The organism is Nocardia ninae NBRC 108245 (genome assembly GCF_007990755.1).
GTDB classification, from domain to species: domain Bacteria; phylum Actinomycetota; class Actinomycetes; order Mycobacteriales; family Mycobacteriaceae; genus Nocardia; species Nocardia ninae.
The window spans coordinates 57,672-101,586 of sequence record NZ_BJXA01000028.1 but is presented as its reverse complement, the minus strand read 5'-3'; the positions used below and the strand labels follow the sequence as shown (position 1 = coordinate 101,586).

Annotated in this window: 23 protein-coding genes (1 of these 23 running past the window's edge); 12 read left to right on the top strand and 11 right to left on the bottom strand. The window is 67.8% G+C overall.

Annotated features, from left to right (window positions below):
- Positions 1 to 721: 721 nt before the first annotated feature.
- The gene (locus tag NN4_RS21355; RefSeq protein WP_147134179.1) at positions 722 to 1,219 is read right to left on the bottom strand and encodes a hypothetical protein; all 498 of its coding nucleotides are present in this window, start codon (positions 1,217 to 1,219) and stop codon (positions 722 to 724) included.
- Positions 1,220 to 1,350: 131 nt separating this feature from the next.
- Entirely contained in the window at positions 1,351 to 1,845 is a 495-nt protein-coding gene (locus NN4_RS21350) for a hypothetical protein (RefSeq protein ID WP_147134176.1), read from the bottom strand.
- A 60-nt stretch (positions 1,846 to 1,905) separates the two neighbouring features.
- On the opposite strand from NN4_RS21350, the gene NN4_RS21345 reads away from it, so the two are divergent.
- The gene (locus NN4_RS21345; protein ID WP_147134173.1) at positions 1,906 to 2,424 is read left to right on the top strand and encodes a hypothetical protein; all 519 of its coding nucleotides are present in this window, start codon (positions 1,906 to 1,908) and stop codon (positions 2,422 to 2,424) included.
- A gap of 555 nt (positions 2,425 to 2,979) precedes the next feature.
- Here NN4_RS21345 and NN4_RS21340 read toward each other — a convergent pair.
- The gene (locus tag NN4_RS21340) at positions 2,980 to 3,165 is read right to left on the bottom strand and encodes a hypothetical protein (protein WP_147134169.1); all 186 of its coding nucleotides are present in this window, start codon (positions 3,163 to 3,165) and stop codon (positions 2,980 to 2,982) included.
- 253 nt (positions 3,166 to 3,418) lie between these two features.
- On the opposite strand from NN4_RS21340, the gene NN4_RS21335 reads away from it, so the two are divergent.
- From NN4_RS21335 to NN4_RS21310, 6 genes are all read left to right on the top strand, one after another.
- Entirely contained in the window at positions 3,419 to 4,924 is a 1,506-nt protein-coding gene (locus NN4_RS21335; protein WP_147134166.1) for an alpha/beta hydrolase, read from the top strand.
- 65 nt (positions 4,925 to 4,989) lie between these two features.
- Positions 4,990 to 5,355 carry a DUF4265 domain-containing protein gene (locus tag NN4_RS21330; RefSeq protein ID WP_147134163.1) on the top strand — a complete coding sequence of 122 codons (366 nt, stop codon included), beginning with the start codon at positions 4,990 to 4,992 and terminating at the stop codon, positions 5,353 to 5,355.
- Positions 5,356 to 5,522: 167 nt separating this feature from the next.
- A complete protein-coding gene (locus NN4_RS21325; RefSeq protein ID WP_147134159.1) occupies positions 5,523 to 5,939 on the top strand; it encodes an Ig-like domain-containing protein in 417 nt (138 codons plus the stop codon).
- Between the two features lie 203 nt (positions 5,940 to 6,142).
- Positions 6,143 to 6,862, top strand: a complete 720-nt coding sequence (gene fabG1, locus NN4_RS21320; RefSeq protein ID WP_147134156.1) for a 3-oxoacyl-ACP reductase FabG1 — start codon at positions 6,143 to 6,145, stop codon at positions 6,860 to 6,862.
- A gap of 342 nt (positions 6,863 to 7,204) precedes the next feature.
- The gene (locus NN4_RS21315; protein WP_147134153.1) at positions 7,205 to 8,329 is read left to right on the top strand and encodes an IS110 family RNA-guided transposase; all 1,125 of its coding nucleotides are present in this window, start codon (positions 7,205 to 7,207) and stop codon (positions 8,327 to 8,329) included.
- Positions 8,330 to 9,073: 744 nt separating this feature from the next.
- Complete coding sequence (locus tag NN4_RS21310; RefSeq protein ID WP_222595125.1) at positions 9,074 to 9,892, top strand: hypothetical protein; 819 nt, start codon at positions 9,074 to 9,076, stop codon at positions 9,890 to 9,892.
- A gap of 27 nt (positions 9,893 to 9,919) precedes the next feature.
- Here NN4_RS21310 and NN4_RS21305 read toward each other — a convergent pair whose 3' ends face one another.
- Genes NN4_RS21305 through NN4_RS21275 form a run of 7 tightly spaced genes read right to left on the bottom strand, consistent with a single transcriptional unit; the run spans position 9,920 to position 18,506 of the window.
- Positions 9,920 to 11,800 carry a non-ribosomal peptide synthetase gene (locus tag NN4_RS21305; protein ID WP_147134147.1) on the bottom strand — a complete coding sequence of 627 codons (1,881 nt, stop codon included), beginning with the start codon at positions 11,798 to 11,800 and terminating at the stop codon, positions 9,920 to 9,922.
- Positions 11,797 to 12,705, bottom strand: coding sequence for a fatty acid desaturase family protein (locus tag NN4_RS21300; protein WP_222595124.1), 909 nt, complete (start codon positions 12,703 to 12,705; stop codon positions 11,797 to 11,799). Before NN4_RS21300 ends, NN4_RS21305 begins: the two co-directional genes overlap by 4 nt.
- A gap of 59 nt (positions 12,706 to 12,764) precedes the next feature.
- Entirely contained in the window at positions 12,765 to 13,526 is a 762-nt protein-coding gene (locus NN4_RS21295) for a thioesterase II family protein (RefSeq protein WP_147134141.1), read from the bottom strand.
- The gene (locus NN4_RS21290) at positions 13,523 to 14,854 is read right to left on the bottom strand and encodes a cytochrome P450 (RefSeq protein WP_147134138.1); all 1,332 of its coding nucleotides are present in this window, start codon (positions 14,852 to 14,854) and stop codon (positions 13,523 to 13,525) included. The genes NN4_RS21295 and NN4_RS21290 overlap by 4 nt, the downstream gene beginning before the upstream one ends.
- Positions 14,851 to 16,593, bottom strand: coding sequence for a non-ribosomal peptide synthetase (locus tag NN4_RS21285; RefSeq protein ID WP_147134135.1), 1,743 nt, complete (start codon positions 16,591 to 16,593; stop codon positions 14,851 to 14,853). The genes NN4_RS21290 and NN4_RS21285 overlap by 4 nt, the downstream gene beginning before the upstream one ends.
- 15 nt (positions 16,594 to 16,608) lie before the next feature.
- A complete protein-coding gene (locus tag NN4_RS21280; protein ID WP_147134130.1) occupies positions 16,609 to 17,382 on the bottom strand; it encodes a hypothetical protein in 774 nt (257 codons plus the stop codon).
- Positions 17,383 to 17,393: 11 nt separating this feature from the next.
- Positions 17,394 to 18,506 (bottom strand): methyltransferase, encoded by a 1,113-nt coding sequence (locus tag NN4_RS21275; protein WP_147134127.1) that lies wholly within the window; start codon positions 18,504 to 18,506, stop codon positions 17,394 to 17,396.
- Positions 18,507 to 18,733: 227 nt separating this feature from the next.
- On the opposite strand from NN4_RS21275, the gene NN4_RS21270 reads away from it, so the two are divergent.
- Genes NN4_RS21270 through NN4_RS21250 form a run of 5 tightly spaced genes read left to right on the top strand, consistent with a single transcriptional unit; the run spans position 18,734 to position 29,406 of the window.
- Positions 18,734 to 19,939 carry an NAD(P)/FAD-dependent oxidoreductase gene (locus tag NN4_RS21270; protein ID WP_344319679.1) on the top strand — a complete coding sequence of 402 codons (1,206 nt, stop codon included), beginning with the start codon at positions 18,734 to 18,736 and terminating at the stop codon, positions 19,937 to 19,939.
- On the top strand, positions 19,932 to 20,210 hold the full coding sequence (locus tag NN4_RS21265; RefSeq protein WP_147134122.1) for a phosphopantetheine-binding protein: 279 nt from the start codon (positions 19,932 to 19,934) through the stop codon (positions 20,208 to 20,210). The genes NN4_RS21270 and NN4_RS21265 overlap by 8 nt, the downstream gene beginning before the upstream one ends.
- Positions 20,211 to 20,251: 41 nt before the next feature.
- The gene (locus NN4_RS21260) at positions 20,252 to 26,296 is read left to right on the top strand and encodes a non-ribosomal peptide synthetase (RefSeq protein WP_147134119.1); all 6,045 of its coding nucleotides are present in this window, start codon (positions 20,252 to 20,254) and stop codon (positions 26,294 to 26,296) included.
- Positions 26,286 to 27,803 carry a serine hydrolase domain-containing protein gene (locus NN4_RS21255; protein ID WP_147134116.1) on the top strand — a complete coding sequence of 506 codons (1,518 nt, stop codon included), beginning with the start codon at positions 26,286 to 26,288 and terminating at the stop codon, positions 27,801 to 27,803. The genes NN4_RS21260 and NN4_RS21255 overlap by 11 nt, the downstream gene beginning before the upstream one ends.
- Positions 27,804 to 27,819: 16 nt before the next feature.
- On the top strand, positions 27,820 to 29,406 hold the full coding sequence (locus tag NN4_RS21250; protein ID WP_147134114.1) for an acyl-CoA synthetase: 1,587 nt from the start codon (positions 27,820 to 27,822) through the stop codon (positions 29,404 to 29,406).
- Here NN4_RS21250 and NN4_RS21245 read toward each other — a convergent pair.
- A protein-coding gene (locus NN4_RS21245) for a type I polyketide synthase (protein WP_186818546.1) crosses the window boundary here: on the bottom strand, positions 29,320 to 43,915 show its 3' portion. It continues 5,135 nt past the right edge of the window; only the last 14,596 of its 19,731 coding nucleotides appear in the window; the start codon falls outside the window, past its right edge — the gene reads right to left on this strand; its stop codon occupies positions 29,320 to 29,322. The genes NN4_RS21250 and NN4_RS21245 overlap by 87 nt on opposite strands.

The window sequence follows — 43,915 nt, the reverse complement described above, 5'->3', positions numbered from 1 at the left end:
GCCCGCGGGGACGGTCGGGGTGCCCGGGGCGCCGTTGGCGCCGTGGACGGTGACACAGGCGGCCGCGAAGGTGGGTGGTGCTATCGCGATCATGGTGCCGGTGGCCAGGACCAGGCCGCTCAAGAGGGCGGCGACGCGGGTGCGTGTGGTGAGAGTTGTATTCATGGTCGTACTCCGTCTTTGCAGAAGCGCTGATGCGCTCAGGTCCATGTGTCGGCACCGACCGAAAATGGCGCGCTTTTATGCCTCCGGTTCGACATGGAGGAATGCGAATACGCCTCGCGCCAGACGGCGTATTCACCGGCTCGTCGGTTGATCGACAAGTCTGCTACTTCGCCGTCTTCGTCAGCGGAAGATATTTGGATCCAGCAGTGGGTTTGTTTTCGGCGAGGTCCGGGCCGAACGCAAAACTCGTTGCTACCGAACGCATTTCGACAGCCACGTCGGCGGCCATCAACTGTGGTAGCGCCTCGACGCGGCATGGAATCATTGGTAGATTCGGGCAATCATCCATGCTTTGACTCATCTGCCAGCAATGGAAACATCGATGATGCCGCCTGGGCTGGAGCGGTGAACTCAGCATACGCCCATCGCACGCCGATTACTATGCAACGAATAACCGACCGGCGAATTCAGGATTCAGTTTCATATTTCTTACTATCACAGGCATGAAATGGCCGGGGGATTCTGCCGGGTTCGGTCAGTGGAGTCGCGCCCGGTCTCAGGGGACGGCCTCGAACTGCGCGGTCCAAGTGGTGTGGAAGGTCATGCCTTGGCAGCGGGCGTCGGTGTCTGCTTTCAGGATCACGGCGTCGATCATTCGGTATGGGTAGTTGGTTTCGTTCTTGGCGAGTGTCGGTAGGTGGGGGTCGGCGCCGACGGTGGACAGTTCGATCTGGTCGTGACAGTAGGGCTTGTCGGCGGGGTCGGCGACGGTGTCGATCACGACGTCGTCTGCGCGAATGGGCAGCAGTTTGGCTTGTACGTTGGCGTTCGGGTTGGACAGGGTGAGGGTGATATACGCTTTTTCGCCGGGCAGCAGGACGCCGATATGTGCGCCGACCACGGTGGCGTGCGACTCGGCTGGGCTCGACCCGCCGCCTGCGGCGCTGCTCTGCACGGACGCCGCGAGGGCGAAGCCTGCGATGCCTGCGATACCGAAGATTGCGCCGGCCGCTGTGGTGCCGACTGTGTGTCTGATTCTCCCAGGGATGCCCATGGCGGTTCTTTCATCGGGTGCGTCGTGCGGCGGGGGCCGAACGGGGGGTGAGCCCGTGCCCGTTCGGTGGGCCTGGCCGCTTGGGTACGGCAACCCCGAGGCCGAGGTTTCGGGGTTGCCGTGTTCAGCAATTAGCGGACGGCCTGGAATTGGGCGGTCCAGGTGGTGTGATAAGTCATGGCCTGGCAGCGGATGTCGGTGTCGTCCTTCAGGGTCACCGCGTCGGTCAGTTTGTAGGGGAAGTTGGCTTCGCTGACCGCCAGTGTCGGCAGCAGCGGATCGGCCCCTGCGGCGGACAGGGAGATCTGGTCGCGGCAATAGCTCATATCCGCGGAATTGGCGACCGAGTCGACGATGACCTCGCCTGCGGCGATGGACACCAATTTGACCTTCACATTGGTGTTCGGGTTCGACAGGGTCAGGGTGACGTAGGCCTTTTCACCGGGCAGTAGGACCCCGGTTTGCGCGCCGGTCACTGTGGCGGGTGCCATGGCTTCGGCCGAGCCTCCGACGCCGCCGGAGCTGCTGTCTTGGACGAACGCGGCGAAGGCGATGCCGGCCACCCCCAGCATCGCGCCGATAGCGGTGACGGCGGCGAGGGCTTTGATTCTGTTGGTGATACGCATGGAGATTCTCCTTCTAGCGGGTGGAAATCGTGCAGCCGAACGGCAGCAGGTCGATGGGTCGTGGTTCCGGTTGCGGAGCCTGGCGGCGGCAGTGAGCGGGGTGTGCTCGGCCGTCAGGGACCGGTCGGGGGTTGCGGCTCGCTGACGCTGGATGGCTCCACCTCAGGCGTGGTGGCGGTGGTGACCGGCGTGGTCGTCGTCGTTGTTACCGGCATGGTTGCCGTCGTCGTGGCAGGCGATGGTGTGGTCGTCGGTACAGGCGTGGTCGTGGTCGTGACAGGCGGTGTTGTGGTCGTTGCGATCGACGTGGTCGCAGTCGGTGCCGCGGTGGTGGATTGGATGAGGGCGGGTGCCCATGTGCCGGTGGTGCCCGCGATCGAGATCGCCGTATTCATGCCGGGCCCGGCGGTTGCCACGCCGACCGCGAACCCCGCGATGCCGAGTTCGGCGGCCACGATCAGAGCGATGACCGTGGCGTGCCGGACAGAGCACCGGCGAACGATGCCCTTCAGGGTTGGGTTTCCGGGTATTTCCGTCATTTCGGTAGCAGGCACCAGGGCCGCACAATTGTTCTCCTGACCCGATTTGGGCATCATTGGACTGTTCTTCCTATGAATTCTGGAACGAGTCGTTTTGACTGTCCGTCGAATAATTGAGGGCCCTGCACCCGCACTGCTTATGGGGCACCAAATCTGTTGTGCGGCAATGCCTTGCAGGCCCACGCTAACCGGTGTCAGAGATGGTGAATTACCTCTCGGCGTCTCGGTTGTAGCCGAGCGGGTGGATTTTTGTGCCGTCACCATGAAAGTCGATCGCATAACCCGCCTTGTTACGAGTTGTTGAATAACAGCGCCGAAGCGTTACCGGCGATCGAAATCGCGCGGAGAACGGCCGCGATGCTGCCCGGAGAAAATGGCTGGGGAGCTCATGTGCCCCGGTCGGTGTGCGAGTCTGTGTGTGGATGGACGATTCCGATAGCTTGTCGAAGTAGGATTCAGAGATGCTTGGCACCAGATCTCCTGAGCCGTAAGAAGATCCGGGTGAGTCGACCTGCCATCGCGCGTGAGGCGCGTCGATGTCCGACGGCCATACAACATGCCGGGGAGTCGGCGACAACCCGGCGATCACCCGCCGTCATTCCCAGATCAGCCAGGCGGCCCAGCTCGTCTCGGCGAAACGAGCCCAGGTGTGGGCGGTGGTGTCGTGGATGCCGAACAGGTCGGTGACCACGGTCGGGTTGAGGTCGGCGATGTTGGCCATCATCGCCGTGTTGCGGGCCGCGATTGTCGGGAGTCCTTGCGCTGTCATGCGGTCGGCCAAGGACCGAGGGTTTCGAGGTCGGCTTGGTGGTCGCCCCGGCAGCAGATGGGCAGGCCGGCCGGGGCTGACGGTGGCGACCATGGAGCCCGAGGCGCCTTGTCGGATTCGCTGGTCTTATGAGTTCGCCATCTTGCCGCCGACGCATTGCTCGGAAACTCCAGTACAGGAGCCTCGTGACAAAACTCATTTTTCCGGGGTTAGCGGCGAATCGTTAGGGTGCGCGCGATAATCGGACAAATAGGAGGGGACTTCGATGAGATTCATTGGCGCGCGCAATATGCGGCTGCTGGTGGTGCTCGGTTGCGGCGCACTGGTTGCCGCGTGCACCGCCACACCGGGGGGCACACGTGCGGAACCGGACCTCGACAAGTACTACAGCCAGCGGGTCGAGTGGGGGTCGTGTGCCGGGTTCGCGGGCATCGAAGATGCCGGTAACGAGGTGCAGTGCGGGCGGGTGCAGGTGCCGATCGACTACGACAAACCCGAGGGCAATACCGCGCAGATCGCCGTTTCACGGATGGCCGGGCGTGGGAAGCGGATCGGGGCGGTGGTCGTAATCCCAGGCGGTCCGGGACAGCCTGGGCTCGGCGTGCCCACGGTCTTCGGGAAATCGGGGCTCGGTGCGAACTTCGATGTCGTCAGTTTCGATCCGCGCGGGCTCGGCGCATCCACCCCGCTGGTTCGCTGCGTCTCGCAGGAACGGCTCGAGGCGATTCAGCTGCGGGCGATGACGGATATGTCGCCGACCGGAATCGAGCGGTCCGAGCAGGACAATCGCGACTATGTCGCCGAATGCGTCGCGAAGACGGGTACCGAACTGCTCGGACATCTCGGCACCCGCGAGGCAGTCCAGGATCTCGATATCATCAGGGCCGCGCTCGGTGCGAGCCAGCTCAATGCGCTGGGCGTCTCCTACGGTTCGCGAGTGGGCTCGAGCTATGCCGAACGCTTCCCCGACAAGGTGCGCGCCCTGGTGCTCGACGCCGCACTCGATCCGGCGGCCCGGATGTCCGACCCAGTTAAAACCAATGCCTCGCTGCAATCGGCGTTCCAGACATATGCCGACAGGTGTGTCCAGGAGAGCGCCTGTCCGCTGGGAACCGACAGCGCTGCGGCGACCGACCGGCTACGTAGGCTGATCAACCCGCTCCTGGATCGGCCCGCGGCGACCCGTGACTCGCGGGGACTGAACTATCTCAACGGACTATCCGCAGTGGTCTACTCGCTCTACATCCCCCAGCTGTGGCCGCAAGTCACCACGGGGCTGCGCGAGCTTGCCGGCGGCAACGGCGATACCCTGCTCGAACTCTCGGACCAGTTCCGCGGCGTGGTCGACCGCTCGGCAGGGCAGGCGACAATGTGCCTCGACGAACCGCGTACGACGGACCGAGCAAAGGCCGCCGAAGAGATCAAGCTCGGCATCGACGCGGCGCCGTTCGCCGATACCGGCCGCTTCCAAGGTCAAGCGCCACTGGATGTTTGCGCGTTCTGGCCGGAGCAACCGACCAGCCAGCCGCATCAGATAATCGGGATCGAAACTTTACCAAAGGTTCTCGTCGTCGCCACCACTGGAGATCCGGTAGCGCCCTACCAGGGCGGAGTGAATCTGGCTCGCGCCCTGAACGCTTCGCTCATCACAAACGATGGTCCCGGGCACAGTGGATTCCTGCGCGGAATCCACTGCGTGGACGAGCTTGTCCTCGCCTACTTCGAGCAGCTGACCGCGCCGGGCGATATCACCTGCCGCAAGAGCTCATAGTCTCAAAATGGGATGATGTCGCCCGGCACCGACGATGTCACGCTTGATGGGCGCGCGCGGTAAACATCCACGTTCTGGTCGGTGATCGTCACGTTCGCGGAGTCGCCAGCGGGGACATCATCACAGTGGAGCCGGACGACGAGGGGGTCCTCTGGGTCGGCAAGACTGTCGAGCCCTCGCAGAACTGCACCATCCGCTTGATCGTGCTGAAAGACGATGGCTCGGCTGCCACTCGGGAGAGTGTATTGAAGGCCTTCCACCGCCTCTGCACGACAGGTGACGGCATCGAGCGCTACCGGATGGTGGCCTTGGATGTACCGCCGGAGGCGGACCTGCCGAAGATTCGCAAGCTGTTGGAACACGGTGCGGGGCAGGGTTGGTGGCACTGGGAGCGAGGAGGCGGCACCGCCGCCTGGAAGGTCACTGCGTAAGCGTGACAGCAGAGCGCCCACCACTCGATAATCGGCTAGATGCGGACGTCTTCAAGGGTGGCGGCTGGTGACCGCGCGCGACTTGCCAGCCGAGGTCATCGCCCGACTCGGTGCCGCCCCAGCAATTCGGGGACTGACGATCGCCCGGCGGGGCACAGAATTGGTGGATGAACACGAAAACCGTTCTGGTGCATATGGCCTGCTGGGCGGCAGTGGTGGGCGGCATGGCCGCTGCATGTACCACGCTGCCCGACGAGGACGCGAAGCTCTCCGTGTTCGAGATATGGGCTTCAAGTCCCAACCCGCATTCGGAGGCACCCCACGTCGGCTGTGGCTGCGCTCTCGTAGCGTCCGTCAGGTACTCGGCGCAGGCGGACCCGTCGGACGAGGTGAACTTCTACGTCGGCGAACAGCTCGTCGGTACTTCCGGGCCGAATCTCGTTGTCGAGAAGGGGTATGCGAATGTCGGGGTGCCGTGGACTCCAGCGACTGCCGGCCCGCACACGATCGTCGTGAAATTCCGATCCCAGTCCAAGTCGGAAACGGTCACCGTTCTCGCTCCGCCGGACAGACGGACACAGTGACGCCAGTGAACGATTCGACCCTGCACGATGGAGATCCTCAGTACGGAGGACTGCTCGCTGATCGGCATGTCCGTGCGTTCACCCGGCCCCGGATGCCCATCGCCGGTAGATCTTCCGCCCGGGACCAGCGGCTGATGAGAATGCCTGCGCCGCAGTCGGCATCACGTCGAACACCCACCGTGTGGTCCAGATAGGTTGATGGCATGTCGACATTCATCTCTCGATCTGTTTTGGTTACCGGCGGTAATCGCGGTATCGGTCTGGCGGTCGCGCGACGGCTGGCTGCCGACGGACACAAGGTGGCTGTCACCCACCGGGGATCTGGCGTCCCAGAGGGGCTGCTCGGCGTGAAATGCGATGTCACCGACACCGATTCGGTCGAGTCGGCGTTCAGCGAAGTCGAAGCCACACACGGACCGGTCGAGGTGCTCGTCGCCAATGCCGGCATGGTCGACAACACCTTGCTGATGCGGATGAGCGAGGAGCAGTTCACCAGCGTGCTCGATGCCAACCTGACCGGTGCGTGGCGCTGCGCCAAGCGAGCCAACCGAGCGATGCTGCGGGCGCGGTTCGGGCGCATCATCTTGCTGGGTTCGATCGCCGGTCAGTCCGGCATTCCCGGCCAGGTGAACTACGCGGCGGCCAAGGCTGGATTGGTGGGCATGGCTCGCGCGATCACCCGCGAGATCGGGTCACGAAATATCACCGCCAATGTGGTCGCTCCGGGGTTCATCGATACCGACATGACTCAGCAAGAGGTACCCGACGACGCGCGCGAGGCCGCCCTGAAGGCGATACCGGCGGCGCGCATCGGCCGACCCGACGAAGTCGCCGCGGCCATCAGCTTCCTTGCTTCCGACGACGCCGCCTACATCAGCGGTGCCATCATCCCGGTCGACGGCGGCATGGGCATGGGCCACTGATACAACCTGTAATACGTCGCGTAATCGGCACTGTCGGGTGTTCCGGAGACGTTGGCGGCAAACCGATCAGCGGGTAATCGCCGTACGTTCAGATCGAGCGCTCCGCGTGGCTACTTAGACAATGGTGGGTAGGGCTGGGTCCTGGCCAGGATCTGGTCCAGGTGCCCGGCGGGATGCTCTCCAACGCGGCTGCCCGCCAGTAAGACCGGTGTGGCTCACTCATGGCTTGCCTCCCGCCGGGTGCCGTGCGGGAGTGGCTGAAAAGGGGCATGCCCTGGCTCGAAGTAGCGGTGCCCTCCCCGTGCACGGACACCGAAACCTGCGTCGAGAGAGGGATAAGCGATGACCGTCATCATCGGCATGGATCCACACAAACGCTCGGCCACCATCGACATCATCGACCCGACCGGCAAGACGCTGGCCGATGGCAGATACGCCACCGACAAACCTGGCTATGCCCAGATGCTCACTACTGCAAAACAATTCACCGACCGAGTATGGGCTGTCGAAGGATGCAACGGCATCGGCCGCCACTCGGCGCACCGGCTGGTCGATGACGGGGAGACCGTCATCGACGTGCCGGCGCAGGTTCGCGTGTTCGCTACCGGCAACGGTCGCAAGACCGATCCCGTCGATGCACACTCAGTGGCGCTGGCGGCGCTGCGAGCACCGAATCTGCGCAGGGTCCTCGCCGATCCGGAACTGATCGCGTTGGGTCTGCTCTCTGATCGCCGCGACGAGCTCGGTCGTTCTCGCACCCAGATCGTCAACCGAGCCCATCGGCTGCTGCTGGACTTGATACCCGGCGGGGCCAAGAAGTTCCGCACCGCGACGCAAGCTCGCGCACTGCTCGCTTCACTCACTGTCGACGGTCCCGTCGAACGAGTTCAGAAACGGCTGGTCAGTGAGCAGATCGATGAACTCGGGGTCGTCGATGGCAAGATCGAAGCCGCCGACAAGGAATTGCGGGAACTGATCACCGATCGCGGCTCGACCTTGATGGATCTCAACGGCATCGGACCCTCCAGCGCCGCACGGCTTCTCGCCGACACCGGCGACATCCATCGTTTCGCGACCCGGGACCGGTTCGCGTCTTGGAATGGCACCGCGCCGCTGGACGCTTCCTCCGGAGACCAACAGCGACATCGGCTTTCACGCTCAGGAAACCGCAAAATCAACCGGGTGCTGCACATCATGGCCGTCGTCCAACTCCGTCACCGCACTGCCGGCCGCGCTTACTACGACCACAAACGACTCGCCGGTAAGACTTCAATGGAAGCCGTCCGAGCCTTGAAACGACGGATATCCAACGTCATCTACACACGCATGCTCGCTGACCAGGACAAACGTGAATTGGCAGGCCCGGGAGGGCAATCGGGAACGACTACTGGCTCCAGCGCGACCGGCTTCAACCCGCACAGCGATCCTTCGGACAAGCCACCTCCCCGGACCCACGAAACAGCATAACTCCGCACCCTCGTCGACCCCTTGACTAAAGGGGCGCCTACTTCGCGCGGCCTGGCGCGTCACCGAGGCCGTGCTCGACAGCACCTCCGGTGAAGTGCACTTGAAATGTTCGACCACCGCCACCCTGGTCGTGTGGTCGGGATCGAGCTACTTCACATCCCCGGCGCCACAAGGGAAGCTACCGCTTATGCCCCTGGCAGCGGTTCTGAATATGGGTCAGCGGTAACCAGCGAGGCGACCAGGAAACCGGGAGCTCTGCGAGATCCCGAAATCCTTCGCGATCTGAGTCAACGGATCTCGCCCTTGCGGGCGACCGCGACAACATCGCGGCGGAAGTCCTCGGGACAGGGCTTGGGCATGTTGATGATGCTTCCACCGCGGGGACGCATCCGCACAGCTCAGGAGTCAACCAAACCGGGGGCAGTCCCCGGCAGTGCCGTACCAAGACCGTAGCGCGGTCCCCTTCGGTACGAAACGTCGCAGGTCGTCGATCACCTGGAAGGCGATTCGATCGGCATTCGGGTTGCCGTGGGCGTGCGGACCAGGTGGTCATCATGGGCAGAGCGAACGCGAACATCGAAAGTGGAGCTGGGAGCTCTGTGTTGCGGACTGAATGCAGCCGTGCGCTTCGGGTCCCAGTCAGCTCGAGTCGTGGCGCAAAACCGTATGAGACGTAATCCGAACCATCGCGAGGACAAGATGAATACTGACGATCTTCCCACGCTGCCTGTGACTGGGTCATCGATGCCTGATGACCAGTTTCGACTGCATCGAACCGACGGGGACCTCGATATCGCGTGTGTGCTGGATGTACTGCACGGCAAGCTCGCCGCTTATCAGGTGAGCGGCTTTCTCGCGGAGTCGGATTGCCGGACCGTTACCGATAACTTCTGGGCGTCGATGGCTCGTACTCCTCGATACGGGGCGGGCGCTGATGGTGTGGAGGCGTACATCGTCGGGGCTTCCCATATCGATAAGACCACTGCGCACTACCTCGATGATGTCGAGCGCACAGAGGCCGCGGTGCGGGGACTGTACAAGAACGCCGACGATCCGGTGGCACGCCTGCGCACGCTGCTCGCCGACGCGGGCGCCGTCCCAGGGGCGCGGCCCGCAGCGCACGGTGGCCGCGTCGCAGGCTCATCGAAAGCGGTGTGCTGGAACAACATCGATGAGTACCTGCTGCTACCGCACGACGATCTGGCACAGCTGAGCGATCCGCTGCAGGCCGGGTTCGAGATCCAGCGGATCCGCCGGGTGATGGCGGTCAACGTTTATCCGCACGTTCCCGGTCATGGCGGCGCGGTCAAGATCTGGAACGTGATTCCTGACGCGGAAACCCGTGCGAGGCTCGAGGTGACGCACAGCGGATATCCCTATCCACCACACTTGCTCGCCGACCACGCCAGCATCGAGATCCGGGTCGCGGCAGGCGATCTCTGTGTCATCAACGGGAACCTGGTGCACGGCGTCCTCGGTGGCGACGACACCGACCGCGGCAGGTTGCTGATCACGTGTTTCACCGGTCTCGCCGAAACCGGCGAGTTGCTTTTCTGGACGTGACCGCGGTCGGTTGTAGCCCAGGCGCGCTTACGGTTCGCCACCGAGTTCGGCGAGTAGCCGTTCCACCTGCTCGTCGGACATGTCGTCGATCTGCCGCCGCAGCCGGGCGACGGCGTTCAGCGGCTCCGGGTCGGCCTGCCCGCTGCGGATGAGCTCGGCCAAACCCGCGATGGTGGACGCGGAGATCGCGGCTTGTGCGGGGAGGTCTATGCCGAGCACGTCCCTGAACCGCGCGACGAGCTGAGTGGCCAGCAGCGAATGACCGCCTAGCGCAAGGAAATCCTCGTGTACGTTGGGCCGGCGATCGGGCAGGCCGAGGACTTGATACCAGATATCGGCGATCAAAGCCTCGAGGTCGTCGCGCGGTGGCAGTGCCGCGACTTCGTCGCCGACCAGCGGGGCGGGCAGCGCGGCCCGATCCACTTTGCCGTGCGCGGTCAGCGGGAATCTCGGTAGCGGTACCGCGATGGCCGGAACCATCGCCGAGGGCAGTATTCGGCGCAGGTCGGCGAGTACGGCCGCAGGGTCGATCCTGGCGTGCACCGGGACGACGTAGGCGACCAGTTGATCGAGTTCGTTCGGCGCCTTGCGCAGCACCACCGTGGCGTCGGCGACGTCGGAGTGGGCCCGTAATCGTGCGGTGACCTCACCTAGTTCGATCCTGACACCACGGAGCGACACCTGATCGTCTCGGCGGCCGAGAAAGTCGAGCGCGCCGTCGGCCCGCCGGCGAGCGATATCACCGGTGCGGAAGAGTCGGGTGCCCGAACCGAACGGGTCGGCGACGAAACGGTCCGCGGTCAGCGCAGGCCGGTCGAGATATCCGCGGGCCAGGGCGCTCCCACCGAGATACAGTTCGCCGGGCGTAGCCAATGGCACCGGGCGCAACTTTTCGTCCAGCAGATGAGCCTGCACATGGTCGACCTCGGAACCGATCGACGGAACGTCCGCGGCGCCCTGCGCGACAAGGCCTGCGGTGGCCACCACGGCGGCTTCGGTCGGCCCGTAGTGGTTCACGATCTCGAAGGGCGTGCCCGCGGGCGGCGCGGCCGTGAGTGCGTCGCCGCCGACCAGGATGGCCCGGGTGCGCAATGACCGATGCTCCGGCACCCGCAATAACTCCTGGGCCAGCGGCGTCGGCAGGAACGTCACGGTGATCCGGTGCTCTGCCAGCCAGCGCGCGAGTAGGTCGGGCCGGGTGCGGGCAGTGTCGGCGGGCAGCTGCAGGCTTGCGCCCGACGCGAGGACCGGCCAGATCTCCCAGACGGAGGCGTCGAATCCGAAGGCGGCGAGGTGCGCACATCGATCACCGCCGGTGATTCGATAAGCGCGCAGGTGCCAATCGACGAGAGCGGCCAGTGCGCGGTGCGCGACCATGACGCCTTTCGGCGTGCCGGTCGAGCCGGAGGTGTAGATGACGTAGGCCAGGTTGTCCGGCCGCACCGGCACCGTCGGATCGTCGCCGGGTTGTGCGGCAATCTGTTTCGCGTCCCGGTCCAGATCCACTACCGAGCCGGTGGCGGTCGGCAGCCCGGTCCGTGTCGACCCGTCGGTGATCAGCAGGGGAGGCCGGGCCTCGGACAGCAGACGGCGCAGCCGCTCAGGTGGATAGGACGTGTCCAAGGGCAGATATGCCGCGCCCGCTTTGAGGACCGCGAGCAGCGCGATCAGTAGCCGGGGTGTCCTGGGGAGGCACACGCCGACCACGACGTCGGGCCCGGCGACACGGCGGCGCAACACTTGTGCCAGCCGGTTGGCCTGTTCGTCGAGGTCTCGATACGACAGTGTCGTGTGTCCGTCGGTGACCGCCGCGGCATCGGGTCGGGCGGCCGCGAGCTCCGCGATCCGCCGGTGCACGACAGTGGTTGCGCCCGCCGACTCCGCCGCGGCCGCGGTCTGGTCGATCATTGGTTCGCCGAGATGTCGGTGCGAGAACGATGGAGCAACGGGCGATTCCGGTGCAGGAAGCCCAGCATTGCCGGAACCGGGCTGATGATCCTCGGTCGAGCCGCGAGCAGGTCCTGTCGCCGCTCTCGCACACCGGGCAGCTGCGACCAGTGCGTCGACGGGCTGAGGTGATGCTCCTGGTGATAGCCGTCGTTGAAGGCGAGCAGGTTGTAGAGGCGGCCGTAGTAACTGACCGCGTCGGCACCGCGGTGACTGGGGTCGGCACCGAAATGCCGGTAGTAGTTCTGCACATTCACCAGTGCCAGCGCGACGAAGAACGCGGGCAGATAGCACAGCAGCGTCCACTGCCAGGACAGTACGGCGAACCCGGCCAACGACAGGATGTGCGCCGCCCGGTCCGCCCGCACCTGCCGCAGCTCCTGGCCGCGCCGGGGTTCTCTGCGGGAAATGAGCGAAAGCAGTTGTGTCTCCCGGGCACCGATCCGCCACAGCCTGGTGATCGCCAGCGCGTCCTTGCCCCTGGTGCGCAGGCTGTCGAGCGCACCGAGGAGTACATATCGGAGCAACGGACTGTGCTCGCCGTCGTGCCCGTCACGGTAGGTCGACGACGTGTCCCGGGTGGTGCCGTCGTCGCCGATCGGATCATTGTTGTAGCGGTGGTGATTTCGTACATGGGTCAGGTGGTACGCCTGCACGGATTGGCCGATACAGATCGAATTGAGCAGGGAAGCAACCGCATTGAGCCGCCGTGCGGTGAACCACGGTGCATGCGTGAACAAGTGCGAGACCACGATGATGTTGTAGGTCATCAGCATGGTGATCAGCACGAAGCCACCGGCTCGTGCGAGGGGAGCCGCGTCGGACCAGGTGCGGGCCAGCCAAATCATCGCTATCAGCTGCGCCACGCTGAAGCATAGTGGCACAGCGTCTTTGGGGCTGTGTCGCCAGATGTGAGTCGACATTGTTACCTGACCTCCGTTGTCGCCGGGCGCAATCCGCTGGACAGCTCGTCGAGGAGCACATCAGGGGCGCTCAGGAACTCGTAATGTTCGCCTGGCAGCACCGTTCTGATGAAGCGGTCCGGCGCCGCGTAAGCGGACCAGCCCGCCATCTGCTCGGGCCGGATCTCCGGATCGTCGCTCCATCCGATCGCGCACAGCCGACCGGGCAGCGGCACCGGGGCATCGAGCCGGTAGCGCTGATTCGCCGTCACGTCGGCGCGCAGCACGCGCAGGCTCAGCGCGAGTAGCTGCGGCTGCGGCTCGGCGCCCATCGCGCGCGTCAGCTGGGCCAGCTCGACGCCGAGCTCGTCATCGCTCATGGACAGAAACCGGCCGAACGGGCCCTCGTGCGGTGCTACCTGCGAGGAGACGAACAAGCACGCCGGATCGGGCAGCGGAGTGTCCGCGAGTAGCAGCGCGGTCGCGAACGCCGCGAGCGCTCCGCCGCAATGGCCGAACAACCCGAACGGGCGGTCCAGGAACGGCTCCACGTAGGCCACCACCTCTTCGGCGAGTTCCGCGTAGGTGCCGAAGTGTGGGTCGCGCATCCTGTTCTCCCGGCCCGGCGGCTGGATCAGGCAGATCTCGATATCCCCGATGCGGGTTGGCCAGTTCCTGTACATCGAGGCCCCGAGACCCGAGTAGGGAAAGCAGAACAGGCGCGCGGCGCAGTCGTCCCTTGGTTGCCGGAGGAGCAGCTTGGCCGGGCGTCGCGTGGCACTCATCCGGCACCTCCTGTTCTGCGTGCGGTCCCGACCCCGATCGGATCGTCGGCGTGTCGCGGGTCGGGAAATCGCGCGTTAGGAAACAGCTGTGCCCGCAACGGGAGTCGCTTCACGCCCGCGGTGAAGGTCGACGCGAGATGCTCGACCGGACCGGCCACCGAGAACGACTCGACCACCCGCGTGATCTCCTCGAACAGCACCCGGAGCGCGATGCGCGCCAGCGGTGCGCCGATGCAGTAGTGCGGCCCATAGCCGAACGCGACGTGCGGGTTCGGCGCCCGGGTGAGGTCGAACCGGAACGGATCGGCAAAGACGTCGTCGTCCCGATTGGCCGAACCGAGCCAGGCCACCACCGCTTCGCCCGCGGGGATCGACTGCCCGCCGATCGTGGTATCGGTGACCGTGTAGCGCAGGAAGTGGTTCGTGGGCGAGGCCCAGCGCAACCCTTCCTCGACCGCGGTCGGGGTCAGCGACGGGTCCGCGGTCCAGCGGCGGTACTCGGCGGGATGGTCGATCAGCGCGAGCACGGTCGCGGCGACCGCGTGGGGGGTCGTGACATTCGCGCCGAGCAACAGGCTGTAGCAGTTGTAGACGAGCTCGTCGTGGCGGAGCTTGCGGCCGTCTGCGGTCATCTCGAGCAGGAAGCCGATCAGGTCGTCGGCGGGATTTCGCCTGCGCCGCATGACCAATCCGGCGAAGTAGGCGAACAGCTCGTGGTGTGCCGCCGCCAGCGTGCCGTGACCCGCGGTCTGCTGGAAGTCGGGGTCCTGCGGTGCGATCGCCATGGTGGTCAGCCGAGCGAGCGAAGGCCAATCGTCCTCCGGAATCCCCATGAGGGCACCGGTGAACATCATCGGGAACCCGGCCATGGCCTCGGCCATGTCCCACACACCGCCGTCCAGCAGGGGAGCGAGGACCTGGTGGGTGATCCGGCGGATCTGCGGCACCCTGGATCGTAGTTCGCGCGGTGACAACGCCTTGCTCAACGGCTCGCGCATCGCGGTGTGCACGGGTGGGTCGCTGGCCGCCATCATCTTCCCGCCCGCCGGGTCGGTGCCGCCGAGGATCGACAGCAGCGTGCCACGGCTCGAGGTGAAGCGGGTGTGATCGCGCAGGACGGCTCGGACGTCGTGATATCGGGTTATCGACCAGAACGCCCGGCCATCGGGCAACTGCCGGCGGTGCGCCGGGGCGCGTCTGCGCAGCTGCGCCCAGATCGCGTGCGGATCCCCCGAGGTGAAGCAGTCGAGATCGGACAGATCCACCTCGGCGAGATCGATGTCGGGGTCGGGGTCGGGGTCGGCTGTTCGTGGCACGGTGATTCTCATGGGTGCTCGCCTGTCCGGTCGTGGTCGGCGGCCAATTCGTCGATCAGCACCGACAATTGAGCGATCGTCGGGTCCTCGTAGAAGGCGACCGGGGGCACGGTCTGCCCGTAGCGGGCGCCGATTTCGAGGGTTATCCGGGTAGCCATCAGGGAATGCCCGCCCAGTTCGAAGAAGTCGTCGTCGACACCGATCGTGTCCAGTTGCATCAGATCGCCCCACAACTGCGCCAGCCAGGCCTCGGTATCGGTGCTCGGGGCCCGGTATTCGGTGCTGAGTTCGGGTCGTCCTGGCATGACGGTCGTGGCGAGCCGCTTCCGATCGATCTTGCCGTTACCGGTGAGCGGTAGCTGGTCCAGCCACTGGAACGCTGCGGGAATCATGTACTGCGGCAACGTCGCTGACAGATGTTCGCGCAGATCCGCCGAGGTCTGTGCGAAGTCGCTGAGATAGAACGCGGCCAGCACGCGTCCGTTGTCGCGGTCTTGCGCGACCACGACGGCGTCGAGCACCTCAGGGTGGTGGCGTAGCGCGGTTTCGACCTGCGCGGTTTCGACGCGGAAGCCACGGATCTTGACCTGCTCGTCGGTGCGGCCGTGGAACTCGAGCACGCCGTCGGGGCGGCGCAGTGCGAGGTCACCGGTCCGGTAGAGGCGATCGCCCGGCACCTCGGCGAACGGATTCGGCAGGAACCGGTCCGCGGTGAGTGCGGCATTGTTTCGGTAGCCGAGTGCCAATCCCGCACCGGCAGCGAATAGTTCGCCTACCTCGCCGTCGGCGACCGGTCGCAGTGCGCGGTCGAGCAGGTGCACTGTGGTGCCGCGAATCGGCCGACCGATCGGGACCCGTCCTGCGCCGATCGGCGCGGTGATCCGGTAGCAGGCGGTGAAGGTCGTGTTCTCGGTCGGGCCGTAGCCGTTGATCAGTGTGGTGCCGGGGAGTTCGCGCAGCGCTCGATCGACATGGGCGGGCGAGAGCACATCGCCGCCGGCGAGCAGGTAGCGCACCCCGCGTAGCCGGCTGAGGCCCGCCTCGACCATGGCGTGGAAAAGACCCGCGGTCAGCCAGAGCGTGGTCACCGCCTCGCGTTCGATCAGCTGTGCCAGTTCGGGCAGGGAGATGTCGCCGGGCGGGGTGACGACCAGCCGTGCACCGTTGAGTAGCGGTCCCCAGATCTCGAGGGTGGAGGCGTCGAAGGCGACCGGCGCCAAGTGGAGGAAGACGTCATCGGGCCGGATAGGCAAGAACTCTTGATCCGATATCAGCCGCAACACCGCCCGGTGCGGAACGCAGACCCCCTTGGGTCTGCCGGTCGATCCGGAGGTGTAGGCGAAATAGGCGACGCTGTCTCCGCAGGCAGGTACCGGCGGCAGCGTGGCCGGTACCTGCGGAGCCTCGGCCATGAGCTCGGATGTCACCACCACCTTGACCCCCGCGTCAGCCAGCACGGTCGACCGGACTTCCTCCGGTTGATATGGGTCGAGTGCGAGATAACCCGCGCCCGCCTTGAGCACGGCGAGCAGGGCGACGATCAGCTGGCCCGACCTGGGCAAATCGACGCCGACCGGGTCGTCCGGTTGGATGCCGAGGGTGAGTAGCCGACCGGCGAGCCGATTGGCGCGGTCGTTCAGCTCGGCGTAGGTGAGGTCGCCGTCCGCGGCGCTGATCGCGAGCCGGTCGGCGAATTCGGCGGCGCAGCGCTCGAACGCCGCCGAAATGGTGTCGGACGGATACCTCGGCACGTGTGCTCCTTGCGGTCAATCGCCTGCGGCCGGCGGGATGGCGAGCTCGGTCCACGTGGCTGTCGCCTTCGCGACCAGCGTCATGGTTTCGGTGTAGAGCGCGGTCGCGACGGTGCGGGACCGGCCGTGCGCGCGGAGCAGCGTCCCGACGACCACGTGCGGCCGCTCGGCCAGGACGACCCCGGTGATCTCGGTCGACATGCGGGTCAGCACCGCGGGGGCGACGGCCGGGTCCCGGACCCAGCCACCGGGACAATCCAGGACGCTCCAGATCAGTTCCTCGGGAACAATCCCTTCGCCGGGAACGCCGTCGCCGTCGGCCGATGCGGCGCGGGGTGTCCACGGGCACGCGACGGTGTCCGGTCGGTCCGGCACCGGACCGGGCGTGAGGGCCAGCCCCGCGCCGTCGGTTCGCTGGTGCCCGCACACGAAGCAGGTAGGAAATGGATGCCCGAGGTCGGTGAATTTGCGGGCCGCTGCCGCGGCGGTCGCGAGGTCGACACCGGCGATATCGGCGCCGAGGGACGGGGAAACAGCGGTGACCGTCGCGATCAACTCCCCGTGTGCGTACACCGAACAGCGACGTTCCTGCGAGACCAGCTCGATCGGGGTCTCCAGCGGAGGCGGAGCGATCAGGGTCACCGCCACCGGAGGCCGCAGACCGGACGTACGCGCGAACGTGGCGCACGCGTAGCCGCCGTGTGCCGACGCCCGCGGACCGTTGAAAGCGGCGGGGATCGAGGTATGCCGCACCGCCGCGGTGTCGGTCGGCCGCGCGCGTCCGGTCATCTGGCCTCGACTCATGCCGGTACGGCTTCGATCACCGACGCGGGTCCGGAGGTCGGCACGATGCGGCGAACCCGGAAACCGGTGTCGGTCAGCAGATCGGTGTACTGCTGGACGGTGCGCAGGCGGCCACCGGACTCGAGCAGCAGGTCGAGGTCGATCAACTTGCTGAGGTGCGGCCGGTTTCCGTCGGGGATGAGCATTTCCACCGAGATCAGCACGGCCGCCGAGCTCATCGCGCCACGCACGGTATCGAGGATTTTGCGAGCATCGTGCTCGGGCCAGTCGTGAATGACGTGCTTGAGCAGGTATGCGTCGCCGCCTTGCGGTACCCGATCGAAGAAGGAACCACTCTCGATGGTGCAACGGTCCAGCACACCGGCGGCCGTCAGTGTGCGCGTCGCGCCCGGCGTCACGTGCTCCCGATCGAACAGGACACCGCGGGAGCGCGGCGCGATCCGCAGGATCTCGGCGAGCATGCGACCGTGCCCGCCGCCGACATCCACCACTGTCGGGAAGCGGGAAAAGTCGTATGCCGCCAGGATCGACGGAACCGCGACCTCCGTGGCGGAGGTCATGGCCTGATTGAACACCTCGGAGTAGCCGGGGTTCTGCTCGATGAACTCGAACACGGGCATGCCGCGCAGCTTTTCCACCATGGGTTCGCCGGTGGTCACTGCGGGCAGGAGCCAACCCCAGTGTTCCCACTCGTACGGGTGACAGGCGAGCAGGATGAGCGCGCGGACCGAGTTCGGAGTATCTGACCGCAACGCCTCGGCCATCGGCGTGAGCTGGAACCGGCCGTCGGGCCGTTCGCGGAAAATGCCGCGGCCGGCCAGCGCGCGCAGCAGCCGGAAGGTCGCGTCCCGGTCCGCGCCGACCGTGGCCGCGATGTGGTCGGCCGTCGCGGGTCCCTCGGCGAGCGCGTCCGCGACCCCGAGCTTCGCGGCGACATAGATCGCCTGAACGGTGCCGACGCTGGCGAGATCGAGGAGATTGAGATGCGCGGGCGCGAGGCTGCGGTACAGCCCGAGCAGTCCGTTCCTCGCGGTGTCGATGAGCGCTCCGAGGTAGGGGAGTCGCGCGGGGGTGCGGAGGAACGGGACACTCTCCGGGAATTGGACCATGACGCCTATTCTCGAGCGGCGACACGTCACCTCCGTGGCACCGGACGTCCGGCAACCGGCGCTGATTGTCCTGTTCAGTCCTCCGACGACGAACCCGCCACGGGGTTCCTGCGGATAACGCCGGACCCGGCACACCCCTGTCTCGTCCGCGCCGACGGCTCCCGTACCGGACCGTCGGTGGTTCCGCGCAACGAGCGTTGCGCTGTACCGCGACCGGCGGTGGCGCCGTGGCCGGGCATCGACGGCTCGGCACAGTACTCGCTCACGATGGTCGGGTGAAGCGACAGGCCGTTCCCCCCTCTGCGCACGTCGTGATCGTCGGCGGCGGCGTGATCGGCACGAGCATCGCGTACCACCTGGCCGTGGCGGGTGTCCGGGATATCGTGCTCGTCGAGCGCGACGGCCTCGGCAGCGGCTCGACCTGCCGGGCTGCGGGTGGTGTGCGCGCCCAATTCTCCGATGCGCTGAACATTCAGATCAGCACCAGGTCCATGGCGGCGTATCAGCGGTTCTCCGCCGTCCCCGGCCAGGAAATCGACTTGCGTGCCGTGGGTTATCTCTTCTTGCTGTCCACGCCCGAGGACGTCGCGGCCTTCGAGAAGAACGTCACGGTGCAGAACGAGTTCGGCGTGCCGAGCCGGATGGTCGATCCGGCGGAGGCACGGCGTCTGTCGCCGCTCATCGACACCGACGGTGTTCTCGCGGCGGCCTACTCACCGGAGGACGGTCACTGCACGCCGGAATCGGTGGTGCTGGGTTACGCGACGGCCGCGCGCCGCCTTGGCGCGCGCCTGATCCCGCACTGCGATGTGGTCGGAATCCGCACCACGGGTGGCGAAGTCCGTGCGGTGGAGACGAATCGGGGGACGATCGCCACGTCGATCGTCATCTGTGCCGCCGGCGCGTGGTCGGCGGCGATCGGCGACATGGCAGGCGTGCCCCTTCCCGTAGTGCCCTATCGCCGCGAGCTCGTCTGCACCGACCCGATCGATGACGCCGTCCCGGTTCCGATGACGCTCGATTTCTCCTCGGCGTTCTACTTCCGCAGGGAGGGTCGTGGTCTGCTGCTGGGACTTTCGGATCCCACCGAACCGCCGGGCTTTTCGACGCACCGATCCGACGCCTGGCTGGCCAAGCTGGCCGACGCGCTCGCCGTCCGCGCGCCTGGGCTGGTCGATGTCGGCGTCACCAGTGGCTGGGCCGGGCTGTACGAGGTGACACCGGATCACAACGCACTCATCGGTGAAGCCGCCGAGGTCGGCCGTTTCCTGTATGCCACGGGGTTTTCCGGTCACGGATTCATGCAGGCGCCCGCGGTCGGGGAGATCGTCGCCGACCTCGTGCGCGAGCGCGCGCCCTTCGTCGATGTCGCCGCGCTGCACGTCGATCGGTTCTCCTGTGGCCGTCCACGAACGGAGCTGAACTATGTCTGAGGACGGCGCGGGAACCGCGGACCCGCACGATGTCGCCGGGCATATCGCGCAATCCTGGTGTCGTGCATTGCAAGTGCCGGAGGTGCATGACGACGACGACTTCTTCGAGCTCGGCGGGCATTCGCTGCTGGTCACCAGGATCGTGTCCTATCTGCGTCGCGAGCTCGGGGTCGAGGTCGACATGCTGCAGGTCTTCGACACCTCCTCGTTCGGTGAATTCCGTGACACCGTAGCGGAATTGGTGGCCAAGACAAACGGAGCGACCCGATGAGCGCGCGCCTCTGTGGCTGAACGGAACAGGAAAGGACGCCCATGTCGGATCAATCGGCGCCTCGGCAGCGGCTGCTGTCACTGCTGCTGCAGCGGGAGGGCATGACCGCTCCCGTATCGGCCACCATCGAGCGGGCGCCGCGGTCCGATCCGCTACCGATGTCCTTTGCCCAGCAACGGTTGTGGGTATTGGATCGGTTGCTGCCGCGTAAGTCGGTGTACACCGCGCCGATGGCATACCGGCTCGCCGGGGCGCTGGACGTCGACGCGTTGCGGGCCGCGTTCGGTGTGCTGGTCGCACGGCACGAAAGCCTGCGGACAACCTTCGCCGTGCACGACGGGGTTCCGGTACAGCGGATCGGCGCCGCCCGTGAAATTCCGCTCGAGCGGATCCAGTTGACGTCGGCGGACCGCGAGGCCGAAGCTGAGCGACTGGCCAAGGCCGAGGCGGCCGAACCGTTCGACCTCGAGCAGGGGCCACTGCTGCGGGTCACCGTGCTGGAGCTGGCACCCGCCGATCACGTTCTGCTGCTCACGATGCACCACATCATCACCGACAGCTGGTCGCTTTCGGTGCTGTACCAGGAACTGGCCACCGCCTACGACGAGATCCGGCACGGCAGGACGCCAGATCTGCCCGCGCTGCCGATCCAGTACGCGGACTTCGCGAGCTGGCAGCGCTCACCCGAGAACCGGCGGCGGCTGCAGGGCGATCTCGACTACTGGATCGAGCAGATGCGAGGTGCGCCGCAGATCGTGACGCTGCCGCTGGATCGGCCGCGCGCGGTGGTCCCGCCGTTCAACGGCGGTGAGTACATGGCCACCGTGCCCGGTGACGTCGCCGACGCACTGCGCGCCATCGCGGTGGACGAGAACGCGACGCTGTTCATGGTGCTGGTGGCCGCGTTGTCGGTGCTGGTTGCCCGCTACAGCGGCGAGTACGACGTGGTGCTCGGCTCCCCGGTCGCCGGGCGTGACCGAGTCGAATTGGAACCGGTCATCGGCTTTTTCGTCAACAGCATCGTGCTACGCACCGACCTGAGCGGCAATCCCACCTTCCTGGACGCGGTGCGCGCCGCGCGCCGCACGGCACTGGCGGCCTTCGACCATCAGGAACTGCCGTTCGACTGGCTCGTCGAGGAACTGCAGCCGGTGCGCCAGTTGAGTGTGCATCCGTTGCACCAGATCAGTTTTCAGGTGGTGAGCAAGCTCAACGCGGGCACCGCGGAGCTCTCTTTGGACGCCGTGCCCGGCGCGGGCGCCGAGATCGCACTCACCTTGCCCGAGTTGGATATTCGGCCGTTCCCCACCGGAACCGGCACCAACAAGTTCGATCTCGCGATGGCCGTCGCGGAGGCGCCGGACGGACTGGTCGTGCGCATCGAATATGCGGCGGACCTGTACGACCACGCCACCGTCGCACGCTTCGCCGGCAGCTTCAGCACCCTGCTGGCGGCCATCGCCGCCGGGCCAGGCGTACGGATCGCCGATCTGCCACTGCTCGGGGACCGGGACCGGTGGCAGGTGCTCGAGGAGTGGAACGATACGGCGGTCGCGGTCGACCAGACCTGTCTGCACGAGATGTTCGCCGCGCAGGCCCGGCGCGCGCCCGATCGGGTCGCGGTCCGTGCGGACGGCCGTGCGGTGACTTACGGACAACTGGATCGCTACGGCAACGCGCTCGCGCACCGCCTGCGCGCGCTCGGCGCCGGACCGGAGGTGATCGTCGCGATCTGCGCCGAACGTTCGGTCGAGGCCGTTGTCGCGATGGTCGGTGTGCTGAAATCCGGTGCGGCGCTGACGATTCTCGATCCGGCGCAGCCACCGTCCCGGCTCCGAACCCTGCTCGCCGACACCGGTGCGCTGGCCGTGATCACCCGGAGCGAAGCGGCTGCCGACCTGACAGACACCGTCGACGTACCCCTGGTCGAACTGGATCCTGAACTGTCCGGCCTCGCGGGATACCCCACCGACGCGCCGGTCACCGGTGTCACGCCGGACAACTTGGCGCACGCGGTGTTCACCTCGGGCTCGACCGGCGCCCCCAAGTGCATCGTGACCCCGCACCGCGGTGCGGCCAATCTGCTGTCCTGCGATCAGGCCGAGTACCGGCTCGGCCCGGCCGATCGGTTGCTGCAGAAGGCCCCCTTCACCTTCGACGCGTCGATGTGGGAAGTATTCTGGCCGTTGACCTCTGGCGCCACCGTCGTCGTCGCCCCGCCCGGTGGACAGCGCGATCCGAAGTGCCTGGCCCGGCTGATGCGCGAAGAGCAGGTCACCCTCGTCCATTTCGTGCCGGTGATGCTTCGCGCGTTCCTGGCTGAGCCGGAGGCCGCCCGGTGTACCTCGCTGCGCATGGTGCACTGTGGCGGCGAGGCCATCACCCCGGACCTGGTCGAACGATTCCATCAGGTGTTCCCGGCGGCCGAGCTGCACAACCAGTACGGGCCGGCGGAGTGCTCGGGGCAGACCAACTTTCACCGGCTGCGGCCCGGCGCGGAACGTATTCCGCTCGGCAAGCCGACCTGGAACACCCGGCTCTACGTACTCGACAGTGGTCTGACTCCGGTGCCGCCCGGTGTCGCGGGCGAGCTGTATGTCGCCGGTGTTCAACTCGCGCGCGGGTACCACGGCAGGCCCGACCTCACGGCGGGGCGGTTCGTTGCCGATCCGCTCGGCGCGCCGGGTACGCGGATGTATCGCACGGGCGATCTGGTGCGCTGGATGTCCGACGGGGCACTGGAGTTCATCGGCCGGACCGACTTCCAGATCAAGGTGCGCGGCTTCCGGATCGAACCCGGTGAGGTCGAGGCGCAGCTGAAGACCCACCCGGCGGTGTCCGCCGCCGTGGTGGTCGCGCGCGCCGACGCCGGTGGCGAGAAGCGACTCGTCGGCTATGTGGTCGCCGAGCCCGGCGCGGGCGAGCCCGAGCCGATCGCGTTGCGCGCGCACATGATCGAGCGGGTGCCCGAGTACATGGTGCCGAGCGCGATCGTGGTCCTCGACCGATTCCCGTTGAACGTCAACGGCAAGATCGACCAGCGTGCGCTGCCGGAGCCACCGGCGTATCAGGGCAGCGGACAGGGTGTGCCGCCACGGACCGCGGCCGAGCGCCTGCTCGCGGACGTATGGCGGGTGGCGCTCGGTATCGACGAGATCGGTGTGCACGACAACTTCTTCACCCTCGGCGGCGACTCGCTCCGCGCGATCGACGTGGCCGCCCGTGCCGACGCGGCGGGCCTACGGATCTCACCGAACCTGCTGTTTCGTTATCAGACGCTGGCGGAACTCGCCGCAGTCGCGGTACCGCACGGGGACGAACGCACGCCGGTGGCGGCCGAACAGGACGAGATCACCGGCGCGGTGCCGCTGACCCCGGTACAGCGGGAATTTCTCGAACACGGTGACCCCGGCCGCGACTGGGTCTCGCAGTACGTGGTGCTGTCGGTACCACGGGAACTACAACCGGCAGTGCTGGATTCGGCGCTGGACCGGCTGATCGCCAGGCACGACATGTTGCGTGCGGCATTCACCCGGACGGACGGCGGCGAATGGAAGCAGACCATCGTCGCGCACCAGCCCGCGCCGCGTCTCGAGCGGCTAGCCGAGGTGACCGGCGACCCGATCGAAGCCGCGGTTGCCCTGGCGCACAACGCCTTCGACGTGGCGGCGGGCCGTATGCTCGGTGCGGTGCGCACCGATCAGGTGCTGGTGCTCGCGATCCATCATCTGTGCGTCGACGCGGTGTCCTGGCGCGGTTTGCTGACCGACCTGGAAACCTTGTGCACGAGTACGCCGCAGGCGCTGCCCGCCAAGACGACCTCCTACCGCACCTGGGCCGACCGGTTGCGCGAGCACAGTTCGTCGCAGACGCTCGCGGACGAGATCGTGATCTGGCGTGACGCGCTCCCGACGCAGGTCGACCGGCTGCCGCGCGCGCACGATGCCGGGAGCGGGACGGCAACCCGCGCCGATATGGCGGTGTACGACACCGCGTTGTCGGCGCAGGCAACCCGGACGCTGCTCTCGTCGTTTCCGGCCGCGTATCGCTCGGGCACCGAAGACGCGGTGCTGACCGCCCTGCTGGTGGCGTTGTGCCGCTGGACGGGCTCGGCCAGGCAGCTGATCGATGTGGAGGGGCACGGGCGCGAAAACCTGTTCCCCGACCTCGATCTCACTCGCACGGTCGGCTGGTTCACCTCGGTGTACCCGGTGTGCGTCGACCTGCCCGACGTCGACGATGTGCCCGGTTGTCTCGCGGCGGTGAAGGAGACGACCCGGGCGGTGCCCCGCCGAGGCATCGGTTACGGCCTGCTGCGCCACCTGCGCGCCGACGGAAATCCGTTCGCCGACCTACCCGATGCCGAGGTACAGCTCAACTACCTCGGGCGCATCGATGACGGGCCATCGGGCGAGCGGACACTGCGGCCGCTGGGCGATCCGCTGCGCGCCGCCGCCGCAGGCAGCCGGCCGCGCAAGTACCTACTCGAAGTGGTGGCACAGGTGCGGGCAGGGACTTTGCGTTTCGCACTCTGCTACGACCGGCAGGCCATCGCCGGCGCGGACATCGAAAAGCTCGGTGCCGCAATGTGTACCGCGCTGGAGCAGATCGCCGAGTGGGCAGCGGGGCCCACGGCAGGCTGCCCGGTGGCCGCGGACTTCCCGCTCTCCGGACTGAGCACCGCCGAGCTGGTCCGGCACTTCGGGTCCTGTCGCGGTATCGCCGATATCTATCCGCTGACACCGGTCCAGGAAGGCATGCTCTTCCATACCGTGCAGGCGCCACGAGCGAGCCTCTACACGACCCGAATGACTTGGGAGGGTGGCGATCTCGACGCCGACGCGTACAGCATGGCCTGGCTGGAGGCGGCGCGCAGGCACCCGGTGTTGCGTACTCGGATCGCCTGGGAGACCGTGGACCGGCCGCTCCAGGTGGTGGAGGAACAGCCGCGTCTCGAGATTTCTCGGCTGGACTGGTCCGATCGCTCGGCGACCGAGCTCGACGCCGAGCTCGACACGCTGCTCGCGGCGGCACGGAATCGCGGCTTCGACCTCGAAACCGGTCCGCTACTGCGGATCACACTGATCAGGACCGGCGCCGAGGACTGGCGGATCCTGCTGGAATCCCATCACCTGTTGCTCGACGGCTGGAGCAGCGGCCTGCTGATCGGCGATGTGCTCGCCCTCTATCGCAGCATCCGCGAGCAGCAGCCCGCCGAGCTGCCCGCGCGGCGTCCCTTCCGTGACTTCGTCGCCGCGCTCGCCGATCGGCCTGCCGGACAAGACGAATCGTTCTGGACCGGATATCTCGCGGGCTGCACCGAACCGACCCCGCTGCCGGGGGCGGAGAAGACCGGCGCCGATCCGCGACATGTGCTGGTCCGGGTCGACCTGCCCGACGACTTCGGCCCCGCGCTCACCCGGTTCGTCCGCCAGGCCCGCGTCACCCGGAGCACGGTCTGCCAGGGGGCGTGGGGCGCGGTGCTGAGCAGCTACACCGGCCGAACCGACGTCGTATTCGGTGCGACGAGCGCGGGCAGATCCGGGCTGACCGGCATCGAGCAGATGATCGGCAATCTGATCAACACGCTGCCGGTGCGGGTCCGCACCGGCGCGGACCGGCGAATCGGGGACTGGCTTCGCGAGTTGCAGCAGAACCGCTCGGGCATGCCGTCCGAACACACCGCCCTTGTGGACGTCATGCGGTGGAGTGCCGTCCGTCGGGGCAGGCCCTTGTTCTCCAGTGTGCTCGTCTTCGAGAACTATCCGGTGGACGAGCAGGTCCGTACCGCGTTGCACGGCCGCTCGCCCGACAGCCTGCGCGCGGACGACTCGAACAATTACCGGCTCACCGTCATCGTTGAAGACGGCGAAAAGCCGTGGGTGCAGCTGATGTACGACACCGCATGGTTCACCGAGGACGCCGTCATCCGCCTCGGTCACAGCCTGACCGCGGCGCTGTCCGCGCTGGTCGATCCCGCCGAACGGACGCTGACGGAGGTCTTCGCCGCCATCGCCGCGGCTAGAGCCACCGATGAAATCACCGCACCTGCCGTCATGAAGGGAAGTGCCAGCCATGCTCGATGAGTTATCGGAGGCGATCGAGGAAGTCCTGCCGGATATCGTCGCCGCCACCGGAGCACCGGGAGTCGCGGTGGCGCTGGCCACCGCCACCGACCTGCGGAGCTTCGGTGCCGGATATGCCGATCTCGCCCAGCGGATACCGATGACCGGCGAAAGCATCGGGCCTGCGGGCTCGCTCAGCAAACCGCTGCTCGGCGTCGCACTGATGCAGTTGGTCGAGGCCGGTGCGATGGCGTTGGACGCGCCGATCAACAGCTTTCTGCCTGCTGGGCTGCGGCCGCCTGACCCCGCCGCGGCGCCGATCACGCCGGTGCTGCTGACGTCGCATCAGGGTGGATACCGGACCGACTTCATCGACGCCACGCTCGAGCGGCCAGGACCGTTCGACGAGCATTTCGCCCGGCGCGTCGCGATCGGTCGCACACCTGAATACGGTGGAGTGTCACCGCTACTCGGCACCCCGGGCACCTATGCGTACTCCAGTCTCGGGATGTCCTTGATCGGTTCCGCGGTGGAACATCTCACGGGGGAGCGCTACGCCGATTTCGTCGACCGCCGCATCGGGCGACCGCTCGGCATGTCCAGCTCGGCGGTGCCTGCCGGTGCCTCGGCGCTGTCGCGTTGGGACGAACTGCGGCAGGCCGCCGATCGCGCCGTCGGCTACATGGGCTTCGGCGATTGGTGCGTGCCGTCGCCGGAATTCCATGCCGCGACCTACCCGGCCGCCGGGCTGCTCACCTCGCCCGCCGACTACGCCCGGCTGCTGCGGTCCATGCTGCGCAGCGCGGACGGCGCGGATGACGGGATCGTCACCCCGGCGAGCCTGTCGCAGATGCTGGTGCCGCGGATCGGCCGGAGCAGTCCGGTCACCCCCGACACCTGGGCCGGGATCGGACTGGAGATCAGCAACGCCGATCGGCTCGGTGACCGTTTCTGGTGGGGACATTCCGCGGCCTATCCGTGGGGCTACTGGTGGGACGCGCGGGTGTATCCGCGCAGTGGCCTGGTCGTGGTCGCGATGGTGAACAAGTGGGACATGATGCGGCTGCACAACCCCGCGACGCGCAACGCGGCGGGGATCGTCGCCGAGTGGGCGGGCCGCTGGGCGGCTGAGGGCGTGCCCACTTCGGCCGGTCGGGCGCTCGCTCGGACGGGCCTGTCCACCGGCGGTGCGCCGACCCCGACGCCCGCGTCGTCCGCGTGGATCGGTGCGGTGGCCGCCGAACGCGCGTACGGCACCCTCGGCGTGGCCGAACGCTGGGACGGGGCAGCGACCAAGTCCATGGTTCTCGGCGCGCGCCCGTCGGACGGCAGCAACCCGCCGGGCCTCGACCTCGCGGCCTTCGAAGCCGCCGTCGACGCCATTGCCGCGCTCGCACCCGATCCGGACGCCATCCGCTCCTACGCGGGCAACCAAGGACCGGAGGCGGCGCTCTGGGCGCTGGCCTGCGGTGCGAGCACCGCCGAATTCCCGATGCCGGTCGCCGCTCTGGCGGGGCCACATCCGTAGTGATGCAGAGGATCTCATGTATCTGACCCAGTCCCTGCATCGAGCACTGCAGCAGTGCCCGGACCAAATCGCCACCATCCACGCGGGCCGCGAACGGTCCTTTGCCCACCACGTCAATCGGGTCGCCAGACTCGCTGGGGGACTACGGGCACTCGGCGTCGAGCCGGGTGATCGGATCGCGATAGCGGCCTCGAATTCGGATCGGTACCTCGAATACCTGATGGCGGTACCGTGGGCTGACGCCGTAGCGGTGCCGGTGAACACGCGATGGGCGCCCGCGGAGATCATGGATTGCCTGCGCGATGCCGAGGTGCGTGTGCTGGTGGTCGATGACGGCTTCGCGGGTCTGGCCGCCGCGCTGTGTGCGGGCTGCCCGGATCTGAGCCGGGTGGTGTATGCCGATGATGGGCCGACACCGGCGGGCTGCGTGGGCTACGAAGCGTTGTTGGATGCGGCCGAACCCATCCCGGATGCCCGACGCGGTGGCGACGCGCTGGCCGCACTGTTCTACACCGGCGGTACGACGGGGCGGCCCAAGGGCGTCATGCTGAGCCACACCAATCTGCTCACCTCGGCGCTCGGCTGCATGGCGGGCGGGTTCATGGCTACTCCGCGCGGGCGCTTCCTGCACTCGGCGCCGATGTTCCATCTCGGCGACCTCGCGCACTGGCTGATGCAGGCGCTCGCCGGTAACACACAGGTCACCGTGCCGAAGTTCGAACCAGCCGCGGTGCTGTCCGTGCTCGCGGCGCAGCACATCACCGATCTCTTCCTCGCGCCGACGATGCTGCAGGCCTTGCTGGATCACCCCGAGTTCGGTCGGCACGACCTGCGCGCGGTGCGCCGAATCGTCTATGCGGCCGCCCCCATGCCACCGGACCTGCTCGATCGAGTGTCCGACAGCTTTCCGGACGTGGAACTGGTGCAGGGCTACGGAATGACGGAACTGGCTCCGGTCGCCACGCTGCTCGGCCCCGCCGACCACGCCGAGGGCGGCGAGCATCGCTACTCGGCCGGGCGGCCTGCAGCACACAGTGAGATCAGGGTGGTCGGGCCCGACGGCGTCGACACCGCGGTCGGCGCGGTCGGCGAGATCCTGTGCCGCGGCGCACATGTCATGGGCGGCTACTGGCGCCGCCCCGACCTGACCGCCGCTGCCGTTCGCGACGGCTGGATGTATACCGGCGATGCGGGCTATCTCGATGCGGACGGCTACCTGTATGTCGTCGACCGGATCAAGGACATGGTCATCACCGGCGGCGAGAACGTGTACTCGGCCGAAGTGGAGGCGGTGCTGCGCGACCATCCCGCGGTGTCCGCGTGCGCGGTGATCGGGTTGCCGGACAAGCGTTTCGGTGAGCGTGTGCACGCCGTCATCGTCGGGGACGGCGCGGTCACCGCCGACGAGCTGCGTGCCCACGTGAAGCGGCGCCTTGCGGGATACAAGGCGCCGCGCAGTGTCGACTTCGTCGATGAGCTCCCGGTCTCCAACGCGGGCAAGGTGCTCAAACACGAGCTACGCGACCGGTACCGCGGGCAACTCGGCGAGGTGCCCGGCCAGCTCCCGCAGGGTCGGGAATCGGAAGAGGTCGGTCGGGCGTAGCTCGACGCCGAGCCGCGCGCTGATCTTTGCCGCAATCTGCACCGCACGGACGGAGTCGATCCCGTGGTCGGAGTGCGGGGTGTCGGCGTCGAGCGTTTCCCGCGGACGTTCCAGCACCTCCGCCATCGCCGTGGCCGCCGCCTCCCACGCTGCCGTCACGTTGTCCGGGGTTGTCGTGGCACGCTGCGCCGCACCGTTTTCCGGGTGTCCCGTCGGGCTGTCCGGGGTCGCCGCGGGCGGTTCCGCCGACGCACCGAAGACGCGGTCGTCATCGATGAACCAGTGCCGCCGAGGTTCGAACGGATAGCCGGGCAGTGACAGACGCGGACCCGATCGGCTCTGCCACTCCCCGAGCCAATCGACCTCGGCGCCGGCCAGGTAGGCGACGGCCTTCGGATCGCCCTCCGCGGCAGCGGCACTCGCCGCCGCCGGATCATCGAGCGCGGCCCGCAGTGCACTGATGTCGGAGACCAGGAACGCTGCTCGCTCGGTGAAATGGTCCGTGTGTAGCTGCAGGTGATAGGCGAGGTCGGTCAGGGATGTCACGGCGTCGGGGCCGTCCAGCCAGCGCGCGAGCTTCGCGCACCAGGCGAGCAGTGCGGTACGCGTGTGCGCCGAAACCGGGATGAGCAGGGCGGCAGGGGAATTCGCCGCCCGGCGGGCGGACCGGCCGGAGCTGTCCAGCTGTGGCGGCTCTTCCAGCACCACATGGGCGTTCGTTCCGCTGAACCCGAAGCTGCTGACCGCGGCACGGCGTGGGACGCCGGGCTCGGCAGGCCAATCCCGCGGCTGCGTCGCGACGACGAAGGGTGTCTCGGCGAAATCGATCAGCGGGTTGGGCTCGTCGAAATTGAGTGATGGCGGAATCCGCCTGTGGCGCATGGCAAGCAGCACCTTCAGCACGCCGACGATGCCGGACGCGGCCGCGGTATGGCCGATGTTCGTCTTCGCCGTGCCGATCGCGCACCAGCCGGTGCGGTCGGTGTGCGCGCGGAAAGCGTTGGACAACGCCTCGATCTCGATCGCGTCACCCAATCGGGTGCCGGTGCCGTGTGCCTCGACGTAGCCGATGGTCGCCGGGTCGATCTCGGCACGCGCGTAGGCGGACAGCGCGACCTCGGTTTGCGCACTGCCGCTCGGCGCGGTGATCCCGTTCGTGCGGCCGTCCTGATTGATCGCGGTGCCCTTGATGACGCCATGGATATGGTCGCCGTCGCGCAGCGCGGCCGACAGGGGTTTGAGCAGCACGGCACCGACCGCCTCGCCGGGACCGAAACCGTCTGCGGCGGCGTCGAAGGTCTTGCAGCGACCGTCGGCGGCGAGCATGCCGCCGTTGCCCGCCACCACGAAGTAGTCCGGGTCGAGCGTGATGAACACGCCGCCCGCGATCGCGGTGTCACATTCGCCGTCGATGATGCTTCGCGCCGCGAGATGCAGAGCGACCAGCGATGACGAGCACGCGGTATTGATCGCCATGGTCGGTCCCTTGAGGTCGAGGACATAGGCGATCCGGCCGGCCAGCACCGACGACTCGTTGCCCCAGAACACCTGTGGCGGCTTGGCCACTCCGGCCGCGGTCATCCTGGACAGATATTGGCTCGGCCCGACGCCGACGAACACTCCGCATCGGCTGCCGCGCATCGCGGCGGCCGAGTAGCCCGCCTCGGCCACAGCGCGCCATGTCTCTTCCAGGAACAGCCGTTGCTGTGGGTCGGTGTATGCCGCCTCCTCGTCCGAGATGGCGAAGAACCCGGCGTCGAATCCGGACACGTCATCGAGGAAACCGCCCCACTTGCAGTTCGTTGCTCCGCTCCGGCGTCCATCCCGGTCGTAGTAGTCCTCGGCCGCCCAGCGGTCGCGGGGAACCTCACGGACCGACCCGTTGCCCGCCGCGAGGTTGTCCCAGAAAGCGCCGACATCGGGTGCGCCGGGGAACCGACCGGACATGCCGATCACCGCGATGTCGTTGTTGCGCACCGTGTCCTCGTCGAACGGCTGCGATGCGCCGGCAGCCGTTTCGGCGCAGACCTCCGGGTCGGGCATGGTGACCACGACCCTGCCGATCAGCGCCCGGTCCTCCTTCAGCGCATAGGCCTCCGTGACCCGGTCGAACGGGACGACATGCGCCACGGTGGGCACGACCTTGCCGGACGCCAGATGCTCGGCGGCGATGCGCAAATACTCGGCGCGCAGCTCGGGATGGCGGCGGAAGAACTTCTTGGTATTGAAACTGTGGAAGCTCTGGTTGTCGACGAGTCGGGACAGATCGAACCCGCCGGACGCCTGGAGGCCGAACACCGCGATCTCCACGTACCGGCCCTCCGGTGCCAGTACGTCCAGACCCTGCTGCGTCGCCTCGCCTGCCTGCGTGTTGATCACGACGTCCACGCCTGCGCCCCCGGTACGGCGCAGCACCTCGGCCACCACATCGGTGCGCTGATGGTCGATGGCGTCCGAAATGCCGAGCCGCGCCAGGTATTCGATCTTGTGCGGCGCGCCGGCGGTGGCGATCACCTCGGCTCCGGCGAGCCGCGCGAGCTGGATCGCGATCAGCCCCGTAGTCCCGGTGGCGGAGGGGATGAGCACCCGATCGCCCCGCTGGATCCCGGCCCGCTCGAAGGCGAGGTACATCGCCAGGAAGGCCACCGGAAAGCCACACGCCTGCTCATGACTGATGCCTGGTGGCTTGGCGACCACGAAATCCGCGTCGGTGACCACCACCGACGCCTGTCCGCCGAATTGGGGTCCGGTCAACGCGATGACCTCGTCGCCGACGGCGAACCCCTGCACATCGGAACCCACTCTGCGGACGATGCCCGACACCTCTACCCCCGGCGTGCACGGGAACTCCGGCATCGTTGGGTACAGGCCCTTGGCGAACAAGAAGTCCGAGAAGTTGATCGGGAAGGCCTTGACCTGCACCTCCACCTGACCGGGGCCGGGGTCCACGGGCTCGATCGGCACGATGCGAAGCTCCCGGGGATGACCGGGGCGGTCGAACCGGACGGCCCGCATCGGCGCGGAATCCGTTGGCGTGAGGTGGGATTCGGCCCTCGCCTGCGTGGTCGTCAGCGGCTTCGGCGGTGTCGGCGGGGTTGCCGATCGTGTCGGTGTCGGCGCGGGAATCAGCTCACCGAGGCGGTCAGGGTTGCGCTGCACGATGTAGGCCGACAGGTCGGCGACCGTCGGGTGATCGAACACGACAATGGTTTTGAGCACGATGCCGAGCGCGTCGTTCAACCGGTTGGTCAGCTCCACCGCGACGATCGAGTCGACCCCGAGATCGGACAGCGGCGTGTGCTGGTCGATCTCGGCGGCGCGGACCCCGAGACACCCGGCGACGCGCTCGGTGACCACCGTCCGCACGATCTCGCCGAGCCGGTCGGTATCGACCGGTGTGGCGCCGACGGGCTCGGTGGAACAGTCCTCCACTGGCAGTACGACCGCCGGATCGGCGACCGGGACCAGATATTGCTCGGTGCCGCCGGTGGCGATCAGCACCTGCTGGCTCAGCGATCCCGGAGTGCTGCCCGCGCCGAGCACGGTCACGCCGGTGAACCCGGCATCCTCCAGGCGTCCACGCCACATGTGCGTGTCGAGGAGCGGCGAACCCGGCAGCCTGCGGGTCTCATCTGGATCGCGCCACCAACCGTCGAGCAGGCCGAAGGTCACCGTGTGGAACGGCTGCACCGCGGTCACCTCGGTGAGCACGAGACGCCCACCCGGAGTGAGCAATCGGTTCATCTCACCGAGTACGGCGTCCAGGTCGGCGGTGGCGTGCAGCACGTTCGCCGCGATGACCACGTCGTAGTGGCCCGCCGCGAAGCCCTGCTCCTGCGCGGGGCGTTCGATGTCCAGTCGCCGGAACCGGAGGTCGAGGTTCGGTCGGTCCAGCCGGGTTGCGACATGCCGCACGAGGGCAGCCGAAATATCGGTGACCTCGTACTCGGCGGCTACCCCTGCCGCGCCGAGCGCGTCGAGCACCCGCTCGCTCGTCGCGCCGGTTCCGGCGCCCACCTCGAGCACGCGTAACGGACGAGACGTGGCCATCCGCGCGATCTGCTCAGCGAGAATCGTGTTGCAGTACTCGGCCTGTGGCTCGCCCCGATAGATCGCGGCCACCTGTGCCATCGAGCCGTCCGGGAACAGCACCTCGGTCGCGGGCATAGCGCCGGTGAGCACGTCGGGCAGGGCGGTGAGGCAGCGCGAGACCAGGTCGATCCGGTCGCCGAGGCGCGGGAACCTGGCGTGCAACCCGGCCGGATCGAGGGTCGGCTGGGTCGTCGTCGTGTCGCTGGCGACGATGAGCTCGCCGCGCTCGGAGACCAGACCGTTTCGAGCCAGGATGCGCAACAGCGCATCGACCAGCCGGCGATACTTCGGCAGCGCGCCGAGCCGGTCGAGCAATGCTGTGCGCGTGTGGCTTTCGTACGGTCGAGTGAACAGGCCGAGGCCGCCGAAGCAATGCCGGAGCGAGGTGGCGACGAATTCGTCCAAGGCGTGCCGCTCGGCTGGATCAGCGTCGAAGACCGCGATGTCGGGGGTCGGCTCGGCCGTCCCCGCCGCCAGGACACCGATCGTGTCGAGCACCGTCCGCTCGGCCCGCAGCACCGCCAGCTGGCGCTCGCCGCTGCCGAGAACACGCTCGACCGCGTCGATGCCGTCCGCGGGCAACAACGGTTGGTAGCCCCTGGTGGTCAAGCTGTCCTGGTAGTCGGCGGCGGCCACGCGGCCGACGGCCGCCCACGGCCCCCAGTTGACGATGTGCACCGGGTAGCCACAGGTGACCGCGAGCCGATGGGCGAACGCGTCTTGCGCGCTCGACGCGGCCGCGTAGTTCGCCTGGCCCGCCGAACCCGTGAACGTTTGCACCGAGGACAGCACGAGCAGGAAGTCCAGCGGTTCGTCGGCGAGGACTTCGGCGAGCACCCTGGTGCCGTGCGCCTTCGGCGCGAGGACCGCGTCGAACGCGTCATCGGGCATGCGCTCGATGATCCCGTCCCGCAACACCATTCCCGCATGCACGACACCGTGCAACGGTCCACAGGTCTTTGCCTTGGCGATCACCGCGCGCATGGCCTCGCGGTCGGTGACATCCGCAGGCCAATAGCCTGCCTGCCCGCCGAGTCGGACCAGCCGGGCCAGTGCGTCCTCGATCCGCTGATCCTGCGGACTGCGGCCCACCAGGATCAGCCGAGCGGACCGCGTCGCCGCCAGATGCTCGGCGAGCGCGAATCCGATGCCGCCGGCGCCACCGATGATCAGATAGTTCCCGCCGTGCCGGAACGGCGTGCGCGTGGTCGGCCGCAGGGCCACCGGACGCAGCCTGCGAACCAGCCGGCGGGTACCGGCGAAAGCGACTTCGCGGTTGTCCTGGCGGGCGGGTTCGGCGCGCAGCGCGTCGACCACCTCGGCCAGTTCGGCCCGGGACGGCTGCCGTCCGGCCGGGATACCGATATCGACGCAGTTCACGCCGACACGGGGGAACTCGTGGGCGAGCGACTTGCTCAGACCGGTGAGCGCGGCGGCCGCCGGGTTTCCGACGCACCGCCCTGCGGCGTCGGAGGAGTCGTTGAGCACCGATCGGATCGACTCGACATGCTGGATCAGATCGGTCTCGGCCAGCGCGCGGACGGTGCGGAACAGCAGCGGCGCACCCCTGCGCACCAGCGCGGGGTCGTCGGCCGCGGTGTCATCGGCCAGCAGGCCGCCGAGGAACCACACGTGCCGGATCGATCGCGCTTCGCGCAGGCAGTCGCGCAAACCGTCGGCGGGATCGGCGGGGTCGATCTCCCAGGTCCGTTCATCGAGTCTGCGGTTCTGCCTGCCGGTGAGAACCCGCCAGACCGGTCCGGTGTGCCAGGTGGCGAGGGCGGTATCCAGGCCGAACGCGTGCGGTGGATGGATGATCAAGCAGCTGCCATCCGGTCGCGCGAGCCCCGCGGGCGGGTCCTCGGGCACCCAGTACGGACGATAGAAGACATCGTCGAGCCGATCCCGCTGTGCGCGCACCACCACTTCGCGCAGGACGACGCATGGGCGCCCCTGCTCGTCGAGCACCAGCACGTCGTGGCTGCCCGTCTGTGCCCGGACTCGGATGTACCCGGATGACGGTGGCGCCGAGATCAGTTCGATCGACTGCACCGAGAACGGCAGGCGGGTGCCGATGCCGGTGTCACCCGCGGCGTCGAGCACGGTGATCGCCTGTAGCGCGGCGTCGAGCACGCTCGGCGAGAAGCGGTAGGTCAGGTCGCCGGGAGCCTCCTCGACCGTGTACCTGGCGAGGAGTTCGCCGGTGCCGATCCACGCCGCGCGCAGGCCACGGAACAGCGGGCCGTACTCGATGCCGATGGCGTCGAAGGTCCGGTAGATGCCGGTGGAATCCACCTTGTCCTGGCAGTTCTCGATGACCGCGTCGAGCTCGAGCGGCGCGACGTCCGGTGTTCCGCCGGTGTGCCGTACCCAGCGACCGGTCGAATGTGTCACCGGCGCACCGTGTTCGACCGTCCTGATCTCGTGCACGATGTCGCCACTGTCCTCGGTCAGCCGGATCAGCACCGTGCTCCCCGGGTCCGGCACCGTCAGCGGACGCAGCCAGCACACGTCGGTAGCGTGTCGGTGCTCCGGCCGGTGCGCGGCCACCGCCGCAGCGGCGAGTTCGAGCTGCACCACGCCCGCGACCACCGCCGAACCGCGGATGCGATGTTCGCGAACGAGCCGATCGGAGGCGGCGAGATAGGTGCTGAACACCGTGCCCCCGTCGTCGTCCGCCGCGCCGGGGCCGGTGACCAGCCGACGGGCCGCGGAATTGGCCTGCGGTTCCTGCGTCGGTGGCACCTGATCGGTCTCCGGTTCCGCCGCCGGTGGCACCTGTTCGGTCTCCGGCTGTGGTAGCCAATGCCGTTCTCGGGCAAACGGATACGTCGGCAGGCTCACCCGCCGCGGGCGGCGGTCCCGGTGGGTCGCCTGCCAGTCCACCGTCGCGCCGTGCACCCATCGGTCGGCAAGTCGGTGCGGGTCTTCGCCGGCCGCTGAGCCCTGGTCGTCGTCCGCGACGGCGTAGCGGCCGCATGGGCCCGGCGAGCCCGTCGTCGCGAATTGCCGCAGTTCGTCGGCGAGCACGCCGGTCGAGTCGGTGACCACCGCGAGCCGGTGCGGTTGCGCCGCGCGACCGACCTGCAGGGTGAACGCGATATCGGCCGGGGGACCGGCGGTTTCGCAGCGGTCGGCGACCGTGCGCGCGTACTCGCGCAGCTGCTCCACCGACCGGGCGGAAAGCACGAACACCTGCTGCGCGGGCGGCTCCTGCGGCCGGGGTTGCCCGACATACTCTTCGAGCAGCACGTGGCCGTTGACACCACCGAAGCCGAAGGAGCTGACGCCCGCTCGGCGCGGGAGTTCGGTGCCGTTCTCGGTGCGACGTGGCCATTCGGTCCTGCCGCGCACAATCGTGAACGGACTGTCGTCCAGCCTGATCTGCGGATTGATCTCGTCGATATGCAGATTGGGCGGGATGGCGCCGTGCTTCATCGCGAGGATCACCTTGCATATGCCCGCGATGCCCGCGGCCGCTTCCGCATGCCCCATGATCGATTTGACCGAGCCGAGCAATGTCGTCGGCTCAGTCAGGCGAGGTAGCCCGGCGCGATCCCGAATCTCTCGGAAAGCACGTCGCAGGCCATTGATTTCGATCGGGTCGCCGAGTGCGGTCCCGGTGCCGTGCAGCTCCAGGTAGCCCACAGTGGCGGGATCGGTGCCGCTTTCATCGAAGGCGCGCACGATCAGCTCGGACTGCGCGTTGGGATTCGGGGTGGTCAGCGTGTTCACTTTGCCGCCGTGGTTCACCGCGCTGCCCCGGACGACGGCATGGATGTGGTCGCCGTCGCGCTCGGCCGCCGAGAGCGGCTTGAGCAGCAGCGCCCCGACGCCCTCGGCGCGCACGTAACCGTCGGCGGCCGCGTCGAATGTCCGGCAGCGACCGGTGGGGCTGAGCATGCCCGCACGGGCGAACGACAGGTAGACCATCGGCGCCAGCAGCAGATTCACCCCGCCGACGATGGCGGTGTCGCAGCTGCCCGCCCGCAGCGATTCGATCGCCGACCGCAGTGCGACCAGCGAGCTCGAGCACGCGGTGTCGATCGGGAAGCTCGGCCCTTTCAGATCCAGCAGGTACGAGACCCGGTTGGCCAGGATGGCATGGAACAGGCCCGTGGTCGTGTAGGCCTCGACCGGCACGCCTGCGTCCCGGAGCAGGTCGTAGTAGTCGTGCGAGCCCACGCCGACGAACAAGCCGGTGCTGCCGGCGGCGAGGTCGGCGGGCTGGTATCCGGCGTCCTCGATCGCACGGTAGGTCGTCTGCAGAAAGAGCCGCTGCTGCGGATCCATCAGCTGGGCTTCCTTGGGGGAGATGCCGAAGAACTTCGCGTCGAACCGGTCGACGTCCGGCAGGAACCCACCCCACTTGCTGTTCGTCCGCCCCGGCCCCGGCGTCGGGTGATAATTCTCGCGCCAGTCCCAGCGGTCCGCCGGAATCTCGGTGACGAGGTCGCGGCCGTCGATGAGGTTGCGCCAGAAGGCTTCCGGATCGGGGCTGCCCGGCATAGTGGCGTGCATGCCGATGATCGCGATCGGTTCCGGGCCTGCGGTCGGGACGGCTTGTGTTGCCGCGGGACGGGTTTCGGTCACATCCTGGACGGTCGGCTCCGAGCGCGACGCGACGCGCGCTCCGATCGGCGCACTCGCTGCTCGTGCGATCCGCGCCGGGTCGCAGTCGGGCTCAGCGGCCGCACCGGCCTCGGCCAGCTCGGTCGGAAAGGTCTCCACCAGGTGTGCCGCGACCTCCTGCACGGTGGTGTACTCGAAGAACAGCGCCGGGGTGATATCCACCGCAAGACGTTTCACCAACTGGTTCGCGAGCCGTCCGAGCGACAGGGAGTCGAAGCCGTAGTCGCCGAGGGCGCGGTCCGGCCGGATTCGGCCGGGGTCCAGCTTTCCGATCTCGGCGATCTCCGCGATCAGCAGCTGCTGCACGGAGTCCGTCGAGACGGCGGGCCGTGACTCGGTCGCCGTCGCCACCCGCGGCCGGTCGAGCGCGCCACTGAGTAGCCGCTCGACCGTGGCGCCGTCACCGGGGACGACCATCAGCCGTGACTCGCCGCTCGCGAGCGCGACACCCAGCGCGGTGAGCCCGAGCCTGGTCGGCAGTGGACGGAGCCCGAGATTGCTGAGGAGCCATTCGGATACCTCAGCGTCCACGCTCATGCCGCCGTCGGCCCACAGCGGCCAGTTGATCGCGAGGGTGCGGTGGCCCTCGGCGTTGCGCGACTCGGCGTAGCGGTCGAGGAAGGCGTTGGCGTACGCGTACGGGGCTTGTCCCGCGCTACCGAGCACGGCAGCGACCGAGGAGAACAAACACCGGAAGTCGAGTCGCCGGTCGCCGGTGGCGGCATCGATACGTATGGCGCCCAATACTTTTCCGGCGACCGCCGCGCGCAACTCGGCGGCGTCCTGCCGGACGAGGTAGTCGTCGGCGAGCACGCCCGCGCAGTGGAAAATTCCGTGCAGCCCACCGAATTCGGCATCGGCGGCCCGCACCGCGGTCTGGGCCCCCTCGGCTGTCGACACGTCCGCTTGGACGAAACTCGCCGCGCCACCGACCGCCTGGATTCGGGAAAGGGCGGCACGCACGCGCTCGTCGGGCGACGATCGCCCGGCCAGCACGACGCGGGCGGCCACCGTCTCGGCCAGCCAGCGGGCGACCAGCAGTCCGAGTCCGCCCCCGCCGCCGGTGATCAGGTAGACCCCGTTTCTTCGCAGTCCGGACGCGGCCTCAGGCTCGGGCCGGAACCGCCGCCATTCCAGCGCAGTTCGCCTGTCGTCCGCGTAACGCACGTCGGCGGAGTCGATTTCGGACAGTGCTTCGTGCGCAGCGAGTTTCGTGGCGGCACTCGCATCACCATCGGGCAGCCCGACATGCACGTAGGACACCCGCGTGCTCTCGCGCGCGACGGTGCGCAGCAGCCCACCGAGCGCCGCGTACTCGGGGGCGGCGTCCGGGTAGGCGCACACGACGCGAACCCGCCGCTTGTCCTCGGCACGGACCAGGGCGCGCAGGAGACCGAACAGCGGCAGCACACCACGCTCGATCCGATCGGCTACCTGTTCAGCGGAGGCGTCGCCGGACGGCCGGTCAGGGCAGAGATAGATCACTGTGTCCACCGGCCCGGCCGCCAGCAGCGCGTCGAAGTCGTTGTCGGAGTGCGGATCAACGGCGGGCTGCGCGTCGTCGAGCGAGGAGAGCGAGCCGTCCGGCGCCGCGTACAGCGCACGGACCGGACGAGCCTGCGCTCGGGTGAGTGCGGCGACGAGTTGCTCGGCCGCCGTACCGGTGGGGGCGAGCACGAGTGTGGCGCCGGGGTCGCGGTGGCCGCGTGGCTGTGCGGTCACCCACTCGGGGCGGAAGTACGTGCCGGCGTCGATATCGTCGTCCACCGGCGCCGCGGGGCGCCACGGCCGCAACCACATATCCGTCACGCGCAGGACGATCCGGCCGGACTCGTCGATGACGCGGACGTCGAGCTTGGTGCCGGTCGCCGTGGACCTCCGCACGACCACGTGCGAGAAACAGGTGGCGGGCAGCGGACCGAGGATGTCGACGGCGCCGATGCTGAACGGCAGATGCAGCTGCGGCGAGCGCCGCGCGAGCAACCACAGCGAGGACTGCAACGCGGCGTCCAGCATGCCGGGGTGGAGCAGGTACGCGTCCTGGTCGCCGGACGCGGGCCTGCGCAGTTCCGCCAGCGCCTCGTCGTCGTTCCAGTGCACTCGCACGATGCCCTGATACATCGGTCCGAGGCGCAGCCCGCGGCGCTGGATCTCCGGGTAGAAGTCGGCGGCGGCGAGTTGGTCGCGGCAGCGGCGACGGACCGCCTCTATATCGATGGTTTCGTCGTGCTCCGGTGTGGCCCGCAGATTTTCGATTCGCCCGGTCGCGTGCACGATGCGGCGCCCGTCGGCCTCGTCGCCGACTACCTCGTACTCGATCCGCGCTGCCGTCTCGGTGAGTTCGACCCGGACGGTGCGCGGCTCCGTGACGGTGATCGGTGCGGACCATACGTTGTTACGCAGTCTGATCGGAACCCCTCCGGCATCGGAGGACGCTGCGGCACGGACCATTTCGAGGTATCCGGCGGCCGGGAAGATCGGCACGTCGTCCACCTGGTGGTGCTCGAGGAACGGTTCGCGGCCGGTGAATTCGACCACGGTGCCGTTGCCGTCCCGCCGCGTCGTGAAGGGATGCGAGTCGGTGGGGGATACCGGCAGGCCGGGCAGCTCCGGTAGCCAATAGCGTTCCGTGGCAAACGGATAACCGGGCAGATCGACATGCGGCAGGGGCGCCGAGTACAGCGCTTCCCACGGCACGTCCACGCCGGTCACCCACGCCGCGGCCAACGCGGGCAGATCCCGCCGTTCGAGTGCGGCGGGTAGCTCCCGCCGTGCGGCGTCGCGCGCGTCGCGCTCCCGAACGGTGGTCCAAGCGCCGTCCTGCCGCGTTCCGCCCTCGGCGATCGCGGTCAGCCGAGCCGCGAGATCGACCGGATCATCGGCCAGCAGGGCAAGCCGTTCTTGCAGTGGCTCACGCCGCACCTGTAACTGGTAGGCCAGCTCGGATACCCGCATATCGGTTGAGCGACGGTGGATTTCGGCGGCCAGGTTCCCGCAGTGCTCTCGTAGCCGGTCGGGGTCGGCCGCCGATACCACGATCAGGTGCGTCCCGTCCTCGGGCCCACGAGCCACCGTTCGGTCCGGCCCCTCCTCGACGATGATGTGCGCGTTCGATCCGCCCGCGCCGAACGAGCTGATGCCTGCGCGTCGCGGCGGCTCGACACCGTCGGCGCGTGGGCGTGGCCATGGTCGCGATGCCGTGGTGACCTCGAACGGGGTATCGGCGAAACTGATGCGGGGGTTCGGCTCGGTCCCGTGCAGCGAGGGCGCCAGTTGGCTGTGTTGCAGCTGGAGCAGCACCTTGGTCAGGGCGGCCAATCCTGCCGCGGCTTCGAGATGGCCGATATTCGTCTTGACCGAGCCGATCGCACAGGAGCCGGGTGCTACCCCGTCGAAAGCCTCGGTGAGTCCGGCGATTTCGATGGGGTCGCCCAGCGGCGTTCCGGTGCCGTGGGCCTCCACGTAGTCGATCGTCGCCGCGTCGACGCCGGCGTCGGCGAGGGCATCTGCGATCAGCCTGGACTGCGCACGCGGGTTCGGCACGGTGAATCCGCTGGTGCGACCGCCGTGATTGAGGGCAGTCCCCTTGATCACGCCGCGGATGCGGTCACCGTCGGCGAGTGCGGCGCGCAGCGGCTTGAGCACGACCGCACCGACGCCCTCACCGGGGACGAAACCGTCCGCCGCCGCACCGAACGCGTGACAGCGTCCGGTCGGAGAGAGCATCTGCAACTGATTCAGCCAGTCGTATTTGGCGGGGTGCAGGTAGAGATTGACTGCGCCCGCCAATGCCATGGCGCATTCGCCGCGCGCGATGCTCTGGACCGCGAGATGGAGCACGGTGAGTGAGGAAGCGCAGGCGGTATCCACCGCCATGCTCGGGCCGTGCAGGTCAAGGCAGTAGGACACTCGGTTCGCGATCGACCACGGGTTGGCCAGCGGGATGCCGTCGTTTCCGGCGCGCTGCTGGTCCGGCCCCCACAGGTGGTAGGTCTGGGTGGTGACACCGACGAACACGCCGACCGCGCGGTCGCCCGGTTCATCCGGGTCACCCAGTCGCCGGGGCGGGTACCCGGCGTCTTCGCAGGCGTGCCAGGCGGTCTGCAGCAACAACCGCTCCTGCGGGTCCATCGTCTCCGCTTCGCGCGGCGAGATATGGAAGAACAGTGGGTCGAAGGCGTCCACGTCGTCGAGGAATCCGCCCCACCGGTAGTCGGTGCGGGCGGTGTTGCCCGCGCGGTCGCCCGGGAGACGCCAACGCGTCGCGGGTACTTCGCCGACACAGTCCCGGCCGCTGCTGAGGTTCTGCCAGAAGGTCGGTAGATCGGGGGCCTTCGGGTAGCGGCCGGCCAAGCCGACGATCGCGATGTCGTGGTCGTCGGCCTCGATGCTCGGCTCGGGAGTCACCGACGCGGGGAGTTGTTCGGTTGCTACGCGGGAAGTCCCGGTGCTGCCGTAGTGTGCCGCGAGCTCGCCCGGTCGCGCCTTCGCGACACGCTCTGCCGCGGCACCGAGCGTGCGGCATTCGAAAAGCAGTGTCTCGCTGACTGTTCCGAGATCAGCCTCGATCCGCGCGTTGAACTCGCTGACCACGATCGAGTCGAGTCCGAGCTGATCGAGACCGAGGTCGAGATCGATCGATTCGACCGGTACGCCGCGCAGCCGAGCGATCTGCGTCGCCACGTAGTCTCGTGCGAACCCGAGCACGTCCACAGGCGAGCAACTTTGTGCCGCAGGGAGTTCTGTGCTTGTCGCCGGGGCGGTCGCTGTGGCCGGCCGGGGCGCGGGCGTACGGTCGCGGTCGAGCAGGCGCGGCGTGCGTGCCGGGTCGCCGTAGAGGAACGCGTGCGGGCCGGACCCTTCGGCGCAGATCCGGTCGAGGACCGCCAGACCGGTCGAGGCGGCCATCGGTCGCATCCCGGACGCTTCGCCGAGTACGCCGCGGTCGGTCACCGTCATACCGCCGTCCTGCCAGATCGGCCAGCCGATCGACACGCTGCGTCCCGAGCGGACGCCCCGCGTCCGGAGTTCCACCCGCGCGGCGGCGAATTCGTCGAGGTACGCATTGGCTGCCGCGTAGTCGCCCTGGCCGGGATTGCCGGTCACCGCGACCACCGAGGAGAACAACACGAAGACGTCGAGCGGGTCGTCCCGGGTGGCGAGATCGAGGTTCCGCGCGCCGCGCACCTTGGGTGCGAGGACCGCGTTCAGGTCGTCGATCGACTTGTGCGCCAGGTATCCGTCCCGCAGGGTCCCCGCGCAGTGGAAGACCCCGGTCAGCGGGCCGAACCGGTCGTGGATCCGCGCTACCAAGGCGGCGGTCGCGTCGGGATCGGCGATATCGGCCTGGAAATAGGCGACCCGATCCGCAGCGGCGCTGAACTCGGTGTGATCGAGACGGTGCGCGTCATCCTCCTTGGTGCGTCCCGCCAGGACGACCGTTGTGCCCGGCGACGCGAGCAGGTGGGCGGCGACGAGCCTGCCGATGCGGCCGAGCCCGCCGGTGACCAGGTAGGTTCCGGCCGCCCAGGTTCCGGGCCGGGCGGAGGGTGGCGCCACCGCTGTCGGTACGAAGATGCGCGACTCTCGGCGGCCACGATGGTAGCGCACCAGGTCGCCGCTGTCGGTTCGATTCAGTTCCGCCGCAACACTTTCCGCGGTGGACGAGGCGCCGAACTCGTCGGGCACGGCGAGCGCCCGCAGGCGCACCGTATCGGTCTCCCGATGAAGGCAGCGCGCCATGCCGGTCAACGCGGCCAGCTCGGGTGCGATCGCGCCGTCGTCG

Coding starts and splice junctions, on each gene's coding strand:
- NN4_RS21250 (WP_147134114.1), top strand. CDS start 27,820: ATGTATCTGACCCAGTCCCTGCATCGAGCACTGCAGCAGTGCCCGGAC.
- NN4_RS21315 (WP_147134153.1), top strand. CDS start 7,205: ATGACCGTCATCATCGGCATGGATCCACACAAACGCTCGGCCACCATC.
- fabG1 (WP_147134156.1), top strand. CDS start 6,143: ATGTCGACATTCATCTCTCGATCTGTTTTGGTTACCGGCGGTAATCGC.
- NN4_RS21255 (WP_147134116.1), top strand. CDS start 26,286: ATGCTCGATGAGTTATCGGAGGCGATCGAGGAAGTCCTGCCGGATATC.
- NN4_RS21260 (WP_147134119.1), top strand. CDS start 20,252: ATGTCGGATCAATCGGCGCCTCGGCAGCGGCTGCTGTCACTGCTGCTG.
- NN4_RS21290 (WP_147134138.1), bottom strand. CDS start 14,854: ATGAGAATCACCGTGCCACGAACAGCCGACCCCGACCCCGACCCCGAC.
- NN4_RS21310 (WP_222595125.1), top strand. CDS start 9,074: ATGCCTGATGACCAGTTTCGACTGCATCGAACCGACGGGGACCTCGAT.
- NN4_RS21295 (WP_147134141.1), bottom strand. CDS start 13,526: ATGAGTGCCACGCGACGCCCGGCCAAGCTGCTCCTCCGGCAACCAAGG.
- NN4_RS21305 (WP_147134147.1), bottom strand. CDS start 11,800: ATGATCGACCAGACCGCGGCCGCGGCGGAGTCGGCGGGCGCAACCACT.
- NN4_RS21355 (WP_147134179.1), bottom strand. CDS start 1,219: ATGGGCATCCCTGGGAGAATCAGACACACAGTCGGCACCACAGCGGCC.
- NN4_RS21280 (WP_147134130.1), bottom strand. CDS start 17,382: ATGACCGGACGCGCGCGGCCGACCGACACCGCGGCGGTGCGGCATACC.
- NN4_RS21350 (WP_147134176.1), bottom strand. CDS start 1,845: ATGCGTATCACCAACAGAATCAAAGCCCTCGCCGCCGTCACCGCTATC.
- NN4_RS21335 (WP_147134166.1), top strand. CDS start 3,419: ATGAGATTCATTGGCGCGCGCAATATGCGGCTGCTGGTGGTGCTCGGT.
- NN4_RS21325 (WP_147134159.1), top strand. CDS start 5,523: ATGAACACGAAAACCGTTCTGGTGCATATGGCCTGCTGGGCGGCAGTG.
- NN4_RS21275 (WP_147134127.1), bottom strand. CDS start 18,506: ATGGTCCAATTCCCGGAGAGTGTCCCGTTCCTCCGCACCCCCGCGCGA.
- NN4_RS21265 (WP_147134122.1), top strand. CDS start 19,932: ATGTCTGAGGACGGCGCGGGAACCGCGGACCCGCACGATGTCGCCGGG.